Origin of the sequence: Pseudomonas putida (genome assembly GCF_028682475.1) — a bacterium.
Taxonomy (GTDB): Bacteria; Pseudomonadota; Gammaproteobacteria; order Pseudomonadales; family Pseudomonadaceae; genus Aquipseudomonas; species Aquipseudomonas putida_AG.
Genome location: NZ_JANHLE010000032.1, coordinates 1 through 57,671 on the forward strand (window position 1 = coordinate 1; position 57,671 = coordinate 57,671).

48 protein-coding genes and 2 pseudogenes (1 of these 50 running past the window's edge) are annotated in these 57,671 nt (G+C 61.3%); 29 read left to right on the forward strand and 21 right to left on the reverse strand.

The features are described 5' to 3' along the window. A partial coding sequence (locus tag NPS47_RS21385) for a contractile injection system protein, VgrG/Pvc8 family (RefSeq protein WP_274296764.1) occupies window positions 1-468 on the reverse strand: 468 nt, incomplete at its 3' end. Between the two features lie 523 nt (window positions 469-991). Here NPS47_RS21385 and leuA point away from each other — a divergent pair. Continuing rightward, entirely contained in the window at window positions 992-2,668 is a 1,677-nt protein-coding gene (gene leuA / locus NPS47_RS21390) for a 2-isopropylmalate synthase (RefSeq protein WP_274296765.1), read from the forward strand. Window positions 2,669-2,766: 98 nt separating this feature from the next. On the opposite strand, the gene NPS47_RS21395 is transcribed toward leuA, so the two are convergent. From NPS47_RS21395 to zwf, 5 genes are all read right to left on the reverse strand, one after another. Beyond that, window positions 2,767-3,468, reverse strand: coding sequence for a monalysin family beta-barrel pore-forming toxin (locus tag NPS47_RS21395; RefSeq protein ID WP_274296766.1), 702 nt, complete (start codon window positions 3,466-3,468; stop codon window positions 2,767-2,769). A 65-nt stretch (window positions 3,469-3,533) separates the two neighbouring features. After that, window positions 3,534-4,271 carry a monalysin family beta-barrel pore-forming toxin gene (locus NPS47_RS21400; RefSeq protein ID WP_274296767.1) on the reverse strand — a complete coding sequence of 246 codons (738 nt, stop codon included), beginning with the start codon at window positions 4,269-4,271 and terminating at the stop codon, window positions 3,534-3,536. Window positions 4,272-4,425: 154 nt separating this feature from the next. Next, window positions 4,426-5,100, reverse strand: a complete 675-nt coding sequence (locus NPS47_RS21405) for a bifunctional 4-hydroxy-2-oxoglutarate aldolase/2-dehydro-3-deoxy-phosphogluconate aldolase (protein WP_274296768.1) — start codon at window positions 5,098-5,100, stop codon at window positions 4,426-4,428. A gap of 17 nt (window positions 5,101-5,117) precedes the next feature. Further along, window positions 5,118-5,831: a 6-phosphogluconolactonase gene (gene pgl / locus NPS47_RS21410; protein ID WP_274296769.1), complete on the reverse strand. Its 714-nt coding sequence runs from the start codon at window positions 5,829-5,831 to the stop codon at window positions 5,118-5,120. Continuing rightward, entirely contained in the window at window positions 5,818-7,287 is a 1,470-nt protein-coding gene (gene zwf, locus NPS47_RS21415; protein ID WP_274296770.1) for a glucose-6-phosphate dehydrogenase, read from the reverse strand. The genes pgl and zwf overlap by 14 nt, the downstream gene beginning before the upstream one ends. Before the next feature lie 213 nt (window positions 7,288-7,500). Here zwf and hexR point away from each other — a divergent pair, with 213 nt between their 5' ends. After that, complete coding sequence (gene hexR, locus NPS47_RS21420) at window positions 7,501-8,361, forward strand: DNA-binding transcriptional regulator HexR (protein WP_174242320.1); 861 nt, start codon at window positions 7,501-7,503, stop codon at window positions 8,359-8,361. Here hexR and NPS47_RS21425 read toward each other — a convergent pair. The 10 genes from NPS47_RS21425 to edd form a co-directional block, all read right to left on the reverse strand. Next, window positions 8,354-9,208, reverse strand: a complete 855-nt coding sequence (locus NPS47_RS21425; RefSeq protein ID WP_274296771.1) for a D-hexose-6-phosphate mutarotase — start codon at window positions 9,206-9,208, stop codon at window positions 8,354-8,356. The two genes, hexR and NPS47_RS21425, sit on opposite strands and share 8 nt — an antisense overlap. Window positions 9,209-9,326: 118 nt before the next feature. Next, on the reverse strand, window positions 9,327-10,673 hold the full coding sequence (locus tag NPS47_RS21430; RefSeq protein WP_274296772.1) for a carbohydrate porin: 1,347 nt from the start codon (window positions 10,671-10,673) through the stop codon (window positions 9,327-9,329). 54 nt (window positions 10,674-10,727) lie between these two features. Next, window positions 10,728-11,885 carry an ABC transporter ATP-binding protein gene (locus NPS47_RS21435; RefSeq protein ID WP_274296773.1) on the reverse strand — a complete coding sequence of 386 codons (1,158 nt, stop codon included), beginning with the start codon at window positions 11,883-11,885 and terminating at the stop codon, window positions 10,728-10,730. 6 nt (window positions 11,886-11,891) lie between these two features. Then, window positions 11,892-12,737: a carbohydrate ABC transporter permease gene (locus NPS47_RS21440; protein ID WP_274296774.1), complete on the reverse strand. Its 846-nt coding sequence runs from the start codon at window positions 12,735-12,737 to the stop codon at window positions 11,892-11,894. Further along, on the reverse strand, window positions 12,730-13,638 hold the full coding sequence (locus NPS47_RS21445) for a carbohydrate ABC transporter permease (RefSeq protein WP_274296775.1): 909 nt from the start codon (window positions 13,636-13,638) through the stop codon (window positions 12,730-12,732). The genes NPS47_RS21440 and NPS47_RS21445 overlap by 8 nt, the downstream gene beginning before the upstream one ends. A gap of 96 nt (window positions 13,639-13,734) precedes the next feature. After that, window positions 13,735-14,997 carry an ABC transporter substrate-binding protein gene (locus tag NPS47_RS21450; protein WP_274296776.1) on the reverse strand — a complete coding sequence of 421 codons (1,263 nt, stop codon included), beginning with the start codon at window positions 14,995-14,997 and terminating at the stop codon, window positions 13,735-13,737. 144 nt (window positions 14,998-15,141) lie between these two features. Beyond that, window positions 15,142-16,536: a sensor histidine kinase gene (locus tag NPS47_RS21455; RefSeq protein ID WP_274296811.1), complete on the reverse strand. Its 1,395-nt coding sequence runs from the start codon at window positions 16,534-16,536 to the stop codon at window positions 15,142-15,144. Between the two features lie 43 nt (window positions 16,537-16,579). Further along, window positions 16,580-17,296, reverse strand: coding sequence for a response regulator (locus NPS47_RS21460; protein ID WP_198325379.1), 717 nt, complete (start codon window positions 17,294-17,296; stop codon window positions 16,580-16,582). A 67-nt stretch (window positions 17,297-17,363) separates the two neighbouring features. After that, the gene (locus tag NPS47_RS21465; protein WP_274296777.1) at window positions 17,364-18,347 is read right to left on the reverse strand and encodes a glucokinase; all 984 of its coding nucleotides are present in this window, start codon (window positions 18,345-18,347) and stop codon (window positions 17,364-17,366) included. Continuing rightward, window positions 18,344-20,170: a phosphogluconate dehydratase gene (gene edd / locus NPS47_RS21470; RefSeq protein ID WP_274296778.1), complete on the reverse strand. Its 1,827-nt coding sequence runs from the start codon at window positions 20,168-20,170 to the stop codon at window positions 18,344-18,346. The genes NPS47_RS21465 and edd overlap by 4 nt, the downstream gene beginning before the upstream one ends. Window positions 20,171-20,438: 268 nt before the next feature. Here edd and gap point away from each other — a divergent pair, with 268 nt between their 5' ends. The 8 genes and pseudogenes from gap to NPS47_RS25840 all read left to right on the forward strand — a co-directional run. Beyond that, entirely contained in the window at window positions 20,439-21,440 is a 1,002-nt protein-coding gene (gene gap, locus NPS47_RS21475; RefSeq protein WP_274296779.1) for a type I glyceraldehyde-3-phosphate dehydrogenase, read from the forward strand. A gap of 157 nt (window positions 21,441-21,597) precedes the next feature. Continuing rightward, window positions 21,598-22,116: an RNA polymerase sigma factor gene (locus tag NPS47_RS21480; protein WP_274296780.1), complete on the forward strand. Its 519-nt coding sequence runs from the start codon at window positions 21,598-21,600 to the stop codon at window positions 22,114-22,116. Between the two features lie 68 nt (window positions 22,117-22,184). Continuing rightward, the gene (locus NPS47_RS21485) at window positions 22,185-23,147 is read left to right on the forward strand and encodes a FecR family protein (RefSeq protein WP_274296781.1); all 963 of its coding nucleotides are present in this window, start codon (window positions 22,185-22,187) and stop codon (window positions 23,145-23,147) included. A 119-nt stretch (window positions 23,148-23,266) separates the two neighbouring features. Next, on the forward strand, window positions 23,267-25,861 hold the full coding sequence (locus tag NPS47_RS21490; RefSeq protein WP_274296782.1) for a TonB-dependent receptor: 2,595 nt from the start codon (window positions 23,267-23,269) through the stop codon (window positions 25,859-25,861). A gap of 140 nt (window positions 25,862-26,001) precedes the next feature. Then, window positions 26,002-26,616 carry a biliverdin-producing heme oxygenase gene (locus NPS47_RS21495; RefSeq protein WP_274296783.1) on the forward strand — a complete coding sequence of 205 codons (615 nt, stop codon included), beginning with the start codon at window positions 26,002-26,004 and terminating at the stop codon, window positions 26,614-26,616. Window positions 26,617-26,675: 59 nt separating this feature from the next. Continuing rightward, window positions 26,676-27,101 (forward strand): YbaN family protein, encoded by a 426-nt coding sequence (locus tag NPS47_RS21500; RefSeq protein WP_274296784.1) that lies wholly within the window; start codon window positions 26,676-26,678, stop codon window positions 27,099-27,101. Between the two features lie 298 nt (window positions 27,102-27,399). Further along, window positions 27,400-28,434, forward strand: a pseudogene (locus NPS47_RS25835) (chemotaxis protein); the annotation flags it as partial. Window positions 28,435-28,830: 396 nt separating this feature from the next. After that, window positions 28,831-29,340, forward strand: a pseudogene (locus NPS47_RS25840) (methyl-accepting chemotaxis protein); the annotation flags it as partial. A gap of 25 nt (window positions 29,341-29,365) precedes the next feature. On the opposite strand, the gene NPS47_RS21510 reads toward NPS47_RS25840, so the two are convergent. Together NPS47_RS21510 and arcD (NPS47_RS21515) are read right to left on the reverse strand one after the other, a co-directional pair. Then, window positions 29,366-30,154, reverse strand: a complete 789-nt coding sequence (locus NPS47_RS21510) for a hypothetical protein (RefSeq protein WP_274296786.1) — start codon at window positions 30,152-30,154, stop codon at window positions 29,366-29,368. A 134-nt stretch (window positions 30,155-30,288) separates the two neighbouring features. Beyond that, entirely contained in the window at window positions 30,289-31,716 is a 1,428-nt protein-coding gene (gene arcD, locus NPS47_RS21515; RefSeq protein ID WP_274296787.1) for an arginine-ornithine antiporter, read from the reverse strand. 441 nt (window positions 31,717-32,157) lie between these two features. On the opposite strand from arcD (NPS47_RS21515), the gene arcD (NPS47_RS21520) reads away from it, so the two are divergent. The 13 genes from arcD (NPS47_RS21520) (at window position 32,158) to NPS47_RS21580 (ending at window position 47,804) form a co-directional block, all read left to right on the forward strand. Then, complete coding sequence (gene arcD / locus NPS47_RS21520; protein ID WP_157193934.1) at window positions 32,158-33,585, forward strand: arginine-ornithine antiporter; 1,428 nt, start codon at window positions 32,158-32,160, stop codon at window positions 33,583-33,585. Between the two features lie 31 nt (window positions 33,586-33,616). Next, window positions 33,617-34,873, forward strand: a complete 1,257-nt coding sequence (gene arcA / locus NPS47_RS21525; RefSeq protein ID WP_274296788.1) for an arginine deiminase — start codon at window positions 33,617-33,619, stop codon at window positions 34,871-34,873. 69 nt (window positions 34,874-34,942) lie between these two features. Beyond that, window positions 34,943-35,953, forward strand: a complete 1,011-nt coding sequence (locus NPS47_RS21530) for an ornithine carbamoyltransferase (RefSeq protein ID WP_274296789.1) — start codon at window positions 34,943-34,945, stop codon at window positions 35,951-35,953. Window positions 35,954-36,066: 113 nt separating this feature from the next. Continuing rightward, a complete protein-coding gene (gene arcC, locus NPS47_RS21535) occupies window positions 36,067-36,999 on the forward strand; it encodes a carbamate kinase (protein ID WP_274296790.1) in 933 nt (310 codons plus the stop codon). Window positions 37,000-37,052: 53 nt separating this feature from the next. Next, the gene (locus NPS47_RS21540; protein WP_274296791.1) at window positions 37,053-37,415 is read left to right on the forward strand and encodes a DUF5064 family protein; all 363 of its coding nucleotides are present in this window, start codon (window positions 37,053-37,055) and stop codon (window positions 37,413-37,415) included. Between the two features lie 115 nt (window positions 37,416-37,530). Continuing rightward, on the forward strand, window positions 37,531-39,039 hold the full coding sequence (locus NPS47_RS21545; RefSeq protein WP_274296792.1) for a sigma-54-dependent transcriptional regulator: 1,509 nt from the start codon (window positions 37,531-37,533) through the stop codon (window positions 39,037-39,039). 154 nt (window positions 39,040-39,193) lie between these two features. Further along, on the forward strand, window positions 39,194-40,399 hold the full coding sequence (gene gltS / locus NPS47_RS21550; RefSeq protein ID WP_274296793.1) for a sodium/glutamate symporter: 1,206 nt from the start codon (window positions 39,194-39,196) through the stop codon (window positions 40,397-40,399). 312 nt (window positions 40,400-40,711) lie between these two features. After that, on the forward strand, window positions 40,712-41,095 hold the full coding sequence (gcvH, locus tag NPS47_RS21555; RefSeq protein ID WP_274296794.1) for a glycine cleavage system protein GcvH: 384 nt from the start codon (window positions 40,712-40,714) through the stop codon (window positions 41,093-41,095). A gap of 9 nt (window positions 41,096-41,104) precedes the next feature. Further along, complete coding sequence (gene gcvP / locus NPS47_RS21560; protein ID WP_274296795.1) at window positions 41,105-43,960, forward strand: aminomethyl-transferring glycine dehydrogenase; 2,856 nt, start codon at window positions 41,105-41,107, stop codon at window positions 43,958-43,960. A 100-nt stretch (window positions 43,961-44,060) separates the two neighbouring features. Beyond that, complete coding sequence (locus NPS47_RS21565; protein ID WP_274296796.1) at window positions 44,061-45,437, forward strand: L-serine ammonia-lyase; 1,377 nt, start codon at window positions 44,061-44,063, stop codon at window positions 45,435-45,437. A 27-nt stretch (window positions 45,438-45,464) separates the two neighbouring features. Beyond that, window positions 45,465-46,589 carry a glycine cleavage system aminomethyltransferase GcvT gene (gene gcvT / locus NPS47_RS21570; protein WP_274296797.1) on the forward strand — a complete coding sequence of 375 codons (1,125 nt, stop codon included), beginning with the start codon at window positions 45,465-45,467 and terminating at the stop codon, window positions 46,587-46,589. 350 nt (window positions 46,590-46,939) lie between these two features. Then, the gene (locus NPS47_RS21575) at window positions 46,940-47,152 is read left to right on the forward strand and encodes a cold-shock protein (RefSeq protein WP_010220199.1); all 213 of its coding nucleotides are present in this window, start codon (window positions 46,940-46,942) and stop codon (window positions 47,150-47,152) included. 163 nt (window positions 47,153-47,315) lie between these two features. After that, a complete protein-coding gene (locus NPS47_RS21580; RefSeq protein ID WP_274296798.1) occupies window positions 47,316-47,804 on the forward strand; it encodes an RDD family protein in 489 nt (162 codons plus the stop codon). Between the two features lie 149 nt (window positions 47,805-47,953). On the opposite strand, the gene lptG is transcribed toward NPS47_RS21580, so the two are convergent. Both lptG and lptF read right to left on the reverse strand, forming a co-directional pair. Then, complete coding sequence (lptG, locus tag NPS47_RS21585) at window positions 47,954-49,015, reverse strand: LPS export ABC transporter permease LptG (protein WP_274296799.1); 1,062 nt, start codon at window positions 49,013-49,015, stop codon at window positions 47,954-47,956. Further along, window positions 49,008-50,123 (reverse strand): LPS export ABC transporter permease LptF, encoded by a 1,116-nt coding sequence (gene lptF / locus NPS47_RS21590; RefSeq protein ID WP_274296800.1) that lies wholly within the window; start codon window positions 50,121-50,123, stop codon window positions 49,008-49,010. The genes lptG and lptF overlap by 8 nt, the downstream gene beginning before the upstream one ends. Window positions 50,124-50,409: 286 nt before the next feature. On the opposite strand from lptF, the gene NPS47_RS21595 reads away from it, so the two are divergent. The 5 genes from NPS47_RS21595 to rlmF all read left to right on the forward strand — a co-directional run bounded on the left by NPS47_RS21595 (window position 50,410) and on the right by rlmF (window position 56,828). Next, entirely contained in the window at window positions 50,410-51,903 is a 1,494-nt protein-coding gene (locus tag NPS47_RS21595; RefSeq protein WP_274296801.1) for a leucyl aminopeptidase, read from the forward strand. Window positions 51,904-51,953: 50 nt separating this feature from the next. Continuing rightward, a complete protein-coding gene (locus tag NPS47_RS21600) occupies window positions 51,954-52,382 on the forward strand; it encodes a DNA polymerase III subunit chi (protein WP_274296802.1) in 429 nt (142 codons plus the stop codon). 4 nt (window positions 52,383-52,386) lie between these two features. Further along, window positions 52,387-52,746 carry a DNA polymerase III subunit chi gene (locus NPS47_RS21605; protein ID WP_274296803.1) on the forward strand — a complete coding sequence of 120 codons (360 nt, stop codon included), beginning with the start codon at window positions 52,387-52,389 and terminating at the stop codon, window positions 52,744-52,746. 178 nt (window positions 52,747-52,924) lie between these two features. Beyond that, window positions 52,925-55,771, forward strand: coding sequence for a valine--tRNA ligase (locus NPS47_RS21610; protein ID WP_274296804.1), 2,847 nt, complete (start codon window positions 52,925-52,927; stop codon window positions 55,769-55,771). 100 nt (window positions 55,772-55,871) lie between these two features. Then, window positions 55,872-56,828, forward strand: a complete 957-nt coding sequence (gene rlmF, locus NPS47_RS21615; RefSeq protein ID WP_274296805.1) for a 23S rRNA (adenine(1618)-N(6))-methyltransferase RlmF — start codon at window positions 55,872-55,874, stop codon at window positions 56,826-56,828. 71 nt (window positions 56,829-56,899) lie between these two features. On the opposite strand, the gene NPS47_RS21620 is transcribed toward rlmF, so the two are convergent. Next, entirely contained in the window at window positions 56,900-57,181 is a 282-nt protein-coding gene (locus NPS47_RS21620) for an HU family DNA-binding protein (protein ID WP_009398256.1), read from the reverse strand. Between the two features lie 408 nt (window positions 57,182-57,589). Here NPS47_RS21620 and yejK point away from each other — a divergent pair, with 408 nt between their 5' ends. Next, window positions 57,590-57,671, forward strand: the 5' portion of a protein-coding gene (gene yejK / locus NPS47_RS21625; protein WP_274296806.1) for a nucleoid-associated protein YejK. 926 nt of this gene lie beyond the right edge of the window; only the first 82 of its 1,008 coding nucleotides appear in the window; the start codon lies at window positions 57,590-57,592; its stop codon lies off the right edge, out of view.

Below are 57,671 nucleotides of genomic sequence, written 5' to 3' on the forward strand. Positions count from 1 at the left end.
GACCAGGTCGAGATCTGATTCCCCATACTGCGTGCAGTATTCGCGCACGGGACTGTTGCGAACATGGAAGCTATAGGCATCGGCCTGGATGCCATGGCCCTGGAGCACCTGGGCGATAATCTGCGGCACCGTCAGGTGCTGGAAAATTCGCTGGTTGTGGCTGAACTGCAAGTAATGCAGGGCCGGGACCAGGGTCAGGTGATAACGGGTCAGACGTGTACCGGGTTCGCCGTCCCAGACATTTTCGACCCGCCCGTGGATACCTTCGCCATTCAGGCCAAACTGAAGGAACGCCGGCTGACTGAGCAGGCTTTCGAGATCGAAGTCAGGGTACTCACTGACCAGTTCAATGTGAATCGCGTACAAGGTGCTGATGGCTTCCGTGCCGTCAAACGTCAGTACCTTGAAATCATTGCGAACCGATGGGATCAACAATTCGAACTGCACGCTATTGGCCGATGCGAACATGCGTTTGTCCTTAAACGGAGGGGAGAGAAACCACGCAACACCCAAGCGAAATTGGGCCTGAGCGCGCGTAAACACCCGGAAACGCTACCAAGAGCGACAAAAAATAGATGTCAGACGCTTCCTAAACTGCATCTGTATTTTCTGGTCTTCAGTTGATTGGGCAGAAAAAGCTCGCGGGGCAAGCCCGCTCCCACCGGGTGGCTGGTGCTGACAGCGGATTTCCCAGGCGAGCAGCATCACGCAAAAATATCGGCATCCTGCTTAAATTTCCGCCATAAAATTTCGACAATTGTCATTTTTTAAGCATTTCTATCAATTTTCTCGCAGCGCTTGCCATCTTTAACCCCACTGGTTAGGGTTGAAGCCATGAAAACCTTTCAGACCCTCATCCTGCTTCGTCAACATCGCAGCCTCTGCCTGGTCAGTGCACGACTACCAAGCTGAATCGCGTCGCCTCGCCTTTTCATCTCGTTTTCGTTCGGCAGGCCACCTTTCCAGGCCGCACATTCAAGGATTGCTTTTCATGACCATGCTCAAAGACCCTTCGAAAAAATACAGCGCCTTCCCTACCGTCAACTTGCCTGACCGTACCTGGCCATCGAAGACCATCACCCAGACGCCGATCTGGTGCAGCTCCGACCTGCGTGATGGCAACCAGTCGTTGATCGAGCCTATGGATGCGGTAAAGAAGCTGCGTTTCTGGAAGACCCTGGTCAGCGTCGGCGTGAAAGAGATCGAAGCCTCCTTCCCTTCGGCGTCGCAAACCGATTTCGACTTCGTTCGCACCCTGATCGAAGACGGTCACATTCCTGACGACACCACCATCCAGGTGCTGACCCAGGCCCGTGAAGACTTGATCGCCCGTACCTTCGAATCGCTGCGCGGTGCGAAAAAGGCCATCGTCCACCTGTACAACGCCACCAGCCCGTCGTTCCGCCGCATCGTCTTCAACCAGGACAAGCAGGGCGTGAAAGACATCGCGGTGAACGCGGCCAAGCTGTTCGTCAAATACGCCGCCCAGCAGCCGGAAACCCAGTGGACCTTCCAGTATTCGCCAGAGACCTTCAGCGCCACGGAGCTTGAGTTCGCCAAGGAAGTCTGTGACGCGGTGATCGAGGTATGGAACCCGACCCCGGACAACAAGATCATCCTCAACCTGCCGGCCACCGTCGAAGTCTCGACGCCGAACATCTACGCCGACCAGATCGAATGGTTCGGCCGCAACGTCAACCGTCGCGACAGCGTGATCATCAGCCTGCACACCCACAACGACCGTGGCACCGGGGTGGCCGCTACCGAGCTGGGCCTGATGGCCGGTGCCGACCGTGTCGAAGGCTGCCTGTTCGGCAACGGCGAGCGTACCGGTAACGTTGACCTGGTGACCCTGGCGTTGAACCTCTACACCCAGGGCCTGGACCCGCAACTGGACTTCTCCGACATCGACGGCGTGCGCAAGGTGGTCGAGGAGTGCAACCAGATTCCGGTGCACCCACGTCATCCGTATGTCGGTGACCTGGTTCACACCGCTTTCTCCGGCTCGCACCAGGACGCGATCCGTAAAGGCTTCACCCAGCAGAAAGACGACGCCAAGTGGGAAGTGCCGTACCTGCCAATCGACCCGGCCGACATTGGTCGCAGCTACGAGGCGGTGATCCGCGTCAACAGCCAGTCGGGCAAAGGCGGCATCACCTACCTGCTCGAGCAGGAATACGGCATCAGCTTGCCGCGCCGCATGCAGATCGAGTTCAGCCAGGTGGTACAGGGCGAAACCGACCGCCTCGGCCTGGAAATGACTGCCCAGCAGATCTACAACCTGCTGCACCGCGAATACTTGCAAGCCAACGCGCCGTACGCGCTGGTCAGCCATCGCCTGCAGGAAGAGAACGGCCACAGCGCCGTGGAAGTGGAAGTGTCCGGTGAAGGCGAGACGACCCTGCACTGGCGCGGCAAGGGCAACGGCGCCCTCGAAGCCCTGGTTGCCGGTCTGCCGGTTGCCGTGGAAATCATGGACTACAACGAGCACGCCATTGGTGCCGGCACCAACGCCAAGGCCGCAGCCTATATCGAACTGCGTGTGGCCGGTGGCCGCCCGGTGCACGGCGTGGGTATCGATGAAAACATCACCACTGCCAGCTTCAAGGCATTGTTCAGTGCGCTGAACCGTTCGCTGACGCAACAGGCAGCCAGCAAGGCGGCCTGATCAACCCGCTGCTGCAACCGTGTAACTGAAATGCCCGCCTCTCATCGAGGCGGGCATTTTTGTTTACTGCTTGCAACCCACGACAACGCCGCATGCGCTCAACCGTAAAAGTCGAACGACCACTTGCCGCTGTTACTCTCCGGGTCAAAGTGATTCATCAGCACGTTTTGCTGGATCTCTTCCCAGTCCAGAATCTCGACTTCGGTTCCCGCCGGTGCGTACTGCACTGTCTGGGTCGCCACCGATGAAAGAAAGTACAGGTCCTCGCGCTGCACCTGACCGTCCTCGTTCAGTACAGGCACTACTTTTCGGTAGGGACTGAAAAACTCATCCGCCTCAGAACCATCACGCAGGCAATGGGCGAACACCACATGAATCTGGTACGGGAAATAGTTGCTCCCGCCTTTAAGCTTGGTTTCCACTTCCTGTTCAGTGCTGGAAGACCAGGTATCGCTCTGTTCGAACGACACGTTCATTTCCGCCCCCATTCCCTGGGCACTGATCGATAAGCCGGCTTCGATATGCTGGGTAAAGGTATGACTGAAACCCTGGGTAATCTTGGTCTTGATGGTCTGTTCTTCGGCAGACTCCAGACCGATCATGGGATGGGCGACAAGGTAGGCGAACACCGGTACCGAGAACGCGTCCCAACGCTGCCCGGCGCAATGGATCGGGCTGCGGACCGTTTTCCCCTCAAGCCAGCATCCGGCATTCAGATCACCTGTTGCCAGGTGCAGCGACGGTGCTCTACCGACGGGATGAACCGGCATTGAATCGTAATCAACTTGGTCATTGGCCATATTGCATTTCACTCCTTGATTGCAATGACTGACGGCAACGCCCTTGCCACCGCCAGAAGACAGTTTCAGTAGCGCTGTTGCACTTTGTTGTAAGCACTGAAGTCGAATGCCCAACGCCCCGCATTCAGCACGGGCTCATAGCCATCGATGAGCACATGACGCTGAATACTTTGCCAGGTGAGAGGCAGGAGTGCCTTTTCATTGCAGACAGCAACATGTTGCCGCGTGGCAATGGACGAGAGATAAATCAGATCGACCCGGTCCTTCACAACCCGCTGGCGGCTGACCTTGAACGCCGAGTCGAGCGCTACGCCTGCGGAAGTTGCGCAATTGGCATACACCAGATGAACCTGATAGACAGCGAAACTGCCGCTTGCCGCCAGAGAAACAGCTTCACTGCTGCTGCCCGGGTCGCCCCAGGCAACAGGATCGATGTAGCCGGTACGAAGATTGGAGAGTTTGTTGACCCGATCAATAGCCGGCTGCACGGCATATTCGGCGTCGACATCCCAGCGAAACGCCTTGCTGTGCCCCTTGCCGAACGCCACCAGGGGGCTCGGAGCACCTGCGGCATAGTTAAGCGTCTCGACCGCAACCAGGTAGGCGAACACCGGGCGGGTATAGGTGCCCCAGGCCTGCCCGGCGATCTTCACATCGCCATAAACCGTCTGCCCGTCAACCCAGCAGGCCAGGTTGAGATGCTTCCCTGCCAACAGGTGGCGCTCGATAGTGTGATTACCCTTTTTCAGCGGCCAGTCGTCTGCGCTGTACGTTGCCGCACGATCTTCGGTGAACTCTGACATTGATGCTCTCCTGCTGAGCTATCCAAGTGTCGCCATGCTAGAAACTCTGCGGAGTACTGTGGCAGCAGGAGGTAGTTCCTCAAAAAGCGCAGGCAAAAAAAGAGGCGCGCCGACCAAGCGCACCTCAAAGCCGTGTAGCACACAACGATTCAGTTCAGTCCAGCAGTGCCAATGCCTCGGCGCTGCAGTCAGTAATCCGCGACCACTCGCCGTTCTTGATCCAGCTACTGTCGAGCATCCAGGTGCCGCCCACGCACATGACATTGGGCAGGGCCATATAACTCTTCACATTCCCCGGGTTGACCCCACCGGTCGGGCAGAAACGCACATCACCGAACGGACCGCCGTAGGCCTTGATCGCCGCCACACCGCCGCTGATTTCCGCTGGAAACAGCTTGAAGCGGCGATAACCGAGGGCGTAGCCCATCATCAATTCCGAGGGCGTGCTGATCCCCGGCAGCAACGCCAGGTCACTTTGCACACCCGCCTCAAGAATGTCCTGGGTAACACCTGGCGTGACCACAAACTGCGCACCCGCCGCTTCCACGGCAGCGAGCATCTTGCGATCCAGCACGGTGCCGGCGCCCACGCACAGCTCCGGCCGCTGTTCACGCAGCACCTGGATGGCTTTCAGGCCGTGCGCCGAGCGCAGGGTCACTTCCAGGGTCTTGATGCCACCGGCAGCCAGGGCATCGGCCAGGGGCAGGATGTCTGCTTCGCGGGCGATGGTGATCACCGGCAGAATGCGCGCCTGGGTGCAGATCTGATCGATCCGGGCAATCTTGTCGGCCATGGAAACTCCCGGCTGTTTCAGTTCATGCGTGGTCATAACGGCGGATCCTTGGCTCATGGGCACCAGTAAATATCCAGAGGGTCTCGTAAGAAGGCGCGAATCGGCATTTCGGCCAGGTCATCGCCGGCCAGCGCGGCGCGCAGGGTAGCGAGTTTGCCCGGGCCTTGCACGGACAAGGCGGTGTAACCGGCCTTGGCCAGCAAGGCACGGGTCATGCTCAGGCGCTGATGCGGCACCGTCGGCGCCAGCATCGGCAGGCAACGACGCGCACTCTGCGGATCAAGGCCTTCGGTCAGGTTCGGGCTGCCCGGGAACAGCGAAGCGGTATGGCCGTCATCACCCATGCCGAGCACCAGCACGTCGATGCCCGATAGCTCAGCGAGCGCCTGATCGGCTTCCAGCGCCGCCGCTTCAAGGCTGGCAGCGGCGCGGTACAAACCAAGGAAACGTGCCTTGGCGGCGTTGCCGGTCAACAGATGGCGCTTGAGCAGACCGGCATTGCTGTCGGCATGCTCGACCGGCACCCAGCGCTCATCGGCCAGGGTCACCAAGACCTTCGACCAGTCCAGCGGGTGCTGGATCAGTGCCTGGAAAAACGCCACCGGGCTGCGTCCACCGGACACCACCAGAGTAGCTTGGCCGTTGGCCGCGATCGCGGCCTTCAGGCGCGCGGCGACGTCCTTGGCCAGGCCTTCGGCCAGCTGCGTGGCGCCGTTGAAATCATGGGCCGTCACGTTAGCCGGCAGTTGCAGTTCAGATATCGCCATACCAAGACCTCCCATCACGGGTAATCAATGCAATCGAGCTCATCGGCCCCCAGGAGCCAGCGGCATAAGGCTTGGGGGCATCGCCGCTGTTCTTCCAGCCGGCAATCAGCTGATCGCACCACTTCCACGCGTATTCGATTTCGTCCTTGCGCACAAACAGGTTCTGGTTGCCGCGCATCACTTCCAGCAACAAGCGCTCATAGGCATCGGGAATCCGCGCGCTGCGCCAGGTGTCGGAAAAATTCAGCTGCAATGGCCCGCTGCGCAGTTGCATACCCTTGTCCAGGCCCTGCTCCTTGGTCATCACCCGCAAGGAAATACCTTCGTCCGGCTGCAAGCGAATGATCAGCTTGTTGCCGATCTGCAAACGCTGTTCCGGGGCGAAGATGTAGTGCGGGGTTTCCTTGAAGTGGATGACGATCTGCGACAGTTTCTGCGGCATGCGCTTGCCGGTTCGCAGGTAGAACGGCACGCCGGCCCAGCGCCAGTTGCGGATATCGGCGCGCAGGGCGACAAAGGTTTCGGTGTCGCTCTGGGCGTTGGCGTTGTCTTCTTCCAGGTAACCGGGCACCGGCTTGCCTTCGCTGTAACCGGCGATGTACTGGCCACGCACCACGTGAGTGCTCAGGCCTTCGCCAGTGATCGGTGCCAGGGCCTTGAGTACTTTGACCTTCTCGTTGCGGATGCTGTCGGCAGAGAGATCGCTGGGCGGGTCCATGGCAATCAGGCAGAGCAACTGCAACAAGTGGTTCTGGATCATGTCGCGCAGTTGCCCGGCTTTGTCGAAATAGCCCCAGCGCCCTTCGATCCCGACCTTCTCGGCGACGGTGATTTCCACATGGGAGATCGAATTCTGGTTCCACTGGGTTTCGAACAGGCTGTTGGCAAAGCGCAGGGCAATGAGGTTCTGTACGGTTTCCTTGCCCAGGTAATGGTCGATGCGATAGACGCGGTCTTCCGGGAAGTACTGCGCCACCGCATCATTGACCCGCCGCGAAGAATCCAGGTCATGGCCGATGGGTTTTTCCAGCACCACCCGCGTGCGCGCACTGAGGCCGACCTTGTCGAGGTTTTCGCAAATTCCGCCATAGACCGCCGCCGGTGTGGCGAAGTAAGCGATCAGCTGGCGGTCGCCGCTGACCTGCTCGGCCAGCGCCTGGTAGTCCTCGACCTTGAGGAAGTCGACATGCAGATAGCTCAAGCGCGCAAGAAAACGCTGCAACACCAAGTCTTCGATCTGCCCTTGCGGAACAAACTCTCGCAGATGCGCCTCGATCGATACCAGGTGCGCTTCAACACTGCCCGGCTCGCGGGCCAGGGCCAGCACACGGGTATCAGCATGCAGCAAGTCGGCGCGATCGAGCTGGTACAGCGCCGGAAACAGCTTGCGCAAGGCCAGGTCGCCAAGGGCGCCAAACAGGGCAAAGGTGCAAGGTTCAACGCTGATCGATGCCATGATGTTGGTTCTTTTATCAAGTTGACGTAGAAATACCGTTTTCAATCGCAGTTTTCAAGGAATAATGTAGTAAAAACCACAACATTTTATCCGAAACACAGATTCAAGTGGTGTGCCTCCCATGCCATCAGTACGATAGGCCACCGCGTCAAAAGCCCTCTGCCCTCGGCAGCGGGCTGCCTCATCGACCCAAGGAACATACCCATGGACCGCGTGCGAAACCTCCTGGAGCAGATCCAGGGCCGCCTCGAAGAGCTGAACAAGGCTGAGCGCAAAGTCGCCGAAGTCATCCTGCTCAACCCTCAGCAAGCCACCCGTTTCAGCATCGCCGCCCTGGCCCAGGCGGCCAAGGTCAGCGAACCGACGGTGAACCGCTTCTGCCGTTCGTTCGGCGTCAGTGGCTACCCTGAACTCAAGCTGCAGCTGGCCCAGAGCCTGGCCAGCGGCGCCGCTTACGTCAGCCGGGCAGTTGAAGCCGATGACGATCCGGCGTCCTACACCCAGAAGATCTTCGGCAGCGCCATCGCCTCGCTCGACAGCGCCTGCCAGCAACTCGATCCGCAGCTGATCAGCCGCGCCGTCGACATGCTGATCCAGGCCCGGCAGATCCACTTCTTCGGCCTCGGCGCCTCGGCACCAGTGGCGCTGGATGCCCAGCACAAGTTCTTCCGCTTCAACCTGGCCGTCTCGGCCCATGCCGATGTGCTGATGCAGCGCATGCTGGCCTCGGTCGCCCACACCGGCGAGCTGTTCGTCATCATCTCCTACACCGGGCGTACCCGCGAGCTGGTCGAAGTCGCGCGCCTGGCTCGGGAAAACGGTGCCTCGGTGCTCGGCCTGACTGCCGCCGATTCGCCCCTGGCCAAGGCCAGCAGCCTGAGCCTGAACATACCGCTGCCAGAAGACACCGATATTTACATGCCGATGACTTCGCGGATCATTCAGCTGACGGTGCTCGACGTCCTGGCCACCGGCATGACCTTGCGCCGCGGCGTGGACTTCCAGCCGCACCTGCGCAAGATCAAGGAAAGCCTCAACGCCAGCCGCTACCCGATCGACGACGAACTCAACTGAGCAACTGCGCCTGCAACCGCAGGTGTGCCTGCTCTCCCGGCGCCAGGCTCAGGCTGTCGCTGCTGCCACTGGCCGCCTCGACGCAGACGAAGCCCAGGGTTTCACTGCTGCTGACGCCCATCAACGGCCGGCTGCCCGGGTGCCAGACGATGGTGTCCTCGCTGTCACCGGTATCGATGCTCAGCTGTCGTTGCCAGGCCGGGTCGTGCAGTTGCACGGTCGCTGCATTGGGAAACACCCGCTGACAGCCGCCATGCACCTTCAAGGCGCCCTTCTGAAGGCAGGCCTGACGGTTCAAACGGTCGTAACCCTCAATGTTTTCTAGCCCGGATAGCGCTATCTCGGAAACGTCACTAATACGCCAGTAGGCCAGCAGAGCATGACTCAGCTGACACGGTTGACTGTCCTGGTGTTCGGTACTGAGCTGCAACTCCATGCGCTCGCCTAACCTGGCCAACAGGTCGACCTGCCAGTCGCACAACTGCAAACGCCATTTGAGCGTCACGCCCTCTTCGTCCTCGCTGCTGTCGATCAGTTTCCAGTCGAGCAAACGCGCCCAGCCGTGCGCCGGCCACATGTCTTCGCTGGGATGGCGACCGTACCACGGCCAGCACACTGGAACACCGCCACGAATGGCGCCGACTTGCGGCCACTGCGCGGCGCACCACAACCAGGGGCGTTCGCCCGTGGGCTGGAAGTGCAGCAACTGCGCGCCCTGGCGGCTGAATACGGCCTGGCACCGGGGATGATCGATGATCAGCACATCGCGCTGCTGATAACGCTCCCACTCGAAGGTCGGTCGCGGCCTCTGCGAGGTGAAGAAGCGTTGTAGCGGGTGCTCGGGCATAACCTGGGACTCTTGTTGTTAGTTGGGGCCATCGCGGGGCAAGCCCGCTCCCACAGGAGTAGAACCTGTGGGAGCGGGCTTGCCCCGCGATAAGCTCGTAAATTTACAACATATTGCCTCAGAACGACGACTGAATCTTCAAACCCGCGACCAGCGCGTTGTCCACCTCGTCCACCCCGCCCGGACTTTTGATGTATTGCAGGTTGGGGCGTACGGTCAGCCAGTTTGTGACATGGAAGCCGTAATACAGCTCGGCGTTGTATTCGGTCTCCTGGATCGGCACGAAGGCCGGGTTGTTGTAATCCTCAATGCCGCTCTGCTGATTGAGCAGCTCGGCGCGATCCTTCACATCATCGTTGACGTGAATCCGCGCCACGCCAAAGCCGATGTCATCCTTGGGCCGAGCATCGAAGGCGCCCTTGTAGACCATGCCCAGCTGCTGGTAGTTATCGACCACGTTGGTGGCCTTGTCATGCACGGTGAAGTTGGCGAACAGGCTCAAGCCACGGCTGGCATCGCCGTTGTGTGCGGTCACCTGCTGCTGCGCCACGACCCACCAGCCATGCTTGCTGGAGTGCGACTTGAAGTCGTTGCCGGTAATCGCCTGGGGCTGGCCATTGACGTCATCGAAGACATCGTCGGCCTTGGCGGTGCTGTAGTAATAACCCAGACGGTATTCACCCGGCAGCTCATTGACCTTCGGCGACCAGACCAGCTCCACCGGCAGGATCATGCCTTCGGTGCCACTGCCGCTGAGCTTGAATCCATTGCCGGTCTCAAGGTTGGAGGGGTTCTGCTCATACACCCCGACCTGGGCGAAAAACTCCGGGGTGATGTTGTACTTGACCCGCAGCGCCCACTGGCTGACCGGCCAGTTGTACCAGATCCCGCCCACCCAGTTGCCGACCTGAGAACCGCAGAACGCCAGGTTCTGGAAGTCGCACGGGAAGCTGTTGAAGTCTTCGCCTTCGCCAAAACGGCCGAACTTCACGTCCAGGGCACCATCGAAGTACTGCTGCTTGATCCACATCTGGGTCAGCCGCCAGGTCTGGCCACGGCCCCAGACCTCCTGCACCGAACTGAACTGCCCGGCACGCGGATCGCTGATGCGGTCGTTGGACAGGTTGCGTCCGCTGCGCTCGGTGATCGCCAGTTTGAACTCGGTGTCATGCCAGCCGAAGATCTTCTCCAGATCCAGCTGCGCGCCCAAGGCGAACTGGTCGCTGTAGCGCGCGGTCTTGTCGTCGTTGTAACCGCCGTCGAGGTTGCCTGCCACCTCACCGACGTAGTCGAGGGTGAAGTCGTAGCCCTTCTCCAGCAATTCGGTGCGGGTGCCGCCCCAATCGCCGCTCATCCATTTCGACTCCGGGGCAAAGGCGCCAGCCGCATGCGCCCCGCAGCTGACCCCGAAGGCCGCCAGCAGGCTCAGCGGAACCAGCGGCTTGATGCGTTTGAAGTGATCCATCCCGTGTTTCCTCGTTTTATTGTTCTTGATGGGCATGTACGACTTGCAATGAATTCAACGACCCTTGAATTGCGCGACATTGTCCTGGCCGGACTGCTGTGGCCTGACCTTCACCCCCAGGCGCTCGCCAGTGGCGGCATCGAACAACAGCACCCGGGCTGGATCGAACTGCAGGTTCAGGGTATCCCCCACCTGGGTCGCCACATCCGGCGCCAGGCGGCAGCAGACCTTGGTCTGGTTGAGGGTGACGAACACCAGCAGGTCGGGGCCGGTCGGCTCGGTGACCTGCACCTCGGCGCGAATGCTCGGCAGGCCATTGGCCTGGCCTGGCGCCAGAGCGATCTGTTCGGGACGGATACCGAGGATCACCTCACGCTCTTCAAGCCCTGTATCACTGATTCCCAAGGGTAGTTCGCAGCGCGCCTGACCACTGTCGAGCAAGGCCTGCAAGCGCCCGTCCTTGCGCTGCAGACGCAGCGGAATGAAGTTCATCGGTGGCGAACCGATGAAGCTGGCGACAAACAGATTGGCCGGATCGTTGTAGATCTGCTGTGGCGTACCGAACTGCTGGATCAGGCCGTCCTTCATCACCGCCACCTTGTCACCCAGGGTCATGGCTTCGATCTGGTCGTGGGTGACGTACACCGTGGTGGTCTTCAGGCGCTGGTGCATCAGCTTGATTTCGGTGCGCATCTCCACCCGCAGCTTGGCGTCGAGGTTGGACAGCGGCTCGTCGAACAGGTAGATCTTCGGCCGCCGCGCCAGCGCCCGGCCCATGGCCACGCGCTGCTGCTGGCCACCGGAGAGCTGGCCGGGCTTGCGCGTCAGCAGGTGCTCGATCTGCAGCAGCTTGGCTACCCGCGCCACTTCTTCATCAATCGCCGCGGCAGGCATCTTGCGCATCTTCAAACCGAAGGCGATGTTGTCGCGCACGTTCATCGTCGGGTACAGCGCATAGGACTGAAAGACCATGGCGATATCGCGGTCCTTGGGGCTCATGCCGCTGATGTCGGCCTCGTCCACCAGGATCGCGCCGCCGGTGATCTGTTCGAGGCCGGCAATGCAGTTCATCAAGGTCGACTTGCCGCAGCCGGAAGGGCCGACAAGAATCAGGAACTCGCCGGAATCAATCGCCAGGTCGATATGCTTCAGGGTATCGGGTAGACCGCTGCCGTAGGTCTTGTTGACGTTGCGCAGTTCAAGCGTTGCCATGTTGTTTCACCCCTTGACCGCGCCGGCAGTAAGCCCGCGCAGGAAATACTTGCCAGCCAGCACATAGACCAACAGGGTCGGTAAGCCGGCGATCATCGCCGCCGCCATGTCGACGTTGTATTCCTTGACCCCGGTGCTGGTGTTGACCAGGTTGTTCAAGGCCACGGTAATCGGTTGCGCGTCGCCACTGGCGAACACCACCCCGAAGAGAAAGTCGTTCCAGATCTGGGTGAATTGCCAGATCAGGCAGACCATGATGATCGGCACCGACATCGGCAGCAGGATCCGTCCGAAGATGGTGAAGAACCCCGCCCCGTCCAGCCGCGCCGCGCGCACCAGGGCGTCCGGCACACTGCAGTAATAGTTGCGGAAGAACAGCGTGGTGAAGGCCAGGCCGTAGACGATGTGCACCAGCACCAAGCCGCTGGTAGTGCTGGCCAGGCCGAGTTTGCCGAGGGTGAAGGACGCGGGCAGCAGCACGGTCTGGAACGGCAGGAAGCAGCCGAACAGCAGCAGACCGAAGAACAGCTGCGAGCCACGAAAGCGCCACATCGACAGGACATAGCCGTTGAGCGCACCGAGCAAGGTCGAGATCAGTACCGCCGGTACAGTGATCTTCACCGAGTTCCAGAAGTAGCCGCCTACTGTGTCCCAGGCCTTGATCCAGCCGATACCGGTGATCGCCTCAGGCCAGCTCAGCAGGTTGCCGGTGCGGATGTCTTCCGGCGATTTGAAGCTGGTCAGCAACATCACGATCAGCGGAATCAGGTACAGCGCGCAGGCCAGCAACAGGGTGGCGTAGATCGCCACCCGACTGACGTTGAACCTACGGGGTGCCAGGGTTCTAGTCATGGCGCTTGTTCCTCAGTTCCGAATACAGGTAAGGCACCAGGATCGACAGGATCGCGCCAAGCATCAGGATTGCGCTTGCCGAGCCCATGCCCATCTGCCCGCGGCTGAAGGTGAAGGAGTACATGAACATCGCCGGCAGGTCCGAGGAATATCCCGGGCCGCCTGCGGTCATCGCCGCAACCAGGTCGAAACTCTTGATCGCGATATGGGCGAGGATCATCAGCGCACTGAAAAACACCGGGCGCAGGCTCGGCAGGACGATGCGCAGGTAGATGCTCGGCAGGCTGGCACCATCGACTTGCGCGGCGCGGATGATCGACTGATCGACGCTGCGCAGCCCCGCCAGGAACAGCGCCATGACAAAGCCCGAGGCTTGCCACACCGCCGCGATCACCAGGCAGTAGACGACCCGGTCCGGGTCCACCAGCCAGTCCAGGCGAAAGCCTTCCCAGCCCCAGTCACGGAGCATCTTGTCCAGGCCCAGGCCGGGATTGAGCAGCCACTTCCAGGCGGTGCCGGTGACGATCATCGACAATGCCATGGGGTACAGGTAAACCGTGCGGATAAACCCTTCGCGGCGAATGCGCTGGTCGAGCAGCACCGCCAGCAGCACGCCGATCACCAGGCTGATGGCGATGAACAGACCGCCGAACAGCAGCAGGTTCTTGCTCGCCACCCACCAGCGGTCGTTTTCCATCAGCCGCGCGTACTGCGCCAGCCCTACCCACTTGTAGCTGGGCATGAAGCTGGAGTTGGTGAAGGAGAGGATGAAGGTCCAGAAGATGTAGCCATAAAAGCCCACCAGGACAATCAGCATGCTCGGCGCCAGTACCAGTTTCGGTAGCCAGCGTTGCAAGGCGTCGACAGGCGAGGCCTTGTTGAGGGTGGCAACAGTGCTCATAGCGAGATCTCGTGTGGTGATTATCGCGGGGCAAGCCCGCTCCCACAGTGGTCACCGGTGGGAGCGGGCTTGCCCCGCGAAGAGGCCAGCAAACCGTTACTTGGCCGACTTGATCGCCGAGTTCAGCTGTTTGACCGCCGTCGCGGGATCCGCTTTCGGGTCGTTGAGGAAGTTGGTCACCACATCGAAGATCGCCCCCTGCACCGCCAGGGTGGTCGCCATGTTGTGGGCCATGCTCGGTTGCAGGCCATCGCCTTTTTCAGCGTCTTTGAAGTCCACCGCCGACTTCTGCGTGCAGGCGTCGAACTGACTCATGTCCATGTCCTGGCGCACCGGCAACGAGCCCTTGTTCTGGTTGAACACGGTCTGGAACTGCGGCTCCAGAGCGACCTTGGCCAGATCGTTCTGAGCCTTGATGTCGTTGTCGTTCTTGAGCTTGAACATCGCCAGCGAGTCGATGTTGTAGGCGAAGCTGCCCTGGGTGCCGGGGAAGGCCACGCACTGGTAATCCTTGCCGGCGACCTTGCCAGCCGCCGTCCATTCGCTCTTGGCCCAGTCGCCCATGATCTGCATGCCGGCCTTGCCGTTGATGACTTCGGCGGCGGCGATGTTCCAGTCACGCCCGGCGCGGTTGGGGTCCATGTAGGTGCCCAGGCGTTGCAGGGTCTTGAACACCTCGACCATCTGTTCGCCGGTCAGGGTCTTTTCATCGAGATCGACGAAAGCCGCGTGATAACCCTTGGGACCGAGAATGCTCAGGGCCAGGTCCTCGAACACCGTGCTGTCCTGCCAAGGCTGGCCGCCATGGGCCAGGGGGATGAAGCCGGCGGCCTTGAGCTTGTCGGCAGCGGCGAAAAGCTCATCGAGGGTGGTCGGCACTTTGGCGCCGGCCTTGTCGAACACTTGCGGGTTGATCCACAACCAGTTGACCCGGTGGATGTTCACCGGCACCGCCACGTAATGACCGTCGTACTTCATGATCTCGGCGACTTTCTGCGGCAGCAGGCTGTCCCAGTTGTTGGCTGTGGACACCTCATCGAGTTCGGTCAGCAGGCCCAGCGCGCCCCACTCCTGGATGTCCGGCCCCTTGATCTGCGCAGCGGCGGGCGGGTTGCCGGAAATGGCTCGGGTCTTGAGCACGGTCATCGCCGCAGCGCCACCACCACCGGCCACGGCGTTGTCTTTCCAGATAAAACCGTCTTTCTGCACCTGGGCCTTGAGGGTTTCAACAGCCTTGGCTTCGCCACCGGAAGTCCACCAGTGCAAGACTTCGACAGTACCGGTATCGGCGGCCATGGCGCTCAGCGGCAACAAAGATGCGAGGGAAACAACAGCGGCGAGGCGATTGATCGCATTCATGGGGCGGAACCTTTTCTTGTTGTTATGCAGGTGCAAGTCGTGGTGCTTGCGCTTGCATCGGAGTCTAACCAGCCGCGACAGGGGCGCAGGTAACGAAGGGACGCGCGAATGTCACCAAGCGGTGACATTCGCCAGATGGACAGGTCAGTCGCTGCTGCGGGGCAGGCTCAAGGTCACCCGCAAACCGCCGCCCTGCAGATTACGCAAACTCACTTCGCCACCGTGGCTGTGGGCGATGTTGCGCGCGATTCCCAGGCCCAGGCCGTAGCCCTGCTGTTGCCCGGCCAGACGAAAATGCGGTTCGAAAACCTGCTCCAGACGCTGTTCGGGCACCCCCGGACCTTCATCGTCCACCTGCAGAACGAACCCTGAATCACTGTCCAGCACGCGCAGGTGCGCCCGCTCGCCGTACTTCAGGGCATTGTCGATCAGGTTGCCCATGCACCGACGCAGCGCCAGCGGCTTGCCGGGGTACGGGGCAAGCGCCCTGCCCTGCACGGTAACGCGGGCACTGGCCAGGTACGGCTCGACCAGACAATCGAGGGCATGATTGAGGTCGATGGCTTCGATGTTCTCGTGGATATCCGTATCTTTCACGCATTGCAGCGCGCCTTTGACCAGCATCTCCAGCTCGTCCAGGTCGCGACTGAACTTGGCTTGTTGCTGCTCGTCCTCAAGCAACTCGACACGCAGGCGCAGCCGGGTAATCGGTGTGCGCAGGTCATGGGAGATGGCGCTGAACAACTGGCTGCGCTCGGTCAGGTAGCGGCTGATGCGCTCACGCATGGCATTGAAGGCCCGGCCGACTTCGACCACCTCGCTGCCGCCGCCCTCCACTACAGGCTCGACATCAGCGCCCAGCGACATCTCCCGCGCCGCCCGCGCCAGGCGCTTGAGCGGGCGACTCTGCCAATGCACCAGCAGGCCGATGAACAGCAGCAGGAAGAAGCTGGTCAGGCCGATGAACCACAGCTGCTGACGCGGCAGGCCTTCGTCTTCGAGGCTGGTGTAGGGCTCGGGCATCAACGAGGCGATGTACAGCCACTCGCCTTCGCCGAGACGGATCTGGGTGACCAGTACCGGTGGATTGACCGGCTCCAGGGTCAGCGCGTAATGCGCCCAGGAGCGCGGCAGCTCATCGAGCTTCAGGCCGCTGTTGAAGATCCGCAGGTCCTGGGGGCTGACGAACTCCAGGGAGATATCCATCTGCGTGCCGAGGCGCTGGCGCAGCACTTCGTCCACCGCGCTGATCACCGCCTGCTTGCGCGGGGTCGGTGGCAGCGCCTGCATGTCCAGGGGTTTGTCGTTGAGCGAGACCACAAAACGGGTGCCGCCCATGTTGCGTAACTGGTCGAGCACCATGGGCCGGTAGGCCACCGGCAACGAGCGAAAATAACTGACGCTGGCGCTCATCGAATGGGCCAGGCTGCGGGCGCTGGCCACCAGCCCTTCAAGCTGACTGGCGCGCAGCTGCGACAGCCAGATCAGGCTCGACAGGCCCTGGGCCAGTAACACCACCAGCAGGGTCAACAGCAGCATGCGCCCGAGCAACGAGCGCGGCAGCGGCAGACGCCAGCGCCCCTCAGTGCGCGGGCGCAACACTGGCCGCCAACAGGTAACCACTGCCACGTACGGTTCGAATCAGCCGCGGCGGCTTGTGCGTGTCGCGCAGGCGTTGGCGCAAGCGGCTGACCGCCATATCGACAATGCGGTCCAGAGGCATCGGTTCACGTCCACGGGTGGCGTTGCCGATGGTGTCGCGGTCGAGGATTTGCTGCGGGTGATCGAGGAACAGCTTGAGCAAGGCAAAGTCGGCGCCGGAGAGAATCACCTCTTCACCGTCGCGGTGAAACAAGCGGTGACTGACCGTATCCAGGCGCCAGTCATCGAAGGCCAGTACATCACCGCCATTGCGCTCCTGGCCGAAACCGGCGCGACGCAACAGGGCCTTGATTCGTGCCTGCAATTCGCGTGGACTGAAGGGCTTGCCCAGGTAATCATCGGCGCCCAGCTCCAGACCGATGACCCGGTCGGCTTCATCGGAACTGGCGGTGAGCATGATGATTGGCACCTGGGCCAGGCGTGGATGCTGGCGCACCCAGCGGCACAGGCTGAAGCCGTCTTCATCGGGCAGCATCACGTCGAGGATCACCAGGTCGCAATCGCTGTCGTCCAGGGCCTGGCGAAAGCCCTGGCCATCAGCAACCGCCTGGACGCTGAAACCGGCGCGGCTCAGGTAAGTTTGCAGCAGTTCGCGGATGTCCTGGTCATCGTCGACCAGCAGTATCGACTTGCTCACCGTGTAATTCCTTGTGGGGCAGTCCAGCCTGTGGGAGCGGGCTTGCCCCGCGATTGCGGTTTATCAGTTATATCGCATCGCGGGGCAAGCCCGCTCCCACCCTGGATTGTTGCAAGGCCACACCCGCGCCGAGCAAGCCGGAGAATTCGGCGGTCACCAGCCACACCGGCACCTGCTTGAAGTAGCCGCTCATACAGCCCTTCTCGGCAAAGCTGTCGGCAAAACCGCTGCGCAGAAATAGCTCGGCGAAGCGTGGAATGATGCCGCCGACAATGTATACCCCGCCACGCCCTCCGAGGGTCAGCACATTGTTACCCGCCACCCGCCCGAGAAAGCGACAAAACTGCTCGATCACCGCCAACGCCACCGGCTCACCGGCCAGCGCCGCATCGGTGATCGCCGCCGGGCTTTGCAAGGTTGCCGGTTGCCCGTCCAGCGCACAGATGGCTTGATACAAACGCAACAAGCCGCCGCCGCTGAGCACGGTTTCGGCACTGACATGCCCGGTTTCGCTGGCGATCTGCTCACGGATCTGTGCCTCGCGGGCATTGCCCACCGGCAAGTCGACATGTCCACCTTCACCCGGCAAGGCCATCCAGCGGCCATCCTCCAGACCGAGCAACGTGCCCACGCCCAAGCCGGTTCCCGGGCCGATCACCACCGCTGGCCGCCCGGCTTCAGCTTCGCCGGCGCAGACAGTGAGGCGCTCATCAGGCTGCAGGCGGGTCATGCCCAAGGCCATGGCGGTAAAATCATTGATCAGCAACAACTGCTCGATCTGCAGCGCCTTGCAGAAGGCCTGACGACTGAGCCGCCAGTGATTGTTGGTAAAGCGAAATTCATCGCCGCTGACCGGTCCCGCCACCGCCAGACAGACTGCGCCAAGGTCGCCCTTGCTCAGTCCTTGTGCCTGCAGGTAGGCGCCGATGGCCTGCTCAGGGCTGGTGTAATCGGCGGTGGCGAACACCTGGACCGAGTGCATCCGGTCGTTTTCCCAGAGGGCAAAGCGGGCGTTGGTGCCACCGATATCACCGACCAGGGCGCGCTTCATTTGAGTGCTTCCAGGGCCGAGGTGAAGGCGCTGGCGCCCTGCTCTGCCGGGCTCAGGGCCATGCGCAGGAAGCCGAACAGTTCACGCCCGCAACCGAGATCGTTGCCGGTCGGTGCTGGCGGAGTCTCCCGGTCGGCCAGTTCAGCAGCATCGAGCTTGACCGTCAGGGTGCCGGCAACGCCGTCAACCCGCACGATATCGCCATCGCGCACGCGTGCCAGCGGGCCGCCGTCAAAGGCTTCCGGACAGACATGAATGGCCGCCGGAATTTTCCCCGAAGCACCGGACATGCGCCCGTCGGTCACCAATGCCACCTTGAAGCCGCGGTCTTGCAGCACGCCGAGGAACGGGGTCATCTTGTGCAGCTCCGGCATGCCATTGCAGCGCGGGCCCTGGAAGCGCATCACCGCGACGAAATCCCGCTCCAGCTCGCCGGCCTGGAAGGCATCGGCCAGCGCCTGCTGGTCATGGAACACCCGCGCCGGGGCTTCGACCACCTGATGTTCAGGGGCGACCGCAGACACCTTCATGACCCCGCGACCAAGGTTGCCTTCCATCACCCGCAGCCCGCCTTCCGGGGAGAACGGCCGTGCGACCGGGCGCAGGATCGCTACATCGAGACTCGCTTGCGGCCCCTCGCGCCAGACCAGCTTGCCCTCCTGCAGGAACGGCTCCTGGGTATACCGACGCAGGCCGTGGCCGGCCACGGTGTTGACGTCTTCGTGCAGCAGCCCGGCATCGAGCAGCTCGCGGATCAGGAAGGCCATGCCACCGGCTGCCTGGAAATGGTTGATGTCGGCTTTGCCGTTCGGGTAGACGTGGGACAGGGTCGGCACCACCTCGGACAGCTCGGCCATGTCCTGCCAGGTCAGCTGGATGCCGGCCGCCTGGGCAATCGCCGGCATGTGCAGGGTATGGTTGGTCGAACCACCGGTGGCGTGCAGGGCGACGATGGAGTTGACCAGGGATTTTTCGTCGACGATCTCGCCCAGCGGCATGAAGTCGCCGCTGGCCTTGGTCATGCGCGTGACCTGTTGCGCGGCCTCGACGGTGAGTGCATCGCGCAGCGGCGTGTAAGGATTGACGAACGATGCGCCCGGCAGGTGCAGGCCCATCACTTCCATCAGCAACTGATTGGTGTTGGCGGTGCCGTAAAAGGTACAGGTGCCGGGGCTGTGGTAGGACTTCATTTCCGACTCCAGCAGCTCTTCGCGGCTGGCCTTGCCCTCGGCATAGCGCTGGCGCACGTCGGCTTTTTCCTTGTTGGAAATACCTGAAGGCATCGGCCCGCCGGGGACAAAAATGGTTGGTAAGTGACCAAAGCGCAGCGCGCCCATCAACAGCCCCGGCACGATCTTGTCACAGATACCCAGCATCAACGCTGCGTCGAACATGTTGTGCGAAAGGGCGATGGCCGTCGACATCGCGATCACTTCGCGGCTGGCAATCCCCAGCTCCATGCCCGGCTCACCCTGAGTGACACCGTCACACATGGCCGGCACACCGCCGGCAAACTGGCCCACCGAGCCGATATCGCGCAGCGCCTGTTTGATCTGTTCCGGGTAGTGCTGGTAGGGCTGATGCGCCGAGAGCATATCGTTGTAGGCAGACACGATGGCGACGTTGGCCGCGTTCATCATGCGCAGGCTGTTCTTGTCCTGGGTACCACAGCCGGCCACACCGTGGGCGAAGTTGGCACATTGCAGTTTGGCCCGCATCGGCCCGTCACTGGCGGCCCCGCGAATCAACTGCAGGTAGCGTTCGCGGGTGGCACGGCTGCGGTCGATCAGCCGTTGGGTGACCTCAAGAATGCGCGGATGCATGTACTGGACTCCAGGCTATCGGTGGTTGCGACCTCTGCGGCGGTTTCCCTTATCAACAATCGCCACCTAGGCTCAATGGCAGGGGCAACGGTTGCGGGAGAGACGGCTTGGCCGGTCGCTCGTTGTAGATTGAACAAAATACTGCCAGCAAAAAGGCTTGTTTTCTATTTTTTTACGAATAATCTTGTAATTCCAACAACAAAATCAGATTCAGTGAAGCGCTTTCTTGTTTGCCACGGGCTTCACCCGGTCTACCAGAGGTAGCTCTATGACCCTTCGTATCGCAATCAATGGCTTTGGCCGCATTGGCCGCAACGTCCTTCGCGCACTCTATACCCAAGGCTACCGTCAGGACCTGCAGGTCGTCGCGATCAACGATCTGGGAGACAGCGCAATCAATGCGCACCTGCTCAAGTACGACAGTGTTCATGGCATCTTTGCTGCCGATGTCGAGTTCGACCACGAAAGCCTGACCGTCAACGGCGACCGCATCGCCGTCAGTGCCATCCGCAATCCGGCCGAGCTGCCGTGGAAAGCCGAAGCCGTCGATGTGGTGTTCGAATGCACCGGTCACTTCACCGACCGCGCCAAGGCCGCTGCCCATCTTACTGCCGGGGCCGGCAAAGTCATTATCTCGGCACCGGCCAGGGGCGCCGACGCGACGATTGTCTACGGGGTCAACCACGACATTCTGCGCCCTTCGCACCAGATCATCTCCAGTGCTTCGTGCACCACCAACTGCCTGGCGCCCATTGCCCAGGTGCTGCACCGCGAACTGGGCATCGAGCAGGGCTTGATGACCACCATCCACGCCTACACCAACGACCAGAGCCTCACCGACATCCACCACAGCGACCCGTTCCGCGCCCGCTCGGCGACCCAGTCGATGATCCCGAGCAAGACCGGTGCGGCCGAAGCCGTGGGCCTGGTGCTGCCGGAGCTGGCCGGCAAACTCACCGGCATGGCCGTGCGCGTGCCGGTGATCAACGTGTCGCTGGTCGACCTGACCGTCAACCTCAAGCGCGAGACCAGCGTCGAGGAAGTCAACAACCTGTTCAAGGAGGCCAGCCGCCACTCCAGGGTGCTTGGTTACAACAGCCTGCCGCTGGTGTCGTGCGACTTCAATCACAACCCGTTGTCGTCGATCTTCGATGCCAACCATACCCGCACCAACGGGCGAATGCTCAAAGTGCTGGCCTGGTATGACAATGAGTGGGGCTTCTCCAACCGTATGCTGGATAACTGCCTGGCGTTGTGTAACGCGGCGTAATTGAAGACTCACCCTGTGGGAGCGGGCTTGCCCCGCGATTGAGGCTTCTCAGTCAAACTGCTTCGCGGGGCAAGCCCGCTCCTACCGAGCATGCAATACTTGACCAATTCAATGATGATAAGCATTATCATTCGCTTCGCATTGGTCAGGTATCGCTGTGAGTCAGTCCCAGTTCCACACTGTATTCCTCGCTCAGCGGGTCAGCCTGCTGCGCACGTTACAGCGCATGGTCGACAACCCCAGCACCGCCGAAGACCTGCTGCAGGAGACCTACCTGCGTGTTTCCCGAGCGCTGGGCGAACGGCCGGTCGAGCACCTCGAGCCTTTCGTTTTCCAGACCGCCCGCAACCTGGCCCTCGACCACTTGCGCGCGCGCCGGGCGCAATCGCGCAACCTGGTGGACGATGTGCCCGAGCAAATCCTGCACAACGTCGCCGCCCCCACCAGCAGCGCCGAAGACGCCGCGCATGCCGAGCAACTGCTCAAGCGCCTGAGCGTCAGCCTGGGACAGTTGACCTCGCGACAACAACGGATTTTCATCCTCAGCCGCCTGCACGGCGCCAGCTACCTGGAAATTGCCGAACAGCTCAACGTCTCGGCCAGCACGGTTCAGAAGGAACTGAAACTGATCATGGCGATCTGTGTCGGCGTGGCCAATCGTCTGAACCGCGATTGACCCTGGCTTGCCACACACCAAGTTACGCTTGATCATTAGCAGCATTACAAGACCACCCAGGATTTTCCGTGACCGACAGCGCCCCTGACCGCCCTTCGCCGCCAGACCCGGCTGCCTGCGACAGTGCCATGGAGCAGGCGCTGGACTGGCTGATCCGCCTGCAATGCGCCAGCGCCGAAGACACCCGCGCTTTCGAAACCTGGCTGGAAGCCGATCCGGCCAACGCCCAGGCCTATGTCGAAGCCGAGGCCCTGTGGCACGGCGACAGCGTGCGCCAGGCCGCCAGCCAGATCGCCCAGGCCTACCATCCTTCGCGCCTGGCGCGCTTGCGCCCGCACTGGAAACCACTGGCTGCGGCGGCGGTGCTGCTGATCGGGGTGTTTACCGTCGGTAACCTGCCGGTGCGCCTGCAGGCCGATCACCTGACCGTGGTCGGTGAGCGCCAGCGCCTGCAGCTTGAAGACGGCTCCAAGGTGCTGCTCAACACCAACAGCGCATTCTCCAGCGACATCGATGCCCACCAGCGCGTTGCCCGCCTCTACCAGGGCGAAGCGTTCTTCGAGGTGCCCGGCGACCGTAACCAGCCGCTGGAATTGCAGGCAGGCCCGCTGCGCGCCAGCGTGCGCGACAGCGATTTTGCCGTGCGCTACCTCGACGGCGAAGCCCAGGTGCGGGTGCAACGCGGCGATGTCGACCTGCAGGCCAGCAGTGACCAGCGCATCCGCCTGTCCAGTGGCGACAGCATTCGGGTCGGCCCCAATGGCTTCGGTCATCGCGAGCGTGTCGACCCGCAGAAAGACCTGGCCTGGGTCCAGGGCCGCCTGATCTTTGAGAACTGTCCACTGAACCAGGTGCTGGCCGAGCTACGCCGCTATTACCCGGGCCTGATCATCTCCGGCAACGAGCGCCTGGAGCAGATCGCAGTCACCGGCAACTACCGCCTCGACCAACCCGTGGAAACCTTGCGCGCCCTGGCCCACATTACCTCGGCGCAGCTGCATGAGTTCCCTGCCGTGGTGATTCTTAACTGACTGGAAAGTTTTTTTACGCGATCCCCTGAGGCGATACGTCTCGTTATAGCCAATGCAACTGATTCTTATTTTTGAATCAGCCAGCACCTATAACATTCGCGCGACAGGGAGCGCTTTCGATGCCAACCGGTTTCACTCGTCGGTCTTCAGACACTTCACGTACACCTGGCCTGCAACGCTGCACGCTCTCCCTGTTGACCCTGGCCATGCTCGCCAGCGGTACCTGCAGCCTGCCGGCGCTGGCCGCCGAACCTGCCCAGGCCAGCGCCCCACGCATGGGGGACTACCGCTTTGCCATTGGCCAGCAACCGCTGGTGTCGGCGCTCAACGCGTTTACCGCCGTGACCGGGTGGCAGGTCGGGCTGTCGGCCGAGCTGGCAGAAGGCGTCGCGTCGCCAGGCGTGCAAGGCTCGCTGAAACCGGAGGCGGCCTTGCAGCGTCTGCTCGCCGGTACCGGTTTGAAGTACCGCACACTCAGCGCTGGCAATGTGGTGCTCGAGCGCAGCAGCTCCAGTGCCATCGCCCTGCAGCAGATCACCGTCACTGCGACCCGTAGCGCCCAGGACATCAGCCAGGTGCCGAGCACGGTCTCGGTACAAACCCGTGAACAGCTCGACCGCCAGAACGTCAACAACATCAAGGAGCTGGTGCGCTACGAGCCGGGTGTATCGGTGAGTGGCACCGGCCAGCGCAGCGGCCTGAATGGCTACAACATTCGCGGTATCGACGGTGAGCGCGTTCTGACCCAGATCGACGGCGTGTCGATCCCCGACAGTTTCTTCTTCGGCCCCTACGCCCAGACTCAGCGCAATTACGTCGATCCAGAGATCGTCAAGCGCGTGGAAATCCTCCGCGGCCCGGCCTCGGTGCTGTATGGCAGCAACGCCATCGGTGGTGCGGTCAGCTACTTCACCCTCGACCCGGACGACATCATCAAGCCCGGCCAGGACGTCGGCGCCCGGCTGAAGACCGGTTACAGCTCAGCCGATGAGAGCTGGCTGAACGCGGCCACCGTCGCCGGACGTCAGGGTGATTTCGACGGCCTGTTGCACCTGAGCCAACGCAACGGCCATGAGACCGAGTCCTACGGTGGCCACGGCGGCACGGGCCTGGAGCGGACCGAGGCGAACCCTGAAGACGTGCGCACCACCAACATCCTTGCCAAGGCCGGCTGGAACTATGCCGACGACGCCCGCCTGAGCTTGACCTACGAGCACTACAAGGACGATCGCGATCTGGATCAGAAGAGCGCCGTGGGTGGGCCTTTCATTCCTGGCTTTGGTGCCATGAACTCCTACCGCGACCGCACCGGCAATGACACCGTGACCCGCGAACGCTTCGGCATCAACCACGAGTTCGCCCTGGGCAGCCTGCTTGCCGACAACATGAAGTGGGGGCTGAACTACCAGATCGGCAAGACTGACCAGCGCACCGAAGAACTGTATGTTGCCGGGGGGCGCCAGGTCTTCCGTGATCGCCAGACCACTTACAAGGATCGCCAGTGGGTCTTCGATGCCCAGCTGGACAAAGCCTTCAGCATCGCTGAGACCGAACACCTGCTGACCTATGGCACCACCCTCAAGCAGCAAAAAGTCACCGGTTCGCGCAGCGGCACCGGCACTTGCCTGAACGTGGGCGGCACCTGTAGAGCCATCGGCGACGACAGCCCGCGTGATGGTCAGGAACGGGTCAGCGACTTCCCCGATCCAACCGTCAACACCTACAGCCTGTTCGCCCAGGACGAGATCCGCTGGAACCAGTGGACCTTCCTGCCAGGTGTTCGCTACGACTACACCCAGCTCAAGCCCCACATGACCGACGAGTACCTGCGCGGGGTCGAAGCATCGAGCACCGACCCGGTTGACGATAGCCAGAAGAAATGGCACCAGGTATCGCCCAAGTTCGGCGTGACCTATGCGTTCAACGACAACTACACCTGGTACGGCCAGTACGCCGAAGGCTTCCGTACGCCGACGGCCAAAGCGCTGTATGGCCGCTTCGAGAACCCGGGCCTGGGCTACAGCGTCCGTGGCAACTCCAACCTGGAGCCGGAAACCAGCAAAAGCTACGAGACCGGTCTGCGGGGCAACTTCGAGGCCGGTAACTTCGATGTGGCGGTGTTCTACAACAAGTACCGCGACTTCATCAACGAAGACGCCGTGCAGGGCAGCAACCTGGGCCAGACCTTCGAGGCCAACAACATCAAACACGCCATCATCAAGGGTGCCGAGTTCAAGGGCCGCCTGAACCTGGATGCCTTTGGCGCGCCGCATGGCCTGTACACCCAGGGCTCGCTGGCCTACGCCTACGGCCGCAACGAGGACACCGGTGAGCCGCTCAACAGTGTCAACCCGCTGACCGCCGTGATGGGCCTGGGCTATGAGCAGGAACAATACGGTGGGCTGCTGAGCTGGACCCTGGTCAAGCGCAAGGATCGGGTCGACGACACCACCTTCTTCGCGCCCGACGGCACCAGCAAGCAATTCCGCACGCCGGGCTACGGCGTGCTCGACCTGACCGGCTTCTACAAGGTCACCGACGACATCACGGTCAACGCCGGCCTGTACAACCTGACCGACAAGAAATACTGGCAATGGGATGACGTACGCGGCTACGACGGCCTCGGCGAAGCGGCTGTCACCTCACCCGCCAACCTCGACCGCCTGACCATGCCGGGGCGTAATTTCGCCATCAATCTGGTCTGGGACATTTAACGACATCGCGGGGCAAGCCCGCTCCTACAGGTATTCACTGTGGGAGCTGGCTTGCCCCGCGATGAGGTGAGGATTTTTTACTGTCGTACGTCACCTTGTTCGTCTAGTCACTAGACACGCCCATTTCGCAAGGAATCACCATGACCGCCGCAACCACCACCGAACGCGCCAGCCTGCGTTCGCAGCGCCTGAACCAGCTCACCCATGCCCCGCACACCGAGCTGGACGCCCTGGTCAAATCCCACGCGCCGTTCGAAACCCGCGAAAGCTTCGCCCGCTTCGTCGTCGCCCAGTACCTGTTCCAGAACGAACTCAAGGCGCTGTACACCAACCCCGAGCTGATCGCCATCGTCCCGGACCTGGCCGAGCGCTGCCGCGCCGAACAGGCCGGTCTCGACCTGGCTGACCTCAACACCGAGATCCCCGCCGACTTCGCCGGCGCCGTGCACAACCCGAGCCTGGGTGAAGCCATGGGCTGGATCTTCGTTTCCGAAGGTTCCAAGCTCGGCGCGGCGTTCCTGATCAAGCGTGCGGTGGGCCTCGGCCTGTCCGACAGCTTCGGTGCCCGCCACCTGGGCGAACCGGCCGGTGGCCGTGCCGAGGGCTGGAAGCAATTCACCCGCATCCTCGACAGCCTGGAGCTGAGCCCTGAAGAAGAGGCCAAGGCCGAACAAGGCGCCGTGGCCGCATTCGAGCGCTTCACCGAACTGCTCAAACACGCTTACGCCACTGCGCCTAAAGCCGAACTGGCCTGATGCGTCGTACCCGGTTACCCTCGTGGTAACCGGGCCTTACCCGTGCAACCGACGACCCCATGACCCGCCCCTCTGCCTCGAAACTCTCACGCGTGTTGTTTGGCCTTCTGGCCTACATCAGCCTGGCCATCGGTCTGGTTGCCATCGTCGTGCCCGGCTTGCCCACTACCGAGTTCATCCTCCTCGCCGCCTGGGCGGCGACCCGCAGTTCACCACGCCTGAGCGCCTGGCTGGAAAACCATCGGCTGTTCGGCCCGATCCTGCACAACTGGCGTAACGGCAAAGTCATCCAGCGGCGCGCCAAACTCAGCGCCACCGTCAGCATGCTGGTGTGCGCCAGCCTGATGCTGGTGTTCCTTGAGCATCGCTGGCCGGTATTTCTCGCCATTGGCGGCATGGCGTTGGGCAACCTGTGGATCTGGTCACGCCCGGAAGCCGCGCCGTTGAGCCTCGCCGACCGCTCATCGGCAAGCACTCATGGATAACGCTATAAAGCCGATGCCCTGTTATCGCTAAATGGATGTGGCGAATCGAACCTTGCTCCCGGTTCGCTCCCCTTCTGGCTTGTCTTTAGCGAGTACGTCCATGTTCGACACGCTCTCCATCCGTCTGAAAATCGTGCTGCTCTCCGGCCTTTGCCTGCTCGGCGTGGTCGCGCTGGTCGTCGGCATCAACCTCTATCAATCGCACCAGAGCGATGAACTGGTCGGCGAAGCCAGCACCACCATGCTGACCCGCAACGTCCAGGCGCTGCTTCAGGCCCGCGCCGGGGAAAAAGCCGAAATGCTGCGGCGCACCTTCAGCGACAGCCAGACCGCCATCATTGCCCTCGCCGATCAGGTCCAGGACCTGCAGAAACTGGCCCGCGAGCGTGGCCTGAGCGCAGGCGATCTGCGCGAAGCGATCAACCAGAGCCTGGCCACCAGCTTCAAACGCAACCCGAAGGTGCTCGGTATCTGGCTGGCATTCGAACCCCAGGCCCTGGACGCTGACGACAGCTCGTTTGCCAACGATGCCAAGCACTTGAGCAACGAGAGCGGTCGTTTCGCCAGTTACTGGAGCCGCGCGCAAGGCGAGTCGTTGAACACCGTGATCAGTGATACCGACCTGAACAAGACCGACATCAACCTCAGCGGCACGCCGTACAACGTCTGGTATACCTGCTCGCTCCACAGCACCCGGCCCTGCCTGCTGGAACCCTACTCCGATACCGTCGGCGGCAAGCAGGTGCTGATGACCAGCATCACCGTGCCACTGCTGCAAAACGGCAAGGTGATCGCCGTCGCCGGTGTCGACATTTCCCTCGACACACTCCAGGCCGCTGCCGCCAAGGCCCAGCAGGAGCTGTTCGACGGCGCCGGGCATTTGATGATCGTCGCGCCCAGCGGACTGCTGGCGGCCAACAGCGACGACGCCGCCAAGGTCGGCAAGAACATCGGCCAGACCCTGGGTCTGGAAGGCCAGCAGGCCGTGCAGAAGCTCGCCGCCAACCAGCCGCTGATTGTTGAGCAGGGCGAAACCATCCGCGCCCTCACCCCGGTGCAACCGACTGCCGACAGCAAGGCCTGGGGCATCGTCATCGACTTGCCCCGGCAGGTGCTGCTGGCGGATGCCATCAGCCTGCAAAACACCCTTGAGCAGGCGCGTACCAGCGGTACCCTCAAGGTGGTGCTGTTCGCTACCCTGGCCGGCCTTGGCGGCCTGCTGGTGATGTGGCTGACCGCAACCGGCGTGACCCGCCCGCTCAATACCGTGGCCAGCATGCTCGAAGACATTGCCAGCGGTGACGGCGATCTTACCCAGCGCCTGCGCTACGCCCGCCAGGACGAACTGGGCCGCCTGACCTCGGGTTTCAACCGCTTCCTCGACAAACTGCAGCCGACCATCGCCCAGATCAAGCAAAGCATCACCCAGGCGCGCAGCACTGCGGACCAGTCCTCGGCCATTGCCCAGCGCACCAGCGAGGGCATGCAGGTGCAGTTCCGTGAGATCGATCAGGTCGCCACCGCCTCCAACGAAATGAGCGCCACCGCCCACGACGTCGCCAACAGCGCCGCCAACGCCGCCAATGCCGCGCGTGGCGCCGACCGCTCGGCCAAGGACGGGATGGCAATCATCGAACGCAGCACCCGCGACATCACCTTGCTGGCTGGCGAGGTCAGCAAAGCAGTGACAGAAGTCGAAGTGCTGGCACAGAACAGCGAAAAGATCGGCTCGGTGCTGGAGGTGATCCGCAGCATCGCCGAACAGACCAACCTGCTGGCCCTCAACGCGGCCATCGAGGCGGCCCGCGCGGGCGAAAGCGGACGTGGCTTTGCCGTGGTCGCCGATGAGGTGCGCAATCTGGCCCGTCGCACCCAGGATTCGGTCGAAGAAATCCGTCAGGTGATCGAACGCATCCAGAGCAACACCCGCGAAGTGGTAGCGACCATGCATTCAAGCCATGGCAAGGCCCAGGAGAACGCCGGACAGATCCACCAGGCGGTCGAAGCCCTGGACCGGATCAGCGAGGCGGTGACGGTCATCAGCGACATGAACCTGCAGATCGCCAGTGCCGCCGAGCAGCAAAGCGCAGTGGCCGAAGAGGTCAATCGCAACGTCTCGGCGATCCGTGGGGTCACCGAAACATTGACCGGGCAAGCCGCTGAGTCGGCTCAGGTGAGCAGCCAGCTCAATACCCTGTCGTCTCAGCAGATGGCGCTGATGGATCAGTTCAGGGTTTGAGCTGGGCGCTGCACAAGGTCGTCGATCAATACTTCAGGTCGATCTTGCCGGCGCTCACCGTATGCATGTCATTGAGGAACTTGAACGTGAATTCAGCCTTGAAGGTCCGCTCTTGCTTGTTCCATTCGACCTTCTGCAGGCTGTATTCACTGGCGAGCAAAAGCTGTTGACCTTTGATGAAGAACGCAACGCCTCCGAGTTCAGGAGCAGCATTGGATATACGCAACATTATCCCTTGCTTCCCTGATTCCGCCCCATCAACGGCCTGCTCGGCTATCAGCCTGTGGAAATCGGGGCCTGCCTCTACAAACAGGGGACTGGAGGATTGAAACGCGCCGTAGCCCGGGAACACCGGCGGAGCCACGGTGGCCGACACTGTACCTGCTACAGCCTTGACGCTCTTCTGGTCACTGAGCTCGCCATAGCTTAATTTCAACGCCCCGCCCGTGACTTTGTACTCCCTGGATTCGAACTGAACGCTGAACCCGAATTCAATCTCCACTGACTGTTTGTTTTTACCCCACGCAAAGCCCAACAGCTTCACACTTTGCGCATAGCCTCCTGCATCCCTTGTGAGGAAAGCCGCCCGGATACCTTTAGCCCCGGTTGCGATTGAGGTGTCAAAGGGAATTCTCAGAAAGATCGCCTCGAACTGGTCTGCTTCACCTTGCTGCGCCCAGATGTGAAGCTCGCCATTCAGCTTGTAAACATCAAAGTCGGTAGCGTTGAAGTACTTAGCCTCTGAATCAGGCAGATCCAGTGTCGCGGTGAGATTACCGATGGGCAGGTCGGTCTTCAGATCAGTGCTTGTCATGGGGGGCTCTCGCCAATCGTCGCTTATCAATGGCCACCACTGTATGGCGACCGCCAGAGACCCGACGGTAGGCGTTTGGCTTGCCCCCCCACAACTGGCAAAAATGCCAGGTACGCGTGGACCAAAGCAGCAGGTTACAAGCTCAACATCCCGCTATAGAGCGCGTAAGCTGCCACCCCCGCCCCCACCAGCACCGCTGCAAAGATCAGCTTCTCCCAATGGGTGAACAACGTCTGGCCCTGCTCATGCTTGGCCCGGGCAAACAGGATCACCCCCGGCGCATACAACAGGGCCGACAGCAGCAGGTACTTCAAGCCGCCGGCATACAGCAGCCAGATCGCATAGACCAGGGCGACCCCGGCGATCAGCACGTCTTTGCGCCGCTGGCCGGCAAGACCTTGATACGTCTCGCCGCGCACCGCCAACAACACCGCATACGCCGCCGACCACAAATAAGGCACCAGAATCATCGACGACGCCAGGTAGATCAGGCTGGTATAGGTGCCGGCCGAGAACAACGTGATCAGCAAAAACAGCTGAATCATGATGTTGGTCATCCACAGTGCATTGGCTGGCACGTGGTTGGCATTTTCCTTGGCCAGAAAACGCGGCATGGTCTTGTCACGGGCGGTGGCGAAGAGGATCTCGGCGCAGAGCAGGGCCCAGGACAACAAGGCACCGAGCAACGAAATCGCCAGGCCGATGCTGATCAGCAAAGCCCCCCAGGGGCCGACGATATGCTCCAGCACCGAGGCCAGTGAAGGGTTGTGCAAGGCCGCCAGCTCCGGCTGGGTCATGACCCCCAGCGACAGCACGTTAACCATCACCAGCAAGGCCAGCACACCAATGAAGCCGATCACCGTGGCCTTGCCCACGTCCGAGCGCTTCTGCGCCCTGCCCGAATAGACACTGGCGCCCTCAATGCCGATGAATACGAACACGGTGACCAGCATCATGTTGCGCACCTGATCGAGCACGGTGCCGAATTTCGGGTTGCCCAGCCCCCAGATATCGCGGGTGAAGATATCAGCCCGGAACGCCACCGCGGCGATGACGATGAACATCACCAGCGGCACGATTTTGGCCACGGTGGTCACCTGATTGATGAACGCTGCCTCCTTGATCCCGCGTAGTACCAGAAAGTGCACGGCCCACAGCAGCAACGAAGCGCAGGCAATGGCAATCGGCGTGTTGCCCTCGCCGAACACCGGAAAATACAAACCCAGGGTGCTGAACAACAGCACGAAGTAACCAACGTTACCCAGCCAGGCACTGATCCAGTAGCCCCAGGCCGACGAGAACCCCATGTAGTCGCCGAAGCCGGCCTTGGCGTAGGCATACACCCCCGAGTCGAGCTCCGGTTTGCGATTGGCCAGGGTCTGAAACACGAACGCCAGGGCGAGCATGCCCACCGCCGTGATTCCCCAGCCGATCAGCACCGCACCGACGTCAGCGCGAGCAGCCATGTTCTGCGGCAGGGAGAAAATCCCGCCACCGATCATCGAGCCGACCACCAGGGCGATCAACGCCCCCAGGTGCAGTTTTTGTCCAGGTTCGGACATGAAATTCCCCTTTCTGTCTTGTCTTTGTAACCTCAGAGGCACACCCTGAGTTAAATATATGCACAGTCTAGGCGTTTATAGATATTCCGTCTTTAAAACTATAGCCATCATAACTATGACGTCTATGCCAGACATACTAAATGGTGAGTTTTGTGCACTATTCCCGTCCCCTCAAGTAAATAAGAAAAAATCTCGTCAAAAATTTGCGAAAGCTGTGAAACGGGCTAGCTTCATATCTCGCAGGCTGTCAGAGCGAATGCTCTAAACACCATGGAGGTGCCTGTGCACGAGGCTTGTAGCATGTGCCATCGGCATACTCCGGGGGAGCTCTTTCAGTCAAGGACAGCAACGGATCGCCCTATTAACTGACCTGAATCAGCTTATGAAAACGTCGCTGGATTTACTCTAGCGTCATCTCTTCTCCTGATACGGAGTTATTCGATGTCAGACGCTCCCGGAAAACTACGACTTGGTGCCCTGGTCGCACTTGTAGTCGGCTCTATGATCGGCGGCGGGATCTTTTCGCTACCGCAAAACATGGCTGCCAGTGCTGATGTCGGCGCTGTACTGATTGGCTGGGGTATCACGGCCATCGGTATGCTGACCCTGGCCTTTGTGTTCCAGACCCTGGCCAACCGAAAGCCGGACCTGGACGGCGGGGTGTATGCCTACGCCAAGGCCGGATTCGGCGATTACATGGGCTTCTCGTCAGCCTGGGGCTACTGGATCAGCGCCTGGCTGGGCAACGTCGGTTACTTCGTCCTGCTGTTCAGCACCCTGGGGTACTTCTTCCCGATCTTTGGCGAGGGCAACACCCCGGCCGCGATCATCGGCGCCTCAGTGTTGCTCTGGGCCGTGCACTTCCTGGTACTGCGCGGGATCAAGGAAGCGGCCTTCATCAACCTGGTCACCACGGTTGCCAAGGTCGTGCCGCTGGCGCTGTTCATCCTGATCGCCGTGTTCGCCTTCAAGCTGGACATCTTCACCGCTGACATCTGGGGCACCATGAACCCGGACCTGGGCAGCGTGATGAACCAGGTGCGCAACATGATGCTGGTCACCGTCTGGGTGTTCATCGGTATCGAGGGCGCGAGCATCTTCTCGGCCCGGGCGGAAAAGCGTTCCGACGTGGGTAAGGCAACGGTCATCGGCTTCATCACCGTGCTGCTGTTCCTGGTCCTGGTCAACGTGCTGTCGCTGGGCATCATGACTCAACCTGAGCTGGCCAAACTGCAGAACCCGTCGATGGCCGCCGTGCTTGAGCACGTCGTCGGTCACTGGGGCGCGGTGCTGATCAGCGTCGGCCTGATCATCTCGCTGCTCGGTGCCCTGCTGTCCTGGGTACTGCTGTGCGCCGAGATCATGTTCGCCGCCGCCAAAGACCACACCATGCCGGAGTTCCTGCGCCGCGAGAACGCCAACCATGTACCGGCCAATGCCCTGTGGCTGACCAACGCCATGGTGCAGATCTTCCTGGTCATCACCCTGTTCTCGGCCAGTACCTACCTGTCGCTGATCTACCTCGCCACCTCGATGATCCTGGTGCCTTACCTGTGGTCGGCGGCCTATGCCTTCCTGCTGGCATGGCGCAGCGAAACCTACGAGCAAGCCCTGGCCGAACGCAAGAAAGACCTGATCATCGGCGGCATCGCCCTGGTCTACGCGATCTGGCTGCTGTACGCCGGTGGCGTCAAATACCTGCTGCTCTCGGCCCTGCTCTATGCCCCTGGCGTGATCCTGTTCGCCAAGGCCAAGCGCGAGGTCGGCCAACCGATTTTTACCAACGTGGAGAAGCTGCTTTTCGCCGCCGTGGTCATTGGCGCCCTGGTGGCTGCCTATGGCCTCTACGACGGCTTCCTGACTCTGTAACCCCCGTATTCGCAACTTGGAGGAAATAACCATGTCCACGGAAAAAGTTAAGTACGGCGTACATTCCGAAGCCGGCAAACTGCGCAAAGTGATGGTCTGTTCCCCTGGCCTGGCGCACCAGCGCCTGACGCCGAGCAACTGCGACGAGCTGCTGTTCGACGACGTCATCTGGGTCAACCAGGCCAAGCGCGACCACTTCGATTTCGTCACCAAAATGCGTGAACGCGGCATCGAAGTGCTGGAAATGCACAATCTGCTGACCGATATCGTTGCCATTCCCGAAGCGCTCAAATGGATCCTTGACCGCAAACTCACCGATGACACCGTCGGCGTGGGCCTGAAAAACGAGGTACGCAGCTGGCTCGAAGGCCTTGAGCCACGCCACCTGGCCGAGTTCCTGATCGGCGGTGTGGCCGGTGAAGACCTGCCGGAAAGCGATGGCGCCAGCGTGATCAAGATGTACCGCGACTACCTGGGCCACTCCAGCTTCCTGCTCGACCCACTGCCAAACACCCAGTTCACCCGTGACAACACTTGCTGGATCTACGGTGGCGTGACGCTGAACCCGATGTACTGGCCAGCGCGACGTCAGGAAACCCTGCTGACCACCGCCATCTACAAGTTCCACCCTGAGTTCACCGGTGCCGACTTCGAAATCTGGTACGGCGATCCGGACAAGGACCACGGCAAGTCGACCCTGGAAGGCGGCGACGTCATGCCGATCGGCAACGGCGTGGTATTGATCGGCATGGGCGAGCGCACCTCGCGTCAAGCTATCGGCCAACTGGCTCAGTCGCTGTTCGCCAAAGGCGCGGTGGAAAAAGTGGTAGTTGCCGGCCTGCCAAAATCCCGTGCAGCAATGCACCTGGATACCGTGTTCAGCTTCTGCGACCGCGACCTGGTGACGGTATTCCCTGAAGTCGTCAAGGAAATCGTACCGTTCGTCATCACTCCAGATGAGAGCAAGCCTTACGGCATGTACGTACGCCGCGAGGACAAAACCTTCCTCGACGTGGTCGCCGAATCGCTCAAGCTGAAGAAACTGCGCGTCGTCGAAACCGGCGGCAATAGCTTCGCCGCCGAACGCGAACAGTGGGATGACGGCAACAACGTGGTGGCCGTGGAGCCTGGTGTGGTCATCGGTTATGACCGCAACACCTACACCAACACCCTGCTGCGCAAGGCCGGTGTCGAAGTCATCACCATCAGCGCCGGCGAACTGGGCCGCGGTCGCGGCGGCGGTCACTGCATGACCTGCCCAATCGTTCGCGACCCTATCGACTACTAAACGACCATCAACCCGGCCGCGCCCATCCGGCGCCGGCCGGGCCGATCACCGAATCCAAGGAGAATCATCATGGCGTTCAACATCCACAACCGTAACCTGCTGAGCCTGGAACACCACACCCCTCGCGAGTTGCGCTACCTGCTGGACCTGTCCCGCGACCTGAAACGTGCCAAATACACCGGCACCGAGCAGCAGCACCTCAAAGGCAACAACATTGCGCTGATTTTCGAGAAAACCTCGACCCGCACCCGTTGCGCTTTTGAAGTCGCCGCCTACGACCAGGGCGCCAACGTCACCTACATCGACCCCAACTCCTCGCAGATCGGCCACAAAGAAAGCATGAAGGACACCGCCCGTGTCCTCGGCCGTATGTATGACGCCATCGAATACCGTGGCTTCAAACAGGAAATCGTCGAAGAGCTGGCCAAGTTCGCCGGCGTACCGGTGTTCAACGGTCTGACCGATGAATACCACCCTACCCAGATGATCGCCGACGTGCTGACCATGCGTGAGCACGCCGACAAGCCGATCCACGAGATCAGCTACTGCTACCTGGGCGACGCGCGTAACAACATGGGCAACTCGCTGCTGCTGGTCGGCTCCAAGCTCGGTATGGACGTGCGTATCTGCGCGCCGAAAGCGCTGTGGCCACATGACGACCTGGTTGCCCGCTGCAAAGGTTACGCGGAGGAAAGCGGTGCCCGCATCACTCTGACCGAAGACCCGAAAGCGGCGGTCAAGGGCGTTGACTTCATCCACACCGACGTCTGGGTATCGATGGGCGAGCCGGTTGAAGCCTGGGCCGAACGTATCCAGCAACTGCTGCCGTACCAGGTCAACGCCGAGCTGATGAAAGCCACCGGCAACCCACGTACCAAGTTCATGCACTGCCTGCCGGCGTTCCACAACTCCGACACCAAGGTCGGCAAACAGATCGCTGAACAGTATCCACACCTGAAGAACGGCATCGAAGTCACCGATGACGTGTTCGAGTCGCCAGCCTGCATCGCCTTCGAGCAAGCGGAAAACCGCATGCACACCATCAAGGCAATCCTGGTTTCGACCCTGGCAGACCTGTAACCCCTCTGTAGGAGCGGGCTTGCCCCGCGATGCGATGTACCTGACACAGCGCATTCGCGGGGCAAGCCCGCTCCCACAAGGTGGCTTCTCTCTTTCCTAGAAGGACACTCATCATGCGTATCGTTGTTGCATTGGGCGGTAACGCCCTGCTGCGCCGTGGCGAACCCATGACTGCGGACAATCAGCGCGCCAATATCCGCATCGCCACCGAGCAGATCGCCAAGATCCATCCGGGCAACGAACTGGTCATCGCCCACGGCAATGGCCCGCAAGTCGGCCTGCTGTCGCTGCAGGCGCAATCCTACAAGCCGGACGAAGCCTATCCGCTGGACGTCCTCGGCGCTGAAACCGAAGGCATGATCGGCTACATCATCGAGCAAGAGCTGGGTAACCTGCTGGCTTTCGAAGTGCCGTTCGCGACCTTGCTGACCCAGGTTGAAGTCGATGGCAAAGACCCGGCTTTCAAAGACCCGACCAAGTTCATCGGGCCGGTCTATAGCAAAGAAGACGCCGAGCGCCTGGCCAAGGAAAAGGGCTGGGTGGTCAAACCCGACGGCGACAAATTCCGTCGCGTAGTTGCAAGTCCGCGACCAAAACGGATTTTTGAAATTCGCCCGATTACCTGGCTGCTGGAAAAAGGCACCGTGGTGATCTGTGCCGGTGGCGGTGGCATCCCGACCATCTACGACGACAGCGGCAAGGTTCTCAGTGGCGTAGAAGCGGTAATCGATAAAGACCTCTGCTCGTCCTTGCTGGCTCAACAGCTGAAGGCTGACCTGCTGGTAATCGCCACCGACGTCGATGCCGCTTACATCGACTGGGGCAAGCCAACCCAGAAAGCCGTCGCCGAGGCTCACCCTGACGAACTGGAGCGCCTTGGTTTTGCCGCCGGTTCCATGGGTCCGAAGGTACAGGCCGCGTGTGAATTTGCCCGTGAAACCGGCAAAGTCGCGGTCATCGGTTCACTGTCCGATATCGAAGGAATCGTCCAGGGCACCAAAGGTACCCGTGTCACTACGGCCAAGCCTGGAATAAGCTACCGTTGATGCAGTTGGGCGGACAGAAGGTCCGCCCTTTTCAACCTCCAGAGGAGCCTGCCATGGCCACGTTCGCCCCCGGTCAATTGCACATCGAGCGCCATGCGCTGACTAAAGACGATGTCAGTTACGACATCACCCTCAATTACGAACTCTTCACCGATTCGAAAAAAGGCAAAGGCATGCAGTTCACCATGCATGGCTCGATTCAAGGCAAAGACTTGAAGGAGACCTTCTTCCTGCCCAAAGAGGAAGCGTATAACTTCGCCAGCAACGTCACCAAAATCGCAGAAAAGTACGGTATTCCCAAACACCTGAGCAACATCGGTTCCGTGCACAAGCACTACGACCTGATGTTCGAAGATATTCGTGTTCAACTGAACATGAAATCCGGCGATCCCATCAAGCCAGAACATTTCGAGTAACCACTCGGACCTTATCGCGGGGCAAGCCCGCTCCCACTCGATGCCTGTGGGAGCGGGCTTGCCCCGCGATTTAAGGCATACTTGCCATCTTCGGCAGCCTTGAACCCGTTCCCCCATGCGCATCCACGTCAGCTTCATCGACCGCGTCGGCATCACCCAGGAAGTACTGGCCCTGCTCGGTGCCCGCAACCTCAACCTGGACGCCGTGGAGATGGTGCCGCCCAACGTTTACATCGACGCCCCGACCCTCAGCCCGCATGTCCTCGAAGAGCTGCACGACGCCCTGTTGAACGTGCGCGGTGTGCAATCGGTGCGGGTCGTCGACATCCTTCCCGGCCAGCGCCGCCACCTGCAGCTCGATGCCCTGCTTGCCGCCATGAGCGACCCGGTCCTGGCCCTGGACAGCGCCGGTCACGTGCTGCTGGCCAACCCGGCGCTGGTGGCCCTGTGCGGTCAGGAGCCCTCGGATCGCTCGGTGGTCGATCTGTTTGACGACCCCGGCCTGCTTGAGGCGTTGATCGAACAGGGCTTTCGCCTGCCCATGCGCGAAGTGGTGCTCAACGGCCAGACCCTTTTGCTCGATGCCACCCCGATCACCAACGCCGGCGCCTTGCTGACCCTGTACCAGCCCAACCGCATCGGCGAACGGCTGTCGGCCTTGCACCACGATCACGCCGAAGGCTTCGATGCCCTGCTCGGCGACTCGCCGCCAATCCGCACCCTCAAGGCCCGCGCCCTGCGCGTCGCAGCCCTCGATGCACCGTTGCTGATTCATGGTGAAACCGGTACCGGCAAAGAGCTGGTAGCCCGCGCCTGCCACGCCATCAGCAGCCGCCACAGTGCGCCGTTCCTGGCGCTGAACTGTGCGGCATTGCCGGAAAACCTCGCCGAGAGCGAGCTGTTCGGCTATGCCCCAGGCGCCTTCACCGGTGCCCAGCGCGGCGGTAAACCGGGTCTGATGGAACTGGCCAACCAGGGCACGGTGTTCCTCGACGAGATCGGTGAAATGTCGCCGTACCTGCAAGCCAAGCTCCTGCGCTTTCTCAATGACGGCAGCTTCCGTCGGGTCGGTGGCGATCGCGAAGTAAAGGTCAATGTGCGGATCCTCAGCGCCACGCACCGCGACCTGGAAAAAATGGTCGCCGAGGGCAGTTTTCGCGAAGACCTGTTCTACCGCCTGAACGTGCTCAACCTGCAAGTGCCGCCGCTGCGCGAGCGCGGCCAGGACATCCTGCTGCTGGCCCGCTACTTCATGCAGCAGGCCTGCACCCAGATCCAGCGTCCGCTGTGCCGCCTGGCCCCGGGCACCTATCCGGCCCTGCTCGACAATCGCTGGCCGGGCAACGTGCGCCAGCTACAAAACGTCATCTTCCGTGCCGCGGCCATTTGCGAAAGCAGTGTGGTCGACATCGGCGACCTGGACATCGCCGGTACCTCGGTAGCGCGCGGTCAGGATGGCGAGGTGGCGAGCCTGGAACAGGCCGTGAGTGATTTCGAGCGCGAGCTGCTGCTGCGTCTGTATGCCAGCTACCCCTCCACCCGCCAGTTGGCGGGGAGGTTGCAGACATCGCACACTGCCATTGCCCAGCGGTTGCGCAAATACGGCATTCCAGACAAGGCCTGAAGTGTTTGACCAAGGCCTCTTACCTACAGGCCAAAATCGCAAGGTTATTCAGAATTTTCCTAGCCGTAGAGCGCTGAAATTGCCCATAAACTCGCCTGCCCCAAAGGCGTCCCCAGGCAGTGTTCGCCTCTAATCAGAGCAAAGGGTAACCTGAATGCTTGCACTCGATTTCTACGGCACACTCGTGGCCGCCTCCCTGGTACTTTTACTAGGGCGCGGGCTTGTTACACGCGTTGGTTTCTTGCGCACCTACAATATTCCCGAACCGGTAGCCGGGGGACTGGTAGTTGCCCTGCTGCTTCTCGGGCTGCGCGCCATGGAGCTGCAGGTGCAGTTTGATACTTCACTGCAAACGCCCTTGATGCTGGCCTTTTTTGCCACCATCGGTTTGAGTGCCGATATCTCGAGTTTGCAGAAAGGCGGACGCATCGTCGGTATTTTCCTGCTGGCCGTCACCGGACTGCTGCTGGTCCAGAATGCCATGGGCATTGCCCTGGCCAAGGCACTGGGGCTCGATCCCCTGATGGGCTTGCTGTCCGGCTCGATTTCCTTGTCGGGCGGCCACGGCACGGGCGCTGCGTGGGGCGCGACCTTCAGTGAGAACTACGGCCTGGCGTCCGCCAGTGAACTGGCACTGGCCGCTGCCACGTTTGGCCTGGTGCTGGGCGGGCTGATTGGCGGGCCGGTTGCCCGCCTGCTCATCAAGCGGGTCCAGACGCCCGGCATCGAGCATGAAATGCCCCGCGTGCCAAAGGGCTTTGAACAGCCGAACGAAGAGCGTTTGATAACGCCATTCACAATGATCGAAACCCTCGCGCTGATTGCGGTCAGCCTGATGGCAGGCAACCTCTTTAATAGCCTGCTCCACGGCAGCGCATTCGAATTGCCGACATTTGTTTGCGTCTTGTTTGTGGGTGTCCTGCTGCGCAACGGGCTTTCAATGTGTGGCGTGTATCAAGTATTCGAGCGCGAAGTATCAGTATTGGGCAATGTCAGCCTGTCGCTGTTTCTAGCGATCGCACTGATGTCGCTCAAGCTATGGGACCTGGCTGCCCTGGCATTGCCGTTCTTCATTCTTCTGGCTGCACAGACATTGGTCATGGCGCTGTTTGCGATATTCGTGACGTTCCGAATCATGGGAAGCAATTACGATGCGGCAGTGTTGGCAGCGGGGCATTGCGGGTTCGGACTGGGTGCAACGCCAACGGCCATCGCCAACATGCAAGCCGTGACGCAACGCTTCGGGCCTTCGCAGATCGCCTTCCTGGTCGTACCGATGGTCGGCGCGTTCTTCATCGACATCATCAATGTCATCGTGATCAAGCTGTACCTGGCGTTGCCATTCTTCGTCGCTGTCTGAATGCCTGAGTTCGGGTTGAGGTCCTTGCGCAAACAACGCCGCGCAAGGACTGTATCGAAAACGCTACACCGTAGCGAATTTGTTACACCCTCATTCAAGTCGCCATCTACAAGGGGTTGATCCTCCAAACCTTTTCGCTACCCGCCTATCTGTAGCGTTTTCATTCCATTTAAATGTACGAATGATTACGAGAAATCTGTAACTTACTGATTTATAAGCACTTTTTGATACTGGCCGCATTTTTGCTAAGGGAACCTCAACCCAAGAGCGCGAACACATCGCGCCCAACGCCCTGCTTCCCGAGGATTCCCCATGAGCGAGTTGCGTTTCACTGAAGATCACGAATGGCTGCGCGTCGAAGCCGACGGCAGTGTCACCGTGGGCATCACCGCCTTTGCCCAGAACGCCTTGGGCGATGTGGTTTTTGTGCAACTGCCGGAGCTGCAAAGCTACGACCAGGGCGCAGAAGCGTCGACCGTTGAATCGGTAAAGGCTGCCAGCGGCGTGTACATGCCGTTGAGCGGTGAAGTCGTCGCAGTCAACGACAAACTCGAAGGCAACCCTGAGCTGGTCAACGAAGATCCGCTGGGTGACGGCTGGTTCTTCCGCTTCATTCCAGCCGATGCCGGCGCCGTCGCGCAATTGCTCGACCAGGACGCCTACGACCGCCTGATCAAAGCCAACGCTGACGCCTGAGGACTCGCCATGACCATCAACCTCGGCACTGCCAACGAATTCATCGCCCGTCATATCGGCCCGCGCCAGGCTGACGAGCAACACATGCTTGCCACCCTGGGTTTCGAATCCCTGGAAGCCATGAGCGCCGCCGTCATTCCTGACAGCATCAAGGGCACCAGCGTGCTGGAACTGGGCGAAGGGCAAAGCGAAGCCGACGCGCTGGCGTCGCTCAAGGCCATCGCGGGTAACAATCAGCTGTTCAAGAGCTTCATCGGCCAGGGTTACTACAACTGCCATACCCCGGCACCGATCCTGCGCAACCTGTTGGAAAACCCGGCCTGGTACACCGCCTACACCCCGTACCAGCCAGAAATTTCCCAGGGCCGCCTGGAAGCCCTGCTGAACTTCCAGACCCTGATCAGCGACCTCACCGGCCTGCCGATCGCCAACGCCTCGCTGCTCGACGAAGCTACCGCTGCCGCCGAAGCCATGACCTTCTGCAAGCGCCTGAGCAAGAACAAGGGCAGCCACGCCTTCTTTGCCTCGGTGCATTGCCACCCGCAAACCCTCGACGTGCTGCGTACCCGTGCCGAGCCGCTGGGTATCGAAGTGGTGGTCGGCGACGAGCGCGAGCTCGATGATGTCAGCGCCTTCTTCGGTGCCCTGCTGCAGTATCCGGCCAGCAATGGTGACGTGTTCGACTACAGCGAACTGGTCGCGCGCTTGCACGCGGCCAATGCCCTGGTCGCGGTTGCCGCCGACCTGCTGGCCCTGACCCTGCTGACCCCGCCTGGCGAATTCGGTGCCGACGTCGCCATCGGTAGCGCCCAGCGCTTCGGCGTCCCGCTGGGCTTCGGTGGCCCGCACGCGGCCTACTTCTCCACCCGTGACGCGTTCAAGCGCGACATGCCCGGCCGTCTGGTCGGCGTGTCGATCGACCGCTTCGGCAAGACCGCCCTGCGCCTGGCCATGCAGACCCGCGAGCAACACATCCGTCGCGAGAAAGCCACCAGCAACATCTGCACCGCCCAGGTCCTGCTGGCCAACATCGCCAGCATGTACGCCGTCTACCACGGCCCGCAGGGCCTGAAGCAGATCGCCCAGCGTACCCACGCCCTGACCGCGATCCTCGCTGCTGGTCTCAAGCAGATCGGCGTCAATGTCGAAACCGCGGCGTTCTTCGACACCCTGACCCTGGTGACCGGCGATGCTACCGCCAGCCTGCACGACAAGGCTCGGGCCCTGCGCCTCAACCTGCGCCAGATCGATGCCCAACGTCTGGGCCTGTCGCTGGACGAAACCAGCACCCAGGCTGACGTCGAAGCGCTGTGGCAGCTGTTTGCCGGTGGCAAAACCGTTCCTGCATTCAGCACCCTGGCGGCCAGTGTTCAGGCGCAACTGCCTGCCGCCCTGCTGCGCCAGTCGGCGATCCTCGAGCACCCGGTGTTCAACCGCTACCACAGCGAAACCGAGCTGATGCGCTACCTGCGCCGCCTGGCCGACAAGGACCTGGCGCTGGACCGCACCATGATCCCGCTGGGCTCGTGCACCATGAAGCTCAATGCCGCCAGCGAAATGATTCCGGTGACCTGGGCCGAATTCGGCAACCTGCACCCATTCGCGCCGGCCGAACAGAGCCAGGGCTACCAGCAACTGACCGATGAGCTGGAGGCCATGCTCTGCGCCGCCACCGGCTACGACGCCGTATCGCTGCAACCGAACGCCGGTTCCCAGGGTGAGTACGCCGGCCTGCTGGCCATTCGCGCCTACCACCAGAGCCGTGGCGACGCTCGCCGCGACATCTGCCTGATCCCGTCCTCGGCCCACGGCACCAACCCGGCCACCGCCCATATGGCCGGCATGCGCGTGGTGGTGACCGCCTGTGACGCCCGCGGCAACGTCGATATCGACGACCTGCGCGCCAAGGCCATCGAGCACCGCGAACACCTCGCGGCGCTGATGATCACCTACCCGTCGACCCATGGCGTGTTCGAAGAAGCCATCGGCGAAATCTGCGCGATCATCCACGACAACGGCGGCCAGGTGTACATCGACGGCGCCAACATGAACGCCATGGTCGGCCTCTGTGCCCCAGGCAAGTTCGGTGGCGACGTTTCGCACCTGAACCTGCACAAGACCTTCTGCATTCCGCACGGCGGTGGCGGCCCGGGCGTCGGCCCGATCGGCGTCAAGTCGCACCTGGCGCCGTTCCTGCCAGGTCACGCACACATGGACAACAAGCAGGGCGCAGTCTGCGCTGCACCGTTCGGCAGCGCCAGCATCCTGCCGATCACCTGGATGTACATCCGCATGATGGGTGGCGCCGGGCTCAAGCGTGCCTCGCAAATGGCGATTCTCAACGCCAACTACATCGCCCGCCGCCTGGAAGAGCACTATCCTGTGTTGTACACCGGCAGCAATGGCCTGGTGGCACACGAGTGCATCCTCGACCTGCGCACGCTCAAGGACAGCAGCGGCATCAGCGTCGACGACGTGGCCAAGCGCCTGATCGACTTCGGTTTCCACGCCCCGACCATGTCGTTCCCGGTGGCCGGTACGTTGATGATCGAACCGACCGAAAGCGAGTCTAAAGAAGAACTGGATCGCTTCTGCGAGGCCATGATCCGCATCCGCGAAGAGATTCGCGCGGTGGAAAACGGCAGCCTGGACAAGGACGACAACCCGCTGAAGAACGCACCGCATACGGCTGCTGAAATTGCCGGTGAGTGGAGCCATCCCTACAGCCGCGAACAGGCGGTGTACCCGCTGGCGACGCTGGTAGAAGGCAAGTACTGGCCGCCGGTCGGTCGCGTCGACAACGTGTTTGGCGACCGTAACCTGGTGTGCGCCTGCCCGTCGATCGAGAGCTATCAGGACGTCTGAGGGCCTCATCGCGGGGCAAGCCCGCTCCCACAGGATCACCATCATCCCTGTGGGAGCGGGCTTGCCCCGCGAAACCCTTCACCACAACGAGGGTACGACCATGTCACTAAGCGTCTTCGACCTGTTCAAGATCGGCATCGGCCCCTCCAGTTCCCATACCGTAGGCCCTATGCGCGCCGCTGCGCGTTTTGCTGAAGGCCTGCGTCGCGACGGTCTGCTGGCCGCCACGGTCAGCGTCAAGGCCGAGCTCTATGGTTCGCTCGGTGCCACCGGCAAAGGGCATGGCAGCGACAAGGCCGTGCTCCTGGGCCTTGAAGGCGAACACCCCGACAGCGTCGACACCGAAAGCATTCCCGCCCGCCTGCACACCATCCGCAGCACTGGACGGCTAAAGCTGCTGGGCGAGCACGCCATCGGATTCATCGAAAAACAGCACTTGGCGATGATTCGCAAGCCCTTGGCCTATCACCCCAACGGCATGATCTTCCGCGCCTTCGACCATGCCGGTCTGCAAATCCGCAGCCGCGAGTACTACTCGGTGGGCGGTGGCTTTGTCGTCGATGAAGATGCAGCGGGGGCCGACCGTATCGTCGAAGACACTACGCTGCTGCCCTTCCCGTTCAAGACCGCCAAGGAACTGCTCGGCCATTGCGCCGCGCAGAACCTGTCGATCAGCCAGGTCATGCTGGCCAATGAAGCGGCCTGGCGCCCGGAAAGCGAAACCCGCAGCGGCTTGTTGCGGATCTGGCAGGTGATGCAGGACTGCGTCGCTGCCGGCTGTCGCAACGAGGGCATTCTGCCTGGCGGACTCAAGGTCAGACGCCGCGCCGCGGCACTTTATCGCCAGTTGTGCAGCAATCCGGAGGCAAGCCTGCGTGATGCGCTTTCGGTGCTCGACTGGGTCAACCTCTACGCCCTGGCGGTGAATGAAGAAAACGCCTTTGGCGGGCGGGTAGTCACCGCGCCCACCAATGGCGCCGCCGGCATTGTCCCGGCGGTGCTGCACTACTACATGCGCTTCATCCCCGGCGCCAACGAAGACGGCGTGGTGCGCTTTCTGCTCACCGCTGCCGCCATCGGCATCCTCTACAAGGAAAACGCCTCGATCTCCGGCGCCGAAGTCGGCTGCCAGGGCGAGGTGGGAGTGGCGTGCTCGATGGCCGCCGGTGCCCTGTGCGAAGTCATGGGCGGCACCGTGCAGCAAGTCGAAAACGCCGCCGAAATCGGCATGGAACATAACCTGGGCCTGACCTGCGATCCGATCGGCGGGCTGGTTCAGGTGCCCTGTATCGAGCGCAATGCCATGGGCTCGGTCAAGGCCATCAACGCGGTGCGCATGGCCCTGCGTGGCGACGGTCAGCACTTCGTCTCCCTCGACAAGGTCATTCGCACCATGCGCCAGACCGGCGCCGACATGAAAAGCAAATACAAGGAGACCGCCCGCGGCGGTCTGGCCGTCAACATCATCGAATGCTGACACCCTCTAAAGCCCAAGGAGTCATCAATGTCCACCGAAACACTGCTCAAGACCCCGCTGCACGCCCTGCACCTGGAACTGGGGGCACGCATGGTGCCGTTCGCCGGTTACGACATGCCGGTCCAGTACCCGCTGGGGGTGATGAAAGAGCACCTGCACAGCCGCGAGCAGGCTGGCCTGTTCGACGTCTCGCACATGGGCCAGATCCGCCTGAGCGGTGCCAATGCGGCCAAGGCCCTGGAAACCCTGGTGCCGGTCGACATCATCGACTTGCCGGTAGGCATGCAGCGCTACGCGATGTTCACCAACGAACAGGGCGGCATCCTTGACGACCTGATGGTCGCCAACCTCGGTAACGATGAACTGTTCCTGGTGGTCAACGCCGCCTGCAAGGACCAGGACCTGGCTCACCTGCGCCAGCACATCGGCGAGCAGTGCCAGATTCAGCCGCTGTTCGAAGAACGCGCCCTGCTGGCCCTGCAAGGCCCGGCGGCGGTCAAGGTACTCGAGCGCCTGGCGCCTGCCGTTGCACAAATGACCTTCATGCAGTTCCAGCCAGTACAACTGCTGGGTGCCGACTGTTACGTGAGCCGCTCGGGCTACACCGGCGAAGACGGTTTCGAGATTTCCGTGCCGGCCGACAAAGCCGAAGCACTGGCCCGTCGCCTGCTGGCCGAACCGGAAGTCGCCGCCATCGGCCTCGGCGCCCGCGACTCGTTGCGCCTGGAAGCCGGTCTGTGCCTGTACGGCCACGACATGAACACCCAGACCACACCGATCGAAGCCAGCCTGCTCTGGGCCATCTCCAAGGTGCGTCGTGCCGATGGCGAACGTGCCGGTGGCTTCCCCGGTGCCGCAGCGATCTTTGCCCAGCAGCAAAGCGGTGTGGCGCGCAAACGCGTGGGCCTGCTGCCGCAGGAGCGCACCCCGGTGCGTGAAGGCGCCGAAATCGTCGACGATGCCGGCACGGTCATCGGGACTGTTTGCAGCGGTGGCTTCGGACCAAGTTTGAATGCACCGGTGGCAATGGGTTATCTGGATGCTGCGCATACTGCACTGGAAACAGCAGTCTGGGCGATTGTTCGCGGCAAGCGGGTGGCAATGAAAGTCAGCAAGATGCCGTTCGTTGCACAGCGCTACTACCGCGGCTGAATCGTTAGTTGAAACTTTGTGTCATGAACGCGTTCGGATTTTCGAATTCGAACGCGTTTTATTACTTTCGAAAAGCTTCGCAGCACGTGCTGGAATGAGCAGAAAAAAATCGACCGAACGGCTGCTAAAAGGTAGAGCCGGAGCGGCTTTGAGGGCTTGTTTTTGCCGACAGAGTTAGCGTAGAGTCACTGCACTGTGTTTGCATGGGTCGCTATGGTTCGTGACCTGGGCAGTAGCGCTGAGATTTGCTACAACCCGTTCGACGTCTCTTACTTTCCTGCAACCCAGCCCAGTACTCTTTCATTTGGAAGAAGCTGTTACTAATTCTAAGTTTCAAAGGAAATAAGACAATGTCCCAACGTCAGAGCGGTACCGTCAAGTGGTTTAACGACGAGAAAGGTTTTGGTTTCATCACTCCAGAAAGCGGTCCGGATCTGTTCGTACACTTCCGCGCTATTCAGGGCAACGGCTTCAAGAGCCTGAAAGAAGGCCAGAAAGTGACCTTCATCGCCGTGCAAGGCCAGAAAGGCATGCAGGCTGACGAAGTTATCGCGGAAGCCTGATTCCCGATATAAAAAGCCCCTGCTGGCAACAGCAGGGGCTTTTTTGTGCCTGTGGGAGCGGGCTTGCCCCGCGATTACGGTCTCAACGATAAACCGTGTCACAGGGCAACGACTTGGGCGCGTAATTCCGTAGAATGGCGGTTTTGCCCAAGGAGGGCCATGTATGCCCAAGCAGATGTTGCAGCCCCAGGGCGACTTTCCGGTTGTCGGCCTGGGTCGGCGCCTGGCCGCCATGTTCTACGATTTCCTGTTGTGTACCGCGCTGCTGATCGTTACCGCTGGCGTGTACAAGATGATCCAGATGGCAATCATCGGTGAAGCGCGTATGCGTCAGCTGACCGAAGCCGGTGCTCTGGACGGTGACCCGTTGCTGTCGACGATTTTGCTGTTTGCCCTGTTTGGCTTCTTCGCCAAGTTCTGGACTCACGGCGGGCAGACCCTGGGCATGCAGGTGTGGCGCATTCGCGTGCAGAACGCCGATGGCAGTGCCATCAGTCTGTGGCAGGCTCTGCTGCGTTTTGTCGTCTCTATCGCTTCCTGGCTGTGCCTGGGTCTGGGTTTCATCTGGTCGCTGTTCGACAAGCGCCAACGCACCTGGCATGACATCTACTCCGATACTCAATTGGTGCAGTTGCCCAAAGCGAAAAAATAGCCGGCAGACACGGTTGGGCTGGGCTATTGAGGCTGCACCACATTGAATGGATAAGCTCGCAATACCCCAACCCAGGAATCATAGTCCCCGGTATTCCGTGAACCACAAAAAAGCCGACCCTAAGGTCGGCTTTTTCATGCCTGTCGCGCTTAACCCGCGCGTCGCAACATCCACCAGCCCGCCCCGGCACAGATCGCCGCCGGTATCACCACCGCCAGCAACGGCGGGAAGCCAAACACCTGGCTGGAGGGCCCGAGCAAGTCCTGGGCAATACGGAACACGAAACCCACCAATACACCGGTGAACACCCGCTGCCCCAAGGTCACCGAACGCAACGGACCGAAAATGAACGAGATAGCCATCAACACCAGCGCCGCCGTCACCATCGGTTGCAGGACCTTGGTCCAGAATGCCAGCCAGTAACGGGCGTTGTTCAGGCCCTGGTCAGACAGATAGTGGATGTACTGCCACAGCCCGGTGATCGACAGGGAATCCGGTGCCAGCACCACGGTATTGAGCAGTTGCGGCGTAACGGTGACATCCCAGCGCTCAGCAGGCGCCTTGACCACTTCAGTGTGATCACCACGGAAATAGGTGGTGGTCACGTCGCTCAGTTGCCAGTGATCTTCCTGGTACTGGGCACGACGGGCAAAGCTGGAAGTGACCAGGTGACGCTCGTTGTCGAAACGATAGCGGGTCACGCCGTACAACAGGCCGTTGGGTTGCACCGAGTTGATGTGCACGAACTCGTCACCCTGGCGATGCCACATGCCGCGCTTGGAGCTCTGCGCCTCACCACTGCCCTGGGCCAGAGAACGATCGGCCTGGGCCTTGTTCTCGGTCACAGGCGCCAGGTATTCGCCAATCAGGATACCGGCCAGCATCAGTACCAGCATCGGCTTCATCACCGCCCAGACGATGCGGCCGATCGACACCCCGGCCGCACGCATGATGGTCAGCTCACTGCTGCTGGCCAGGCTGCCAAGGCCAATCAGGCAGCCGATCAGGGCGGCCATCGGCAGCATGTCGTAAAGACGCCGCGGGGCGGTCAGCAAGACAAAATTGCCGGCATCCATCAACGTGTAGCTGTCAGTGATGTCGCTCATCTCATCGATGAAGGCGAACAACGACGCCAGGCCCAGGATAATGCCGAGCACAGCCAGAATGGCCACCAGCACGCTCTTGCCGATGTAGCGGTCGAGCTTAACCATGGGCCACCTCCGCACGACGCGCGGCACGCTTGAGGCGTAGCGGCTCCCAATACATCAAACCAAGGCCAATGAGCAGGAACAGACCGTGAACCCACCAGATACCCAGGCCAATCGGCAACTTGCCTTTTTCCAGGGCGCCACGTACAGCGATCAGCATGGTTAGGTACGCCATATACAGAAGAATGGCCGGCAACAGCTTGAGGAAACGGCCTTGGCGGGGATTGACCCGTGACAGCGGCACTGCCAGCAGGGTGACCACGAACACCAGCAACGGCAACGACAGGCGCCACTGCAGCTCGGCGCGCTCACGTCGGCCCTCGCTGCCAATCAGTTCGGAAGTTGGGATAGCCTCGCGATCAGTGATTTCCTCACTGACTTCAGGCTTGGGCAACAGCACGCCATAGGTGTCGTACTTGATCGCGCGGTAATCGGCCTGCCCCGGATTGCCGTCATAACGGTAACCGTTCTCCAGAATCAGGTAGCGGTTGCCGTCGGCACCGACTTCCTGACGACCTTTTTCAGCGACCAGCACCGAAGGCGCACGCTCCTTGCTCTTGTCCGAAGAGAAACGCTTCTCGGAAATGAACACACCTGCCAGGTTGCCGCGGTCTTCGGACAATTGCTCGGTGTAGGTCACCCGCGAGCCATCGCGCAGGGTCTGGAATCGCCCAGGTACCAGGGTATCGAATTCAGTCAGGGCGTCTTGCTGGTTGATGATCTGTGCTACCTGGGTAACCCCCTGCGGCGCCAGGCCCAGGCTCAGCCAGGCGACCAGCAAGGCCACCAGGGCGGCCGGTGCCATGGTCATGCCCAGCAGACGCTGCTGGCTCATGCCGGTGGCCGACAGCACGGTCATCTCGCTCTCCAGGTACAGCCGGCCGTAGGCCAGCAGGATCCCCAGGAACAGGCCCAGCGGCAGGATCAGCTGCAGGAACCCCGGCAGGCGATAGCCCATGATCAGAAACAGCACACCCGGGTCGAGAATGCCCTGGGCCGCCTGGGCCAGGTATTTGATGAAGCGCCCGCTCATGATGATCACCAGCAGCACGGCGCTGACGGCACTCAAGGTCACCAGGACCTCGCGGGACAGATATCGGAAGACGATCAAACCAGACACTCCTGGGTTGTCAGGCTCGGACAGCCAAACAAAGAATCCATAACAGCCAAGATAGTTGCCGACCCGCCAAAGCGAACCCGCACAAAAGTTGGCGCATTATCCTGTGATTGGCCGTGCCTGTCACTGGCGATGCACAATGCTTCATTGACGGGGTTGTCAGGTCGGTCCGAGCGGGCTCAAACTGGCGGCTTTCTCACTGGCACGCGACCACGCGGCCAGCTCGCTTAAAGTGCCTGCACAGACAGCGCACAAAGACAGATCATTCGGGGAACCTGACATGGAACTGGTTGTAAAAAGCGTAGCCGCTGCATCCTTGAAAACCGCCACCCTGGTGCTCGCGGTAGCTGAAGGCCGCAAACTCGGCGCCAGCGCCAAGGCCATCGACGAAGCCTGCGGCGGTGCCCTCAGTGCCGTGCTCAAGCGCGGCGACCTGACCGGCAAGCTGGGCCAGACCCTGCTGCTGCAAAGCCTGCCCAACCTCAAGGCCGAGCGCGTCCTGCTGGTCGGCACCGGCAAGGACAGCGAACTGGGTGACCGCAGCTGGCGCAAAGTGGTTACCAGCGTGCTGGCGGTGCTCAAGGGCCTCAACGGCAGCGACGCGGTACTGGCGCTGGACGATGTCGCCGTGACTGGCCGCGATGCTTTTTATAGCAAGACGCGTCTGCTGGCCGAAACCCTGCTCGACGGTGAATACGTTTTCGACCAGTTCAAGAGCAAGAAGACCGAACCCCGCGCCTTGAAGAAGATCACCCTGCTGGCCGACAAGGCCGGTGCCGCCGAAGTCGAGCGCGCCGTCAAGCACGCCGGCGCAATCGCTGCCGGCATGAGCTTTGCCCGCGATCTGGGCAATCTGCCACCCAACGTTTGCCACCCAAGCTACCTGGCCGAGCAGGCCAAGGGCATGGGCAAAGCCTTCAAAGGCCTGAAAGTCGACGTGCTCGACGAGAAAAAGATCAAGGATCTGGGCATGGGCGCGTTCTACGCCGTTGGCCAGGGCAGCGACCAGCCGCCACGCCTGATCGTGCTCAACTACCAAGGCGGCAAGAAGAGCGAGAAACCGTTCGTGCTGGTCGGCAAGGGCATCACTTTCGATACCGGTGGCATCAGCCTCAAACCTGGCGCCGGCATGGATGAAATGAAGTTCGACATGGGCGGTGCAGCCAGTGTCTTCGGCACCCTGCGCGCGGTACTCGAACTGCAGCTGCCGATCAACCTGGTGTGCCTGCTGGCCTGTGCCGAGAACATGCCGAGCGGCGGCGCCACCCGTCCGGGCGATATCGTCACCACCATGAGCGGGCAGACCGTCGAGATCCTCAATACCGACGCCGAAGGCCGCCTGGTGCTGTGCGATACCCTGACCTACGCCGAACGCTTCAAGCCACAGGCCGTGGTCGACATCGCCACCCTGACCGGCGCCTGCATTGTCGCCCTGGGCAGCCACACCTCGGGCCTGATGGGTAACAACGACGAGCTGGTCAACCAGCTGCTCGACGCCGGCAAGCGGGCCGACGACCGTGCCTGGCAGCTGCCGCTGTTCGACGAATACCAGGAACAGCTGGACAGCCCGTTCGCCGACATCGCCAACATCGGCGGCCCGAAGGCCGGCAGCATCACCGCCGGTTGCTTCCTGTCGCGTTTTGCCAAGGCCTACAACTGGGCCCATCTGGATATCGCCGGCACCGCCTGGATCAGTGGTGGCAAGGACAAGGGCGCCACGGGCCGTCCGGTGCCGCTGCTGACCCAGTACCTGCTCGATCGCGCCAACGCCTGAGTGAATGCCGGCCGTCTACCCCCAGGGTGTAGCCGGCCGGCGTGCTGATCATGAGCAAAGTCGATTTCTATATTCTGCCCAGCGACGCGCCCTCGGCGCGCCTGGATTTCGCCTGCAAGCTTTGCGACAAGGCCTGGCGCATGGGGCATCAGGTTTACCTGCACTGCGCCGACGCCGCCCAGCGCGACGAACTGGATACCCGCCTGTGGGCCTTCAAGGGTGAAGCTTTCGTGCCGCACAATGGCGCCGAAGAACAGCCCCAGGGCAGTGTGGTATTGGGGCTGGGAGACGATCCCGGCAGCCACCGGGACCTGCTGATCAACCTCGACCTCAAGGTTCCATCGTTCGCCGCCCGCTTTGCCCGCATTGCCGAGATCGTGGTCGAGGAGCCGACGATTCGTCAGGCTGCCCGAGAGAGTTTCCGTTTCTACCGCGAACAGGGCTATGCTCTGCAGGATCACCGCTTACAGCGACTCTAAAACGATGGATAAACCCACACCCCTGCCGCAATCCGCACACCTGCTGGACGACCTTGAGTCGATCCGTCAGCTGCTGGGCGACGAATCCCTTGAGCCACCGCTGCTGACCGATACCGTCGAGGAGCAGATTCCGCTGCTGCTTGAAGAGGCCGAGCCTGCACCTGTGGTTGCGCCGGAACCTGCACCGCAAGCACCTGCCGACCCGCAGGCCAAGCGCCAGGAAACCCTGCTGCACCTTGATAGCGAACTGCGCGCTGCCGCTCAGTTGATCATGCAGGACGTGATCAACGACTTCACCCCGCACATCGAGAACGAGATCAAACGTCGGCTCGATGCCCGGCTCGAGCGTTTGCTCAACCAATAGCCAGAATGAATTGAATCGCGGGGCAAGCCCGCGCCCACCGGGGTTGCGGTCAGCCGGTGGGAGCGGGCTTGCCCCGCGAAGTTTTTACCTCCTGCCATCACCTCATGCTACGCCCCGGCACTTATCCCCGTTATACTGCTCGGCTTTCCTGAATATATGCCATAGGGTCCCGCCGAGCATGGATAAGACCTACCAGCCGCACGCTATTGAAACTTCCTGGTACAACACCTGGGAGTCCGAGAATTACTTCGCTCCGCAAGGTGCAGGCGATTCCTACACAATCATGATTCCGCCGCCGAACGTCACCGGCAGCCTGCACATGGGTCATGGTTTCAATAACGCGATCATGGACGCCTTGATCCGTTTCCGCCGCATGCAGGGCCGCAACACCCTGTGGCAGCCGGGTACCGACCATGCCGGTATCGCCACGCAGATGCTGGTCGAGCGCCAGCTCGAGGCCAAAGGCCAGAACCGTCATGATCTGGGTCGCGAGAAATTCCTGGAAAAAGTCTGGGAATGGAAAGACCAGTCCGGTGGCAACATCAGCCGCCAGATTCGCCGCCTGGGCTCCTCGGTCGACTGGAGCCGCGAGCGTTTCACCATGGACGACGGCCTGTCGGAAGCGGTCAAGGAAGCCTTCGTGCGCCTGCATGAAGACGGTCTGATCTACCGCGGCAAGCGCCTGGTCAACTGGGACACCAAGCTGCACACGGCCATCTCCGACCTCGAAGTGGAAAACCATGACGAGAAAGGTCACCTGTGGAACCTGCGCTACCCGCTGGCTGACGGCGCCAAGACTGCCGACGGCAAAGACTACCTGATCGTTGCCACCACCCGTCCGGAAACCATGCTCGGCGACGCCGCCGTGGCCGTGAACCCCGAAGACGAGCGCTACAAGGCGCTGATCGGCAAGTTCGTCGAGCTGCCACTGGTTGGCCGCCGCATCCCGATCATCGGTGACGACTACTGCGACCCTGAATTCGGTACCGGCTGTGTGAAGATCACCCCGGCTCACGATTTCAACGACTACGAAGTCGGCAAGCGCCACAACCTGCCGCTGCTGAACATCTTCGACAAGAACGCCTTCGTCCTGCCGGCCGCCCAGGTGTTCAACCTCGACGGCAGCGTCAACGAAAGTGTCGACGCCACCCTGCCCGCCCAGTACGCCGGTCTCGACCGCTTCGTCGCGCGCAAGCAGATCGTTGCCGACTTCGACGCCGCCGGCCTGCTGGTCAGCGTTGACGACCATGCCCTGAAAGTGCCGAAAGGCGACCGCTCCGGCACCGTCATCGAGCCGTGGCTGACCGACCAGTGGTACGTTTCGACCAAACCGCTGGCCGAGCCTGCGATTGCCGCTGTCGAAGACGGCCGCATCCAGTTCGTTCCCAAGCAGTACGAAAACATGTACTTCTCCTGGATGCGCGACATCCAGGACTGGTGCATCAGCCGCCAGCTGTGGTGGGGCCACCGTATTCCGGCCTGGTACGACGAGTCCGGCAAAGTCTACGTCGGCCGCAGCGAAGAAGAAGTACGCGCCAAGCACAACCTCGGTGCCGACGTGGTCCTGAACCAGGACAACGATGTGCTCGACACCTGGTTCAGCTCGGGCCTGTGGACATTCTCGACCCTGGGCTGGCCGCAGCAGACCGAATTCCTCAAGACCTTCCACTCCACCGACGTACTGGTCACCGGTTTCGACATCATTTTCTTCTGGGTTGCCCGGATGATCATGCTGACCATGCACCTGGTGAAGAACGAGGACGGCACCCCGCAAGTTCCGTTCAAGACTGTCTACGTCCATGGCCTGGTCCGCGACGGCCTGGGCCAGAAGATGTCCAAGTCCAAGGGCAACGTCCTTGACCCACTGGACATCGTCGACGGCATCACCCTCGACGAACTGCTGGAAAAACGCACCAGCGGTATGATGCAGCCAAAACTGGCCGAGAAAATCGCCAAGCAGACCAAAGCCGAGTTCCCCGAAGGCATCGCCAGCTACGGCACCGACGCCCTGCGCTTTACCTTCTGCTCGCTGGCCTCGACCGGTCGCGACATCAAGTTCGACATGGGGCGCGTCGAAGGCTATCGCAACTTCTGCAACAAGATCTGGAACGCCGCCCGCTACGTGCTGGACAAAGGCGAAGACTGCGGCCAGAACGGCGAAGCCTACGAGCTGTCGCTGGCTGATCGCTGGATCATCTCGCAGCTGCAACGCACCGAAGCCGAAGTAACCCGCCAGCTGGAGCAATTCCGCTTCGACCTGGCCGCCCAGGCGCTCTACGAGTTCATCTGGAACCAGTACTGCGACTGGTACCTGGAACTGTCCAAGCCTGTGCTGTGGGACGAAAACGCCCCGGTCGAGCGTGCCCGCGGCACCCGTCGCACCCTGGTGCGCGTGCTGGAAGTGGCCTTGCGTCTGGCCCATCCGTTCATGCCGTTCATCACCGAAGAAATCTGGCAGCGCCTGGCGCCGCTGGCTGGCGCCGAAGGCAAGACCATCATGCTGCAGCCATGGCCGGTGGCCAACGAAAGCCGCATCGATGCCGCAGCCGAAGGCGACATCGAGTGGCTCAAGGAGCTGATGCTCGGCGTGCGCAACATCCGCGGCGAGATGAACATCGGCCCGGGCAAGCCACTGCAACTGTTCCTCAAGAACGCCAGCGCCGAAGACCAGCGCCGCCTGCAGGAAAACGAAGCGCTGCTGAAGAAGCTGGCGAAGATCGAATCCTTCACCGTGCTCGGCGAACAGGACGAAGCACCGCTGAGCGCCACCGCGCTGGTGGGTGATCTGCAAGTGCTGGTGCCGATGGCCGGCCTGATCGACAAAGATGCCGAGCTGGCGCGCCTGAACAAGGAAATCCAGCGCCTGCAAGGTGAAGTCCAGCGTGTCGGCGGCAAGCTGTCCAACGCGGCCTTCGTCGACAAGGCACCGCCTGCGGTGATCGACAAGGAACGCGCCAAGCTGGCCGAGGCCGAACAGGCCCTGGCCAACTTCACCGAGCAGCATGCGCGGATTGCTGCGCTGTAATACGCGCTGATCTCAGCGACGCTATCGCGGGTCAAGCCCGCTCCCACAGCACCTTGTGGGAGCGGGCTTGACCCGCGATGCTTTCCACCGGAAAAACGCGATGACCACACCCAACAAACCGACCCTGCATCCGCGCAACCGCCACCAGGGTCGCTACAACTTTCCTGAGCTGATCAAGAGCAGCCCCGAACTGGGCCAGTTCATGATCACCAACCCGCACGGCAAGCCGAGCATCGACTTTGCCAACCCCGACGCCGTCCGGGTGTTCAACCGCGCCCTGCTCAAGGCCCAGTACGGCATCCAGCACTGGGATATCCCGGCCGACTACCTGTGCCCGCCGATTCCCGGCCGCGCTGACTACATACACGTCGTAGCCGAACTGCTCGCCGAAGAGAACAATGGCGAAATTCCCCGCGGCGCCCAGGTGCGCGCCCTGGACATCGGTGTCGGTGCCAACTGCATCTATCCGCTGCTGGGCCACAGCGACTACCGCTGGCGCTTTCTCGGCTCGGACATCGACAACACTGCGCTGGCCGCAGCCAAGGCCATCGTCCAGGCCAACGGTCTGGATAAGGCCATCAGCCTGCGCCAGCAAGGCAATCGCAAGCACATCCTGCTCGGACTGCTCAAAGACGACGAGCGTTACGACCTGACCCTGTGCAACCCGCCCTTCCATGCCTCACGGGAAGAGGCTACCCGCGGCAGCCAGCGCAAGTGGCGAGCCTTGGGCAAGGCCGATCCCAAGCGTAAGTTGCCGGTGCTGAACTTTGGCGGGCAGAACAACGAGCTGTGGTGCGAAGGCGGCGAAATCCGCTTCGTCAGCCAACTGGTGGCCGAAAGCGCCGCGCTAGGCCAGCAGGTGCTGTGGTTCACCTCACTGGTGTCCAAAGCCTCCAACCTGCCAGGCATTCAGGCCGCGCTGAAGAAGGCCGGTGCGCAAGACCTGCGGATTGTCGAAATGGGCCAAGGGCAGAAACAAAGCCGCATGGTCGCCTGGACCTTCCAGGACACCAATGCCCGCCAGGCCTGGCGCCAGAACCGCTGGGCGACCAAGTAGCCCGCTCCCACAGGGCACAAAAAAACCGCGTCTGGCTCACACCGGACGCGGTTTTTTAATGCTGCTTACAATTACTTGTTTACAGCGTCGGTCAGCACTTTGGCTGGAACGAACTTGACGACTTTCTTGGCAGCGATTTCGATGGCAGCGCCAGTCGAAGGGTTGCGGCCGGTACGGGCAGGACGCTCGGTGATTTTCAGTTTGCCAATGCCTGGCAGAGTGATTTCGCTGCCATTTTCCAGTTGATCAGCAACGATCTGACCCAGTTGCTCCAGAGCGTTACGCGCGGTGGTTTTCGGCGCGTCGATAGCTTCGGCGATATCGGCGATCAGTTGGTCTTTGGTCAATGCCATGGTGGTGTTCCTTCCCTATCAAATTCAGTGAGTATGCAGAGTGCTACGTCAGTCATCGAGCCAGACCTGCGGGGTAACCGGCGGTCCGGTGTTACAGCCACGCCATTCGCGTATGTAGATACGTAAAACGGCGTTTGGTTCGACGTGACGCGAGCGGTCTGCCAGCAATGCGCCGCACACGGGGCGCAAGACCGGGCAAAACTACCACAGGAATGGATAAATATCCGCAGCTGACCGGCTAAATGTGCAGGTTTTTCGGGGCTTTGCGCGAAAAAACGCAAAAAACTGAACAAAAAACGAACAACCGACATTTCTGCCAACATCTGGCCGCTGAATCACCTCTGGGCTGAGGTACACTTGGCAACTTTGCAACGCGGCCAGCACCGCCCATTTTCAACCGAGAATCCCATGCCGATCCGTCATTGCATCGTCCACCTGATCGACAAAAAACCCGATGGCAGCCCCGCTGTGCTGCATGCACGCGATACCG

Bases quoted from the DNA above. Each gene is read 5' to 3' on its own strand.
- leuA (WP_274296765.1), top strand. From the start codon at position 992: ATGACCATGCTCAAAGACCCTTCGAAAAAATACAGCGCCTTCCCTACC.
- NPS47_RS21395 (WP_274296766.1), bottom strand. From the start codon at position 3,468: ATGGCCAATGACCAAGTTGATTACGATTCAATGCCGGTTCATCCCGTC.
- NPS47_RS21400 (WP_274296767.1), bottom strand. From the start codon at position 4,271: ATGTCAGAGTTCACCGAAGATCGTGCGGCAACGTACAGCGCAGACGAC.
- NPS47_RS21405 (WP_274296768.1), bottom strand. From the start codon at position 5,100: ATGACCACGCATGAACTGAAACAGCCGGGAGTTTCCATGGCCGACAAG.
- pgl (WP_274296769.1), bottom strand. From the start codon at position 5,831: ATGGCGATATCTGAACTGCAACTGCCGGCTAACGTGACGGCCCATGAT.
- zwf (WP_274296770.1), bottom strand. From the start codon at position 7,287: ATGGCATCGATCAGCGTTGAACCTTGCACCTTTGCCCTGTTTGGCGCC.
- NPS47_RS21425 (WP_274296771.1), bottom strand. From the start codon at position 9,208: ATGCCCGAGCACCCGCTACAACGCTTCTTCACCTCGCAGAGGCCGCGA.
- NPS47_RS21430 (WP_274296772.1), bottom strand. From the start codon at position 10,673: ATGGATCACTTCAAACGCATCAAGCCGCTGGTTCCGCTGAGCCTGCTG.
- NPS47_RS21435 (WP_274296773.1), bottom strand. From the start codon at position 11,885: ATGGCAACGCTTGAACTGCGCAACGTCAACAAGACCTACGGCAGCGGT.
- NPS47_RS21440 (WP_274296774.1), bottom strand. From the start codon at position 12,737: ATGACTAGAACCCTGGCACCCCGTAGGTTCAACGTCAGTCGGGTGGCG.
- NPS47_RS21445 (WP_274296775.1), bottom strand. From the start codon at position 13,638: ATGAGCACTGTTGCCACCCTCAACAAGGCCTCGCCTGTCGACGCCTTG.
- NPS47_RS21450 (WP_274296776.1), bottom strand. From the start codon at position 14,997: ATGAATGCGATCAATCGCCTCGCCGCTGTTGTTTCCCTCGCATCTTTG.
- NPS47_RS21455 (WP_274296811.1), bottom strand. From the start codon at position 16,536: ATGCTGCTGTTGACCCTGCTGGTGGTGTTACTGGCCCAGGGCCTGTCG.
- NPS47_RS21465 (WP_274296777.1), bottom strand. From the start codon at position 18,347: ATGAAGCGCGCCCTGGTCGGTGATATCGGTGGCACCAACGCCCGCTTT.
- edd (WP_274296778.1), bottom strand. From the start codon at position 20,170: ATGCATCCGCGCATTCTTGAGGTCACCCAACGGCTGATCGACCGCAGC.
- gap (WP_274296779.1), top strand. From the start codon at position 20,439: ATGACCCTTCGTATCGCAATCAATGGCTTTGGCCGCATTGGCCGCAAC.
- NPS47_RS21490 (WP_274296782.1), top strand. From the start codon at position 23,267: ATGCCAACCGGTTTCACTCGTCGGTCTTCAGACACTTCACGTACACCT.
- NPS47_RS21495 (WP_274296783.1), top strand. From the start codon at position 26,002: ATGACCGCCGCAACCACCACCGAACGCGCCAGCCTGCGTTCGCAGCGC.
- NPS47_RS21500 (WP_274296784.1), top strand. From the start codon at position 26,676: ATGACCCGCCCCTCTGCCTCGAAACTCTCACGCGTGTTGTTTGGCCTT.
- NPS47_RS21510 (WP_274296786.1), bottom strand. From the start codon at position 30,154: ATGACAAGCACTGATCTGAAGACCGACCTGCCCATCGGTAATCTCACC.
- arcD (WP_274296787.1), bottom strand. From the start codon at position 31,716: ATGTCCGAACCTGGACAAAAACTGCACCTGGGGGCGTTGATCGCCCTG.
- arcD (WP_157193934.1), top strand. From the start codon at position 32,158: ATGTCAGACGCTCCCGGAAAACTACGACTTGGTGCCCTGGTCGCACTT.
- arcA (WP_274296788.1), top strand. From the start codon at position 33,617: ATGTCCACGGAAAAAGTTAAGTACGGCGTACATTCCGAAGCCGGCAAA.
- NPS47_RS21530 (WP_274296789.1), top strand. From the start codon at position 34,943: ATGGCGTTCAACATCCACAACCGTAACCTGCTGAGCCTGGAACACCAC.
- arcC (WP_274296790.1), top strand. From the start codon at position 36,067: ATGCGTATCGTTGTTGCATTGGGCGGTAACGCCCTGCTGCGCCGTGGC.
- NPS47_RS21540 (WP_274296791.1), top strand. From the start codon at position 37,053: ATGGCCACGTTCGCCCCCGGTCAATTGCACATCGAGCGCCATGCGCTG.
- NPS47_RS21545 (WP_274296792.1), top strand. From the start codon at position 37,531: ATGCGCATCCACGTCAGCTTCATCGACCGCGTCGGCATCACCCAGGAA.
- gltS (WP_274296793.1), top strand. From the start codon at position 39,194: ATGCTTGCACTCGATTTCTACGGCACACTCGTGGCCGCCTCCCTGGTA.
- gcvH (WP_274296794.1), top strand. From the start codon at position 40,712: ATGAGCGAGTTGCGTTTCACTGAAGATCACGAATGGCTGCGCGTCGAA.
- gcvP (WP_274296795.1), top strand. From the start codon at position 41,105: ATGACCATCAACCTCGGCACTGCCAACGAATTCATCGCCCGTCATATC.
- NPS47_RS21565 (WP_274296796.1), top strand. From the start codon at position 44,061: ATGTCACTAAGCGTCTTCGACCTGTTCAAGATCGGCATCGGCCCCTCC.
- gcvT (WP_274296797.1), top strand. From the start codon at position 45,465: ATGTCCACCGAAACACTGCTCAAGACCCCGCTGCACGCCCTGCACCTG.
- NPS47_RS21575 (WP_010220199.1), top strand. From the start codon at position 46,940: ATGTCCCAACGTCAGAGCGGTACCGTCAAGTGGTTTAACGACGAGAAA.
- NPS47_RS21580 (WP_274296798.1), top strand. From the start codon at position 47,316: ATGCCCAAGCAGATGTTGCAGCCCCAGGGCGACTTTCCGGTTGTCGGC.
- lptG (WP_274296799.1), bottom strand. From the start codon at position 49,015: ATGGTTAAGCTCGACCGCTACATCGGCAAGAGCGTGCTGGTGGCCATT.
- NPS47_RS21595 (WP_274296801.1), top strand. From the start codon at position 50,410: ATGGAACTGGTTGTAAAAAGCGTAGCCGCTGCATCCTTGAAAACCGCC.
- NPS47_RS21600 (WP_274296802.1), top strand. From the start codon at position 51,954: ATGAGCAAAGTCGATTTCTATATTCTGCCCAGCGACGCGCCCTCGGCG.
- NPS47_RS21605 (WP_274296803.1), top strand. From the start codon at position 52,387: ATGGATAAACCCACACCCCTGCCGCAATCCGCACACCTGCTGGACGAC.
- NPS47_RS21610 (WP_274296804.1), top strand. From the start codon at position 52,925: ATGGATAAGACCTACCAGCCGCACGCTATTGAAACTTCCTGGTACAAC.
- rlmF (WP_274296805.1), top strand. From the start codon at position 55,872: ATGACCACACCCAACAAACCGACCCTGCATCCGCGCAACCGCCACCAG.
- NPS47_RS21620 (WP_009398256.1), bottom strand. From the start codon at position 57,181: ATGGCATTGACCAAAGACCAACTGATCGCCGATATCGCCGAAGCTATC.